General features: G+C 53.9%; 55 protein-coding genes and 1 pseudogene (2 of these 56 cut by a window edge). 27 read left to right on the top strand and 29 right to left on the bottom strand.

Translation table 11 applies throughout. The annotated features are described in order from the left end of the window. The 4 genes in view from ACFQO4_RS05290 to ACFQO4_RS05305 are tightly spaced (at most 17 nt apart) and all read right to left on the bottom strand, a layout consistent with a single transcriptional unit that may run on beyond the window. A protein-coding gene (locus tag ACFQO4_RS05290; RefSeq protein WP_500259908.1) for a nucleotide sugar dehydrogenase crosses the window boundary here: on the bottom strand, window positions 1-721 show its 5' portion. The gene continues 668 nt to the left of window position 1, outside the view; only the first 721 of its 1,389 coding nucleotides appear in the window; its start codon is at window positions 719-721; its stop codon lies beyond the left edge, outside the window. After that, entirely contained in the window at window positions 714-1,691 is a 978-nt protein-coding gene (locus ACFQO4_RS05295; RefSeq protein ID WP_500259909.1) for a Gfo/Idh/MocA family oxidoreductase, read from the bottom strand. The genes ACFQO4_RS05290 and ACFQO4_RS05295 overlap by 8 nt, the downstream gene beginning before the upstream one ends. Beyond that, the gene (locus tag ACFQO4_RS05300) at window positions 1,681-2,733 is read right to left on the bottom strand and encodes a DegT/DnrJ/EryC1/StrS family aminotransferase (protein ID WP_500259910.1); all 1,053 of its coding nucleotides are present in this window, start codon (window positions 2,731-2,733) and stop codon (window positions 1,681-1,683) included. Before ACFQO4_RS05300 ends, ACFQO4_RS05295 begins: the two co-directional genes overlap by 11 nt. A 17-nt stretch (window positions 2,734-2,750) precedes the next feature. Continuing rightward, window positions 2,751-3,299: an acyltransferase gene (locus ACFQO4_RS05305; protein WP_500259911.1), complete on the bottom strand. Its 549-nt coding sequence runs from the start codon at window positions 3,297-3,299 to the stop codon at window positions 2,751-2,753. Between the two features lie 142 nt (window positions 3,300-3,441). Here ACFQO4_RS05305 and wecB point away from each other — a divergent pair, with 142 nt between their 5' ends. Then, window positions 3,442-4,506 (top strand): non-hydrolyzing UDP-N-acetylglucosamine 2-epimerase, encoded by a 1,065-nt coding sequence (wecB, locus tag ACFQO4_RS05310; RefSeq protein ID WP_500259912.1) that lies wholly within the window; start codon window positions 3,442-3,444, stop codon window positions 4,504-4,506. Window positions 4,507-4,508: 2 nt separating this feature from the next. Here wecB and ACFQO4_RS05315 read toward each other — a convergent pair whose 3' ends face one another. Together ACFQO4_RS05315 and ACFQO4_RS05320 are read right to left on the bottom strand one after the other, a co-directional pair. Then, a complete protein-coding gene (locus ACFQO4_RS05315) occupies window positions 4,509-5,975 on the bottom strand; it encodes a hypothetical protein (protein WP_500259913.1) in 1,467 nt (488 codons plus the stop codon). A gap of 57 nt (window positions 5,976-6,032) precedes the next feature. Beyond that, the gene (locus tag ACFQO4_RS05320; protein WP_500259914.1) at window positions 6,033-7,142 is read right to left on the bottom strand and encodes a glycosyltransferase family 4 protein; all 1,110 of its coding nucleotides are present in this window, start codon (window positions 7,140-7,142) and stop codon (window positions 6,033-6,035) included. 105 nt (window positions 7,143-7,247) lie between these two features. On the opposite strand from ACFQO4_RS05320, the gene ACFQO4_RS05325 reads away from it, so the two are divergent. After that, window positions 7,248-8,639: a sulfatase-like hydrolase/transferase gene (locus ACFQO4_RS05325; RefSeq protein WP_500259915.1), complete on the top strand. Its 1,392-nt coding sequence runs from the start codon at window positions 7,248-7,250 to the stop codon at window positions 8,637-8,639. Window positions 8,640-8,957: 318 nt separating this feature from the next. Here ACFQO4_RS05325 and ACFQO4_RS05330 read toward each other — a convergent pair whose 3' ends face one another. From ACFQO4_RS05330 to ACFQO4_RS05340, 3 genes are all read right to left on the bottom strand, one after another. After that, entirely contained in the window at window positions 8,958-9,773 is an 816-nt protein-coding gene (locus ACFQO4_RS05330; protein WP_500259916.1) for a hypothetical protein, read from the bottom strand. Window positions 9,774-10,495: 722 nt separating this feature from the next. Continuing rightward, window positions 10,496-11,962, bottom strand: a complete 1,467-nt coding sequence (locus tag ACFQO4_RS05335) for an oligosaccharide flippase family protein (RefSeq protein ID WP_500259917.1) — start codon at window positions 11,960-11,962, stop codon at window positions 10,496-10,498. A 115-nt stretch (window positions 11,963-12,077) separates the two neighbouring features. Beyond that, on the bottom strand, window positions 12,078-14,534 hold the full coding sequence (locus tag ACFQO4_RS05340; RefSeq protein WP_500259918.1) for an MFS transporter: 2,457 nt from the start codon (window positions 14,532-14,534) through the stop codon (window positions 12,078-12,080). 275 nt (window positions 14,535-14,809) lie between these two features. On the opposite strand from ACFQO4_RS05340, the gene ACFQO4_RS05345 reads away from it, so the two are divergent. Both ACFQO4_RS05345 and ACFQO4_RS05350 read left to right on the top strand, forming a co-directional pair. Continuing rightward, window positions 14,810-15,913 carry a hypothetical protein gene (locus ACFQO4_RS05345; protein ID WP_500259919.1) on the top strand — a complete coding sequence of 368 codons (1,104 nt, stop codon included), beginning with the start codon at window positions 14,810-14,812 and terminating at the stop codon, window positions 15,911-15,913. 1,028 nt (window positions 15,914-16,941) lie between these two features. After that, on the top strand, window positions 16,942-17,274 hold the full coding sequence (locus ACFQO4_RS05350; protein WP_500260463.1) for a DUF5789 family protein: 333 nt from the start codon (window positions 16,942-16,944) through the stop codon (window positions 17,272-17,274). A 303-nt stretch (window positions 17,275-17,577) separates the two neighbouring features. On the opposite strand, the gene ACFQO4_RS05355 is transcribed toward ACFQO4_RS05350, so the two are convergent. Together ACFQO4_RS05355 and ACFQO4_RS05360 are read right to left on the bottom strand one after the other, a co-directional pair. Continuing rightward, window positions 17,578-18,879, bottom strand: coding sequence for a hypothetical protein (locus ACFQO4_RS05355; protein WP_500259920.1), 1,302 nt, complete (start codon window positions 18,877-18,879; stop codon window positions 17,578-17,580). Window positions 18,880-19,274: 395 nt separating this feature from the next. Continuing rightward, on the bottom strand, window positions 19,275-19,901 hold the full coding sequence (locus ACFQO4_RS05360) for a helix-turn-helix domain-containing protein (protein WP_500259921.1): 627 nt from the start codon (window positions 19,899-19,901) through the stop codon (window positions 19,275-19,277). Window positions 19,902-20,078: 177 nt separating this feature from the next. Between ACFQO4_RS05360 and ACFQO4_RS05365 the strand changes: the two genes are divergently transcribed. Next, window positions 20,079-20,447: a DoxX family protein gene (locus ACFQO4_RS05365; protein WP_500259922.1), complete on the top strand. Its 369-nt coding sequence runs from the start codon at window positions 20,079-20,081 to the stop codon at window positions 20,445-20,447. Between the two features lie 508 nt (window positions 20,448-20,955). Beyond that, window positions 20,956-21,555: a nitroreductase family protein gene (locus ACFQO4_RS05370; protein WP_497902671.1), complete on the top strand. Its 600-nt coding sequence runs from the start codon at window positions 20,956-20,958 to the stop codon at window positions 21,553-21,555. A 247-nt stretch (window positions 21,556-21,802) separates the two neighbouring features. On the opposite strand, the gene ACFQO4_RS05375 is transcribed toward ACFQO4_RS05370, so the two are convergent. The 7 genes from ACFQO4_RS05375 to ACFQO4_RS05405 all read right to left on the bottom strand — a co-directional run bounded on the left by ACFQO4_RS05375 (window position 21,803) and on the right by ACFQO4_RS05405 (window position 31,190). After that, the gene (locus ACFQO4_RS05375) at window positions 21,803-22,237 is read right to left on the bottom strand and encodes an ester cyclase (protein ID WP_500259923.1); all 435 of its coding nucleotides are present in this window, start codon (window positions 22,235-22,237) and stop codon (window positions 21,803-21,805) included. A gap of 356 nt (window positions 22,238-22,593) precedes the next feature. Continuing rightward, window positions 22,594-23,247 carry a plastocyanin/azurin family copper-binding protein gene (locus tag ACFQO4_RS05380; RefSeq protein ID WP_500259924.1) on the bottom strand — a complete coding sequence of 218 codons (654 nt, stop codon included), beginning with the start codon at window positions 23,245-23,247 and terminating at the stop codon, window positions 22,594-22,596. A 114-nt stretch (window positions 23,248-23,361) separates the two neighbouring features. Continuing rightward, entirely contained in the window at window positions 23,362-24,612 is a 1,251-nt protein-coding gene (locus ACFQO4_RS05385; RefSeq protein ID WP_500259925.1) for a ZIP family metal transporter, read from the bottom strand. Continuing rightward, complete coding sequence (locus tag ACFQO4_RS05390) at window positions 24,613-25,869, bottom strand: multicopper oxidase domain-containing protein (RefSeq protein WP_500259926.1); 1,257 nt, start codon at window positions 25,867-25,869, stop codon at window positions 24,613-24,615. It abuts the gene before it with no gap. Between the two features lie 126 nt (window positions 25,870-25,995). Next, the gene (locus tag ACFQO4_RS05395) at window positions 25,996-26,664 is read right to left on the bottom strand and encodes a metal-dependent transcriptional regulator (protein ID WP_500260464.1); all 669 of its coding nucleotides are present in this window, start codon (window positions 26,662-26,664) and stop codon (window positions 25,996-25,998) included. A gap of 170 nt (window positions 26,665-26,834) precedes the next feature. Continuing rightward, complete coding sequence (locus ACFQO4_RS05400; protein ID WP_500259927.1) at window positions 26,835-30,689, bottom strand: ATP-binding protein; 3,855 nt, start codon at window positions 30,687-30,689, stop codon at window positions 26,835-26,837. Between the two features lie 336 nt (window positions 30,690-31,025). Beyond that, on the bottom strand, window positions 31,026-31,190 hold the full coding sequence (locus tag ACFQO4_RS05405) for a hypothetical protein (protein WP_500259928.1): 165 nt from the start codon (window positions 31,188-31,190) through the stop codon (window positions 31,026-31,028). 208 nt (window positions 31,191-31,398) lie between these two features. On the opposite strand from ACFQO4_RS05405, the gene ACFQO4_RS05410 reads away from it, so the two are divergent. From ACFQO4_RS05410 to ACFQO4_RS05430, 5 genes are all read left to right on the top strand, one after another. Further along, window positions 31,399-31,611 carry a hypothetical protein gene (locus ACFQO4_RS05410; protein ID WP_500259929.1) on the top strand — a complete coding sequence of 71 codons (213 nt, stop codon included), beginning with the start codon at window positions 31,399-31,401 and terminating at the stop codon, window positions 31,609-31,611. 27 nt (window positions 31,612-31,638) lie between these two features. Beyond that, a complete protein-coding gene (locus ACFQO4_RS05415; RefSeq protein ID WP_500259930.1) occupies window positions 31,639-32,853 on the top strand; it encodes an RNA-guided endonuclease InsQ/TnpB family protein in 1,215 nt (404 codons plus the stop codon). A gap of 45 nt (window positions 32,854-32,898) precedes the next feature. After that, a complete protein-coding gene (locus tag ACFQO4_RS05420; protein ID WP_500259931.1) occupies window positions 32,899-33,729 on the top strand; it encodes an ImmA/IrrE family metallo-endopeptidase in 831 nt (276 codons plus the stop codon). Window positions 33,730-33,858: 129 nt separating this feature from the next. Continuing rightward, window positions 33,859-34,386, top strand: a complete 528-nt coding sequence (locus ACFQO4_RS05425) for a DUF7342 family protein (protein WP_500259932.1) — start codon at window positions 33,859-33,861, stop codon at window positions 34,384-34,386. Next, window positions 34,387-34,830 carry a toxin-antitoxin system TumE family protein gene (locus ACFQO4_RS05430; protein WP_500259933.1) on the top strand — a complete coding sequence of 148 codons (444 nt, stop codon included), beginning with the start codon at window positions 34,387-34,389 and terminating at the stop codon, window positions 34,828-34,830. A 281-nt stretch (window positions 34,831-35,111) separates the two neighbouring features. Here ACFQO4_RS05430 and ACFQO4_RS05435 read toward each other — a convergent pair whose 3' ends face one another. Beyond that, window positions 35,112-35,573, bottom strand: coding sequence for a response regulator (locus tag ACFQO4_RS05435; RefSeq protein ID WP_500259934.1), 462 nt, complete (start codon window positions 35,571-35,573; stop codon window positions 35,112-35,114). Between the two features lie 205 nt (window positions 35,574-35,778). Here ACFQO4_RS05435 and ACFQO4_RS05440 point away from each other — a divergent pair, with 205 nt between their 5' ends. The 8 genes and pseudogenes from ACFQO4_RS05440 to ACFQO4_RS05475 form a co-directional block, all read left to right on the top strand. Then, on the top strand, window positions 35,779-36,162 hold the full coding sequence (locus ACFQO4_RS05440) for a DUF7522 family protein (RefSeq protein ID WP_500259935.1): 384 nt from the start codon (window positions 35,779-35,781) through the stop codon (window positions 36,160-36,162). Window positions 36,163-36,661: 499 nt separating this feature from the next. After that, the gene (locus tag ACFQO4_RS05445) at window positions 36,662-37,483 is read left to right on the top strand and encodes a helix-turn-helix transcriptional regulator (RefSeq protein WP_500259936.1); all 822 of its coding nucleotides are present in this window, start codon (window positions 36,662-36,664) and stop codon (window positions 37,481-37,483) included. Window positions 37,484-37,760: 277 nt separating this feature from the next. Then, entirely contained in the window at window positions 37,761-37,934 is a 174-nt protein-coding gene (locus ACFQO4_RS05450) for a DUF1059 domain-containing protein (RefSeq protein WP_500259937.1), read from the top strand. 2 nt (window positions 37,935-37,936) lie between these two features. Further along, window positions 37,937-38,542, top strand: coding sequence for an OsmC family protein (locus tag ACFQO4_RS05455; RefSeq protein ID WP_500259938.1), 606 nt, complete (start codon window positions 37,937-37,939; stop codon window positions 38,540-38,542). Between the two features lie 14 nt (window positions 38,543-38,556). Next, window positions 38,557-39,324 carry a methyltransferase domain-containing protein gene (locus ACFQO4_RS05460; RefSeq protein ID WP_500259939.1) on the top strand — a complete coding sequence of 256 codons (768 nt, stop codon included), beginning with the start codon at window positions 38,557-38,559 and terminating at the stop codon, window positions 39,322-39,324. Window positions 39,325-39,329: 5 nt separating this feature from the next. Continuing rightward, entirely contained in the window at window positions 39,330-39,827 is a 498-nt protein-coding gene (locus ACFQO4_RS05465) for a hypothetical protein (protein ID WP_500259940.1), read from the top strand. 28 nt (window positions 39,828-39,855) lie between these two features. Continuing rightward, window positions 39,856-40,053: a hypothetical protein gene (locus ACFQO4_RS05470; protein WP_500259941.1), complete on the top strand. Its 198-nt coding sequence runs from the start codon at window positions 39,856-39,858 to the stop codon at window positions 40,051-40,053. 192 nt (window positions 40,054-40,245) lie between these two features. Then, a pseudogene (locus ACFQO4_RS05475) lies at window positions 40,246-40,638 on the top strand (DNA-binding protein); the annotation flags it as partial. Window positions 40,639-40,868: 230 nt separating this feature from the next. Here ACFQO4_RS05475 and ACFQO4_RS05480 read toward each other — a convergent pair. The 5 genes from ACFQO4_RS05480 to ACFQO4_RS05500 all read right to left on the bottom strand — a co-directional run bounded on the left by ACFQO4_RS05480 (window position 40,869) and on the right by ACFQO4_RS05500 (window position 44,576). Further along, complete coding sequence (locus tag ACFQO4_RS05480) at window positions 40,869-41,837, bottom strand: alpha-ketoacid dehydrogenase subunit beta (RefSeq protein ID WP_500259942.1); 969 nt, start codon at window positions 41,835-41,837, stop codon at window positions 40,869-40,871. Further along, entirely contained in the window at window positions 41,830-42,915 is a 1,086-nt protein-coding gene (pdhA, locus tag ACFQO4_RS05485) for a pyruvate dehydrogenase (acetyl-transferring) E1 component subunit alpha (RefSeq protein ID WP_500259943.1), read from the bottom strand. The genes ACFQO4_RS05480 and pdhA overlap by 8 nt, the downstream gene beginning before the upstream one ends. Window positions 42,916-43,601: 686 nt before the next feature. Further along, window positions 43,602-43,736 carry a hypothetical protein gene (locus ACFQO4_RS05490; protein WP_500259944.1) on the bottom strand — a complete coding sequence of 45 codons (135 nt, stop codon included), beginning with the start codon at window positions 43,734-43,736 and terminating at the stop codon, window positions 43,602-43,604. Then, window positions 43,733-44,020, bottom strand: coding sequence for a HalOD1 output domain-containing protein (locus ACFQO4_RS05495; protein WP_500260465.1), 288 nt, complete (start codon window positions 44,018-44,020; stop codon window positions 43,733-43,735). The genes ACFQO4_RS05490 and ACFQO4_RS05495 overlap by 4 nt, the downstream gene beginning before the upstream one ends. 259 nt (window positions 44,021-44,279) lie before the next feature. Continuing rightward, window positions 44,280-44,576 carry a DUF8593 domain-containing protein gene (locus ACFQO4_RS05500; RefSeq protein WP_500259945.1) on the bottom strand — a complete coding sequence of 99 codons (297 nt, stop codon included), beginning with the start codon at window positions 44,574-44,576 and terminating at the stop codon, window positions 44,280-44,282. Window positions 44,577-44,712: 136 nt separating this feature from the next. On the opposite strand from ACFQO4_RS05500, the gene ACFQO4_RS05505 reads away from it, so the two are divergent. Next, the gene (locus tag ACFQO4_RS05505) at window positions 44,713-44,895 is read left to right on the top strand and encodes a hypothetical protein (RefSeq protein ID WP_500259946.1); all 183 of its coding nucleotides are present in this window, start codon (window positions 44,713-44,715) and stop codon (window positions 44,893-44,895) included. Between the two features lie 392 nt (window positions 44,896-45,287). Continuing rightward, complete coding sequence (locus ACFQO4_RS05510; protein WP_500259947.1) at window positions 45,288-45,446, top strand: hypothetical protein; 159 nt, start codon at window positions 45,288-45,290, stop codon at window positions 45,444-45,446. Between the two features lie 331 nt (window positions 45,447-45,777). On the opposite strand, the gene ACFQO4_RS05515 is transcribed toward ACFQO4_RS05510, so the two are convergent. Both ACFQO4_RS05515 and ACFQO4_RS05520 read right to left on the bottom strand, forming a co-directional pair. After that, window positions 45,778-46,290: a DUF1643 domain-containing protein gene (locus ACFQO4_RS05515; protein ID WP_500259948.1), complete on the bottom strand. Its 513-nt coding sequence runs from the start codon at window positions 46,288-46,290 to the stop codon at window positions 45,778-45,780. After that, window positions 46,287-46,805 (bottom strand): hypothetical protein, encoded by a 519-nt coding sequence (locus ACFQO4_RS05520; RefSeq protein WP_500259949.1) that lies wholly within the window; start codon window positions 46,803-46,805, stop codon window positions 46,287-46,289. The genes ACFQO4_RS05515 and ACFQO4_RS05520 overlap by 4 nt, the downstream gene beginning before the upstream one ends. Before the next feature lie 811 nt (window positions 46,806-47,616). Between ACFQO4_RS05520 and ACFQO4_RS05525 the strand changes: the two genes are divergently transcribed. The 4 genes from ACFQO4_RS05525 (at window position 47,617) to ACFQO4_RS05540 (ending at window position 51,553) form a co-directional block, all read left to right on the top strand. Continuing rightward, entirely contained in the window at window positions 47,617-47,826 is a 210-nt protein-coding gene (locus tag ACFQO4_RS05525; RefSeq protein WP_312911727.1) for a hypothetical protein, read from the top strand. A 708-nt stretch (window positions 47,827-48,534) separates the two neighbouring features. Further along, complete coding sequence (locus ACFQO4_RS05530) at window positions 48,535-49,500, top strand: transcription initiation factor IIB (RefSeq protein WP_312911656.1); 966 nt, start codon at window positions 48,535-48,537, stop codon at window positions 49,498-49,500. A gap of 745 nt (window positions 49,501-50,245) precedes the next feature. Beyond that, window positions 50,246-50,968, top strand: coding sequence for a winged helix-turn-helix transcriptional regulator (locus ACFQO4_RS05535; RefSeq protein WP_500259950.1), 723 nt, complete (start codon window positions 50,246-50,248; stop codon window positions 50,966-50,968). Window positions 50,969-51,085: 117 nt separating this feature from the next. Continuing rightward, on the top strand, window positions 51,086-51,553 hold the full coding sequence (locus ACFQO4_RS05540; RefSeq protein WP_500259951.1) for a response regulator: 468 nt from the start codon (window positions 51,086-51,088) through the stop codon (window positions 51,551-51,553). Between the two features lie 32 nt (window positions 51,554-51,585). Here ACFQO4_RS05540 and ACFQO4_RS05545 read toward each other — a convergent pair whose 3' ends face one another. Then, on the bottom strand, window positions 51,586-51,909 hold the full coding sequence (locus ACFQO4_RS05545; RefSeq protein WP_500259952.1) for a winged helix-turn-helix domain-containing protein: 324 nt from the start codon (window positions 51,907-51,909) through the stop codon (window positions 51,586-51,588). Window positions 51,910-52,260: 351 nt separating this feature from the next. Between ACFQO4_RS05545 and ACFQO4_RS05550 the strand changes: the two genes are divergently transcribed. Further along, the gene (locus ACFQO4_RS05550) at window positions 52,261-53,499 is read left to right on the top strand and encodes an RNA-guided endonuclease InsQ/TnpB family protein (RefSeq protein ID WP_500259953.1); all 1,239 of its coding nucleotides are present in this window, start codon (window positions 52,261-52,263) and stop codon (window positions 53,497-53,499) included. A 52-nt stretch (window positions 53,500-53,551) separates the two neighbouring features. On the opposite strand, the gene ACFQO4_RS05555 is transcribed toward ACFQO4_RS05550, so the two are convergent. Beyond that, entirely contained in the window at window positions 53,552-54,556 is a 1,005-nt protein-coding gene (locus ACFQO4_RS05555; RefSeq protein WP_500259954.1) for an aldo/keto reductase, read from the bottom strand. Window positions 54,557-54,598: 42 nt separating this feature from the next. Further along, the gene (locus ACFQO4_RS05560; RefSeq protein ID WP_500259955.1) at window positions 54,599-55,156 is read right to left on the bottom strand and encodes a YqaA family protein; all 558 of its coding nucleotides are present in this window, start codon (window positions 55,154-55,156) and stop codon (window positions 54,599-54,601) included. Window positions 55,157-55,609: 453 nt separating this feature from the next. Between ACFQO4_RS05560 and ACFQO4_RS05565 the strand changes: the two genes are divergently transcribed. Further along, on the top strand, window positions 55,610-57,671 hold the 5' portion of the coding sequence (locus tag ACFQO4_RS05565; RefSeq protein ID WP_500259956.1) for a M14 family zinc carboxypeptidase. It continues 734 nt past the right edge of the window; the window shows 2,062 of its 2,796 coding nt (coding positions 1-2,062); the start codon lies at window positions 55,610-55,612; its stop codon lies beyond the right edge, outside the window.

Consider the following 57,671-nt stretch of genomic DNA (forward strand, 5'->3'; position numbering starts at 1 on the left):
TTATTGCTTCAGCAGTTGTCGAATCTGAAACTTCAAGCACCCCCTCGGAATTCACTTCACTATAGATAATAGATGCCGCTCGCGTACTTTCAGTATCAATACCTCCAACAACTTTCGGATATGCACCTCGAATATCCTTCAAGGCTCGGCCCGAGGAGGTGCGCTCAGGGCAGAACGCGACCCCAAACTCGCCCTCAGAGAGCGAAGACTCGGATTTTAGCTGTTCAAACACGCGCTCTTCTGTCGTTTTGGGCGGAACGGTACACTCGATTAGCACCAAATCGCCTTCGTCTAGCCCCGTTGCGATATCCGAAATAACGGCGTCCAGGATAGCCAAATCGGGCTCTTTCTCATCAGTGATCGGCGTTGGAACGATAACTACGTGAACTGACGCCAACTGTGCTGCCTTACGGGGTTCCTTAGTTGCTCGGAGATCGTTGGATGTAACAAGTTTCTCAACGAGATCTCCAAGACCGGGCTCTCGTTTAATATGACTATTTCCACTCTGTATAGTCGCTACCACTTCTGGATCGATATCTGCTCCGATGACGTTTCCACAGGTTTCACCGAATACTGACGCCAGGGGGAGGCCCATTTTCCCTAACCCGTAGACAGCAACCGGGATTTCACCGTTCAGGAAGGCCTCTCGTTGAAGCGTTTCATTGCTGTCCGACCCATAGAGTTTCGTGACACCGGCCTGTGACGTGTTGCTCTCACTCATCAAAATTCACTTCCTGTATTTCGGAGTTGGCTATTCCTTCAATCTCTAAAGCTACTGCGAGCGCATCAATTCCATCCTGGACAGTAACTTCTGGTGTTGAGTTAGACCTTGCCGTCTCGATGAACGATTCAAGTTCTTTGCGTAGCGGTTCGTTAGTTTGAATGGTTGGGCGCTCCACAAGATTCGTATGTTTGAACCGTACGTCTCCATTCTTTTCGATGTATTCTGGGACCGAATTCCGGTGAATCTCTATCGACTGATCGATGTAATCAAGTTCGATGAAACACTCCTCTGCGGTGATTTCGAGGGTCCGGACTTTCTGCTGTGTCTTTCGGCTTGCAGTGAGTGATGCCATTCGACCCCTACTAAATCCCAGGAGTGCCGAAGCATGTCGGTTCTCTTTGACACCAGCTGCTGTGACCGAGGAAGGCCTATCTCCGAAGAGGGACAGAACAATATCGATATCGTGGATCATTAGATCCAAGATTGCACTATCCTTTATTTCTCGGTCAGGTGATGGGCCGAGCCGCTGTGCTCGGATACTGACGATTGACAAATCATCGATAATCTCTTTTAGTGCGGTTATCGCTGGATTGAATCGTTCAATATGGCCAACCTGTACGGGTACATCTGCAGATTCAACCCGTGATCGAAGATCCTCAGCACGATTGAGGTTATCCAAGACAGGTTTTTCCACGAACGTCGCAACATCTGCATCGAGACACGTCGTCACCATCTCGTAGTGAAATTGGGTCGGGACGACAACTGAAACAGCATCGACAGTAGCCAACAGTTCGTCGCTATCCATCACCGATGTATCGTGCTTTTGGGCGAGAGTGCTTGCGCGTTCCTCGTCAAGATCAGAGATTCCGACGAGATTTACGTTCGGTATTTCACTATATACCCGCGCGTGATGCTGGCCCATCGAGCCAACCCCGATAACGCCAATGTCCATTTCCTTACGGCTCATAATTAGTGATCACATCAATTATGTGTTTAATGTCGTTCGCCGATACAGTTGGGTGGGCTGGTAGTGAGAAAACCGTGTCTGCAGCAGCCTCTGCGTTCGGTGCCGTTGCTTCCAGATTCTCATATGCCGGTTGGTTATGAATACACGTTGGATAGTAGACGCCCGAACCGATATCTTGACTCAAGAGATACGACTTGAAGTCGTCTCGGTCACTGCTCCGTACCGTGTACTGATGGTAAACGTGTTTCATGTGACTCGGTTCAGATGGCGTAACAAGTGACGTCGATCTGAGTCCATTAGTTAGCTGTTCTGCGTTCTTTCTGCGCATTTCGATGAAGTCCGGAAGTTGCTGTAGCTGCACTCGTCCAATTGCAGCTGCGATACTGGTCATACGGAAATTGTGCCCGACCGTTTCGTGTTCATACGATCCCGTCCGACCGTGGTTAATGAACTGACGAAGGGACGAAGCAATATCGTCTCGATCGGTAACGATCATCCCGCCTTCCCCTGTCGTCATATTCTTTGTCGGATAGAACGAGAAACAGGCGACGTCTCCGATTGATCCAACCCTATCACCCTGATACATTGCTCCGTGTGCCTGTGCAGCGTCTTCAATTACTGGAATGTCGAGCTCAGTGGCAATCTTACAAATTGGGTCCATCTCTGCAGGGAGACCGTAGAGATGAACTGGAACAATCGCATCGATATCCCGTTCGTATGTTATTTTCCGTATTGAATCAGGATCGAGATTGTAGGTCTCTGGGTCGATATCTGCAAAAACCGGTTCGGCGCCGGTAAAGCGGATTGCGTTCGCCGTCGCAATAAACGAAAACGGAGTCGTCAGAACGAAATCGCCATCACCAATATCGAGTGCTTCAAGAGCAGCGTGTAAGGCGGTCGTCCCGTTCGCTGTTCCCACTGCGTGTTCAACCCCGCAGTAATCAGCAAATTCGCGCTCAAATTCCCGGACTTCCGGCCCATCAGCGAGCATTCCACTGTCGAGAACTGCCTCAACACGTTCCTTTGCTTTGTCGCTGATCATTGGGTTTGCAATCGGAATCAAATGTCGTTCCCCCCCTGGAGGTTTTCTGGTAGTGGTCGGTGTTCAGCCGGGGTTCCAACTGCGAGCGTCTGCGGCGGTACGTCATCAACAACAACCGAGCCAGCTGCGACGAACGAACCTTCCTCAATAGAAACGTCAGGTAGAATCGTTGCGTTCGCTCCGATAGAGACGTGATCCTCTATTATTGGTCCTGTTAGTTCTGTGTCTTGTCGGACTGGGTATTGATCATTTGTCAGTACTGCGTGCGGGCCGATGAATACCTGGTCCCCGACCGTCGTATTCGAGGGGACGTAAACCCCGGTCTGCAAGCTGACGTTTGAACCAACCGTTGATCGACCATCTATGATACTGTTTGTTCCGACGAGTACATTATCACCGATGTCGGTCAATTCTCGAACGAGTGCATGATGCCCAGTGGAAAAATGGTCGCCAATTGCGACATCATTGTAGATTATCGTTCCAGGCCTGATCGTTGAATCAGTCCCTATACGCGGCTCTTGTGAGTCCTCCGTATACTCGTATCCAATTATAGCTGTCTCCTTCATGTTCTTCTCTTGGTGTTTATGTCTATTTAGAATGTAGCCAATCCCTGAGAATCTTCCGGTTTATATGACCCCAGCAGAAGGAGTTCCTAACGACAGTATCGAATGACATAAGAAAACACCGTGGTAGGTTTCGTATACAATTATGAACGTACTCTCTGTGGTCGGTGCTCGGCCACAATTCATCAAGGCGTTTGTTGTCTCGCGAGAACTTCAATCACATCATAACGAAGTGCTCGTTCATACTGGGCAGCATTATGATAGGGAACTTTCCGATGTGTTTTTCAATGAGCTTGGTATTCCTGAACCTGATCATAACTTAGGCGTTGGTTCTGAAAGCCACGCAAAGCAAACCGCCCAGATGATGGTTGAACTTGAAAAGGTTATAAATGAGCATCAATCGGATATCGTACTCTGTTATGGAGATACGAACTCAACACTCGCAGCAGCCATCGTTGCCTCAAAGATGGATGTACAGCTCGCACACGTTGAGGCTGGCCTCCGAAGTTTTAATCGTGATATGCCAGAAGAGATAAATCGAGTGCTAACTGACCATGTGTCGGATATCTTATTCACTCCGAGTGAACGTGCTATAGAACAATTAAAGAATGAAGATATCACAAAAAACATCCATAATGTAGGTGACGTTATGTATGACTCATTATTATGGGCACATGAAAGGGCTGCAAAACAATCAACGGTGCTTGAAGACCTCAATCTCATAGATACAGATTACCTCCTTGCGACAGTTCATCGACCCCGAAACACAGATAACCAGGACCGGCTGGAAACCATCCTTTCGTCCTTAATAGAGGATCAACGCCCTATCGTCTTTCCTGCCCATCCAAGAACGAGGGATCGGCTTTCCCGCTACAATCTACTGCAGAAAGCCGAAGAGAAACTTTTACTCATTGACCCGCTTGGCTATCTTGATTTTATTAAACTTCAAGCAAACGCAAGTGTAATTGTGACTGATTCAGGAGGTATTCAAAAAGAAGCATTTTTCCTCAGCACCCCCTGCATCACACTACGAGAAGAAACAGAATGGCCAGAAACAGTTGAGACTGAGGGAAATATATTGGTCGGAGCAGATCCTGAACTAATTAGAGAGGCGTTATTAGACCCACCTCATCCAGAATCAGATGCACAGCCATATGGTGACGGTACAGCAGCAAGTAAAATAGTTCGGGCCTTAGAGGACTTACAATAAAATCAATACTTTGCGGTGTAATAGGCTTCTTTAATCTTGTAATGTAGTAAGCTTGTTTGAGATCTTGATTTAACGTAGCTCATCAGCTTATCCGGTAGCGTTTTATCTGGGTTGATAGGGACTTCTAGACATTCTGGCCAACAGTTTTGTATGATTCTCCGAGAGGTAGTATAATTCGGCGGACGGCGATCCTCGCGAGGCGTCTGCAAAATCGTGTGGAGTAATTCACGGTTTGCAAATGGAGCAGCTAACTCGCTTACCAAATCTAGTTCACGTCCGGCTCGTGCTCCCCAATTGCTGATTTTCTGCTCCCAATAGAACAGATCATATGGGTTAATCCCACTCTCTTTTTCATATTCTTTTGCGCTATCGAGCCAATTATTGAGTTCTCTAAAGCTATACTCTGTTCGTGGTAGGTGGGCCAAAGTATGACAAAGATCAACCGAGAGTTCTTTTGTTGGGTGTTCGTAGAATGTTCGTCCTACTTCTGATACGATTCCTGAGATTACAATGCCGTCTTCTGATTGGTTATTTCCGGTCCATTCAACATTCGCAAGAGTGTTATCATATCTGGGTGAGCAAAAATTGGACTTAATTTTATTTTTGAATGAAGAGCTAGCGGGTTTCAGGTTAACTGTCGTAACATCGATGTCTAATTCTACTTCCAACTGTTGGGCAATGCTTACATCTGTTTCTTTAACATCATTCCGGTCGAAGACGATATATTGACATTGGTCTGAAATTGGTTTTGATGCGGCAATAAGCATCCGAGAATCTAATCCGCCAGATATCCACATCTGAGGATTTTCGAATCGATCAACAATCGCTCTAAGAGATCCCTCCAGAAGTTCTGAAGAGTGCTCTATAGATTCGGTAGTAGAAGGAGAAGAATAGGGACTCCGAGACTGTGACTGCTTTTCCAGATCAAGGAAATGATTCGCCAGGACGCGCGTTAAACGATCATCGTCTGTACCTCTACCCACTCGCCAGCCGATGCGAGGTATGTAGTTTTCTTTAGATTTATTTATTTTCTGTTCTGTATCTAACCACGTAAGAGACAGTTTTGGTGAAGATGTGATAACTAAATCGTCACCAATACGACCATACATAATTGGGCGAAGAGCTCCAGCATCCGGGATCACTAATTGGTTTTCCGGTTGGTCAATAATTAATACATATCTCCCACTTAAGTGACTAGTTTTGTCGAACGGGTCAGCACCAGCATTGAGATTAGAGGCTAACTGACTAAGAATCTCAGCATTTGATTTTTTTGGCGAAAAGGGGTCCAATATATACCCAATACACACTATGTTAGTTTTATTCCTAGAAGCAGAGCAAATCGGTAAATCTGGATGGGAATAAAGTGTTAGGTTCTCGCCAACAGATTCATGTGGCCAGCTAGTATATTCACCAGGTCTGTCAGCAGACGTCAAAAGATATTGGTTTCGAAAACGGTCAGAGTCCGTCATTATCAATATAGTATTGATAAACGTATATAACGATGGCGTTTATGTAGTGTGTTGGAACTAGAGCAATCTATTATACAGAGATATAAGAGACTTAGATTCAGCCTCCCAACTATACTTCTCCTCTACAAGTGACCGCATCTCATGATCATCATAGTCAGTCTTGAGTGCCGTTTCTACGGTATCTGCTGTTACCATTATATCGTCTTGTGGGGCAATGTGACAATATTTTTCAGGCATATATTTGCCGATCGCATCAATCGGAGTTACAACAATTGGTAATCCAGCATAAAGGTATTCGAAAAGTTTTGTCGGCACTCCTTTTTGATAATGCTGAACATCTAGTAGAGCAAGGCCAACATCTGCCGAATATAGATGCTGGAACATTTCATCGTGATCCAAATATCCGGGGAATACAACGCGAGAAGTTAATTCGTGTTCTTGAATGAACTGTTTTGCCTGTGCTTTGTTTGCATCAGGTTTCCATGATCCGATAGCCCACAACTCAATATCGATACCACGCTCGACTAAAACTTTTAGGACACGCAACATACGATAGATGCCTCGGACATCTACTAGACCACCTACATAGCAAAGCACATATTCAGAGTTCCTTTCAATCGATTTAGTACGAGGAGGTTGTGAATCGACTTTTGGGAAATTATGTGCAATACAGACATTATCATTTATGCCGACGAACGGTTCTGCAATCCATTCTGAAACAGTAACTACAGCATCAAATTGAGAAGCTGCATATCTCTCTATTTGGGGAACTCCCCTCGAAAGAAATGGGGTTACTACGTTTGGGATCCACTCTCTCATCGATACAATATGTCCATAGTCCTCATGCACGTCATAGATTATAGCAGAATCAGTTATCTTAGAGAGGTACAAACCAACTGGTATTAACTCCGGATCATGGAAATGATAAATAGAGGCATCTAATTCTTTTGCTTTTCTAGCAACCTGTAGAACGCTCTTCCATCGGTCAATGCGTGTAGACGGTGTGCCCAAATCATAAAACGAAAGTTGGTGTTTTTCGTTATTTGGGGTGTTATGGGCCATAATCCCAATATCAAAACCATATTCCGCGAGGCTTTTTGCCTCTTTATCGAAGATACGTGTGTCAAGTGGTGTATGTGCAGTTGTCAAGTGAACTCCATCCATCATATGAAATCTCTGCACGTCCTATATAAAAACGTTGTCAGAGACGCGCCCTAATTCGCATTTGGAAATATCAATAGCTTTGTAACCCTGTCTAACAGATGACAGCGCATGGCAGATCAACCAAACGTTTTCGTTCTCTCAGTCGACTCACTTTCATATTCTTGGTTCGTGAATAGCAGTCAAGAACTGGCAGAGCAGGTCAACGGGGTCAATTTCACTAATGCAATTTCACCAGCGTCATACACCAGTTCAGCGATGCCAGCCATTAACACAGGCAAATATACAGATGAAATAGATGCGTGGGGACTTCCAGAATCAGGTGATCCATCCCCCCTTGCAGAGGAGTTTGAAAATGCTGGGTATGATTGTGGCCTTTGGACAGACAATTACTTATTCGGCAGCGAATACAATTATGATAGAGGATTTTCAGCAGGAAATCGTGGAAGTCCAGGCCGAAAAAAACAGATTGTGAACACTATCAAGGGCACGTCGCTTAACTCTATATTCGGTCTTTTTGAGTCGGCATATTTTAATATTATAGAGCCAGCGTTAGCCCTGGGAGGTGAAGAGAAATCGTTCTACAGAAGTGCAAATTCTCTAAATAAGGAGGCACTTGACTGGCTCAAGGAGCGACAGTCAAACCCCCCAGTTTTTTGTTGGCTGCATTATATGGACACCCACCACCCATATCAGCCTCCAGAAGAGTATCTCAACGCTCAGACATTCCATGAGCAACGGTCTCAAAGCAAACTAGGAGAGTTCACTCGAAACGCGATAAAATCAAATGGAGAATTACTCTCGGATGAGGAGTTGGAAGATCTCAGGGCAGCATATGAAGCATGTTGCAATTACATCCGGGATGAAATAGCCAATTTCATCTCAGCTATTGAGAACCAGGGACATTTCGATCCAAGTAAAGATGTTGTAGTGATAACTGCTGATCACGGAGAGATATTAGACCGTGAAACATACGGAATGCTGGGACACGTCCCACCAGCCTTCTGGGAAGACATTGTTCGTGTGCCATTTATTATAGGATGCCCCCAGTGGCCAAACTCGCCGAACGATAATTTAGTTAGTCTAATCGACTTGAAGCGCGTTCTAACCAATATTTCAGGGATTCTTGAAGAGACCCCACTGCAACCTTCAGATATTTCTCGGGACCATGTTTTCATGGTGTCAGAATGGGAAGAGCCTGAAGACGGATCAATAACAACATTCCAGGGGGTTCGTGCAGAATCCGGAGAAAAATGCTTTGGGTTGCGTCGATCAGGTGAAGATCAAATTGTCTACACTAACGTCAATGGGCTTGAAGAGGAAGTTGTGGGAATTCATGATGTAGATGGTTATAGAGAGGCAAACAATCTAACAAGAGCACATACTGACCTCTACTCAAAAATTCGGGAGCGGGGTGATGTTGTAGAGTATCAATCAGAAAACCGTTCTATTGATTACAGTGCTAATGAAGACCATCTTCGGGATTTAGGATATTTAGATTGAGCACTGATTAGGAACAACAGGCGGGACTGGCCTTCTTCCTAAGCAAATCAGAACACAGTGTACTGAGAACGGAATTTCCGTCTGGCTATACGTGTACTCGAGTGATCAAGAATCCTTCTGGGTGCTGTCAGCTCTAATTTGAATGTAGATGGTAACCGATCAGCGTAAGCGATGGGGAACTGAAAGCAAGTTCAGACTGTAGTGCCAAGAGACTGCTCTATTCAACCTAGTGGTCAATCCGCCCAGCGGACTAAAATTGAGCAAGCTCTAATTCGATTATAGATCGACCAATCGTTGTGAGGAAATTATACTAATCAACTAATCAATATGGTCATCCATATTTGCCAACTGATAACCAGTAGCTAATAGAAATGAAAAAGCAATCCCCATTGTTAGTATGGATGTTGTGAGTCCTGTATTGACCAGATTAAACATTGCTGCAACGATGATAGCTACCGATAGTGTGTTCTCCCCACTAATTAACAGGTCTGAAATATAAAGAAGTATACCCAGAAAGATTGAGATGAATAAGATGCCGAGAAGTCCCATCTGTGCGTACGCATCTCCAAAATATGCAACGTTTGCAAATGAGTCAGTGTATTCACTTCCAACAAGTTCTGGAAGTGGTGTAGCATAGGTATCCTCAAATAAGAAACCAATCTTCGAATTTGAAAACCAGGCTTTATTTCTGCCACTAAAATATTCGTAATAGTAGAATTGGTTCCTCGGTTGGACGAAAAACAGCCTCCCAATTATAATTGATGGGAGTATAATAACACCAGATATGACCCACGTGCCCCATGAAAAAACGACACCAGCTGAGATACCGCGAAGTAATCCCAAAAAGAGTCGTTTTCGTTCCAGCATAAAAACAATAATAACCACTAACAAAACCCCCATTATAAATGATTTATGCGCCATGTGTAAGTATAGCATCAATTGAGCCACAGACGGTAATATGAATAATAATAGGTTGCGCTCTAAAAGAGCTTTACCGATCAAAAAGGGGTTCAAAATATTGGCCTGCCAGAGTGTAAAGTATAGTAAGATCGGATGAGCAAACTCTGTAGTACCACGGACATCGTAAACTGAATACGGATTGAGTGCAGTAAGTGGAGGGGCTCCGTTAGACATGAATAACATTGAATAAACAAATATACTAAAACCCGCAATTGCTGCCCAGAAATATCTTCGCGATAACGGAAATAGTGAAATTCGACTTGTGGGAAGAATTCTCAGCATCAAAATTGTCATGAGAAAGCCAACGGATATAGTGTACAGATATGTCCTTGGCCCCCCATTAAGCGCATAGAAGATTAAGGTAGGGAGAAACAAAAAGACGCATAACATCTTAATTACCGCGGAAGATGGTTTTCGCTCATAGCCATTAAGTATTAATAATAGTGTTACAGATATAAGTGCTATTTCGGTTGTTCGAATAATGCTAAATTTTAGATTATAATCAGCATATCCAAGAATATCTGTAACAAAGAATACATATGCGGAAGAAAGTACGAATATGAATAAAATATAACTACGAGCCTCCAGCTCAAAATGTCTTTTGATCGTTAGTTTCATAATTCTTGTATTATAAAGGTCTTGTTGGTGTTTGCAGTCTCAACTGAATCGTCACAACCTATTGGTGTTTTGGTTGGGCATTGCATAAGGTAAACTGTACGAATAAAAGTATTCTACCATCTTTTCCGCCAGCATTCTCTTTCTCAGAAAGGATCGTTTTCTTCGATCGAGTTGAACGGCCCAGTGATGTTCGCTGAAAATACATCAATAGCAACAACCTCGACGAAACGCATAATTTGAAGTCTGCTCAAACATCTGACCGCCAGAAAACGATTTGATCAGGTGATTTTAACCCATATACTTCGTAATTCTCTAATTGACATCACACCAAAGAATATTGATATAATAGTAAATACGATTGTTCCTAATAGTGGTATTAGGAAAAACACTATTCCAGTATTGCCTATGCGATTAATGGAAACATGTAATACTAGAACCGTTAGGACCCCGGTGGAAAGTATACGGATCGGCTGTGTGCCAGAGATTGGGTCATAGCCCACATACCGAGCGGAAAATACCTGAGTGATCAACAATGAACTATACCCTATAGTCGTCGCGATAGCAGCACCTATGAGTCCAAAAGAAGGGATTAATAAAAGATTCAATAGAATATTTATTCCTGCCGCAATTCCTGTTGCAACAATCAATGGCCTTAGATCACCTTTCGCATGTGTGATGGCGAGTGACGGCCTAACAACGGCAAAGCAGATAGTCCCGGGAAGCAAAATAAGCAATGGGATTACGGCCGCGGAATAGTCATCACCAAAATACAAGGGGATGAACAATTCGGCGAGTGAAGCTAATCCCGCAGCTAATAAGACAGTTAGTAAGAATACGTACCGCGTTATTTCTGTTGATAATTTATTGATTTTTGATGCTGATTCGGATCTCCACAATTCTGAAACAGACTGAATCAGAACCGCCTGTACCGATTGAGGAAATAGCCACAATATCTCGACTACAACGAGCGCTACCTTGTAATACCCAACTAACTCTTCATTTGTGAATGATTGTAATAAAATCACATCAACATGGTAGAATGAATATAGTAGGAAGGAGAAAATCACAGAGTAATTGTTGAAGTGCCATAGCTCACGTTTAGGAAAACTCCTTGGAACAGGTTCAATGAAACTCGTCAATTTGAGATAGTTACGGATAATTAGCATACAGATTAGGAGTGTAAAGAAGATCGACATAATATGGCCAAAAATAACACCGGGTACGCCGTATCCGAGAACTATTAAACTGACTGCTATAATACCAAATGATATTTTCTCTACTACCTGAATCGGCTCCGCATATTTTTCGAGATGTAAGCCCATAAGCGTACTGACCGACAGGGTTTGAAATTGAGTTATTAGTAAAAGGACTATAAGCAAGTAGAAGGGTAAAACGTATGATATCCCAAAGAAGGTTGAAATGACATCTAAAAAGACTAGGATTCCAAGTCCAAAGGCAAACAAACTACCAATTGCGATAGACATTCTCAGATAAGTAGCCCAGACGTAATTTCTCCAATTCGATAAACCTCTTTGGTCTGAGAAGAATTTTTTTGCCCCGCTCCTCACCCCGGAAACCATCAAAATTTTCACCAATATATAGATAGAGAGAATAGTTGCATATTGCCCATAGGCTGACGGTCCTAACAGACGTGTTAGTATTGGGGTGATTAACGCACCAGTAGCAACAAGGAGGATTCTAGAACTAAGTACTGCACCTACAGCGGTTGAAAGTGACCTACTCATAAGAGGAGCTCCATTGTAGATGCGAACCTTTTAACAATTTTTGGAGATTGTTACAATCAATCATACATTTAGGGGGTCTCATAGCACCATCATCTAACAGAGTCAATGCTACGGGTCAGCCTGATTCATTGCTATCATCACCTAAATCATTGACTCTGATTGTTGATCCGTCTTCTACGTGTTTCTTGGATATGTTAACAGTATTGTTACCGACCGAATATTGGCCAGAATATGGAACGGTCACCTCAAATTGACCGCCCTCTTCAACCTGCACCTTACGCACATATGTGAATGATTCCTCGTCGACAGACACGTTTGTACTTACATTTATAGTACCATTCGTCTCACCGGTTCCTTCGATCGTTGCTCCCGGGACCATAGCAAACGCCGCGATGGTCTGATCGTCATCAACGAACAAAAGCCGGTAATGCTCCAACGGTCTACTAGTTTCGCCACCTGTTCCAAGTCCCTCTAATAATTGTACTTGTGTGGTGTTTGCCGGCAAATCATTATCGACCTGGGTGACAACAACGTACCCAGTTCTGGCCTCAAACTGGTAGTAGTGTTTGTCCGGGTCGTTACCAAATCGGAAGTCGTCGAAATACGTTCTTGCGTACGAATAGCTGTCTGACTGACCATTAACGAAGTAGTTATACATCCGATTATCACCCCACTCGCTCAACACGTAGGTCTCGGGGTACACCCTATCAGTATCCGCAGCATGCTTCTCAATCGCCAATACGGCCTCAGATTTCGCGTCTCCATGACTGATCTGTGCGGAGAATCCGGGTACATAGAGCAAACTAAAGCTACAGACGAGTAGCCCGATTCCGAGGACGTATACCGCCTTTTGTGTATCGGGAATCATGATCGTTGGCCCAATACTGCCATCGCCAACCGCAACCGAATTCGGTCGATCATCACTTCTTTGTAATGGGAGCGGTCGCCGCGCAAGATCAATCGCTGATAACAAATAGACAAAGCCAAACCCACTGAATACGGACAATGGGATCATGAGTTGCGCGGCAAATCGAACCTGAATCGCCGCGAGTAATATGAATACAGAGGCATACACTGCCAATAGTAACCACGCCGGCTCGTACCGCCAATAAACCAGCCAAATTGCCCAACTGAGAACGGCAATACCAAGATAAAAGCTAACGCCGATTTGGGTTAGTGGACCGAAAATTACTGCGTACTCAGAGGAAAATAATGAGGAGGCTTCGGTCGCGCCTTCTCGGAAAAATAGCCTGCCAATTCTAGTTTGAGCGGCCATCCAGTCTTCAGGCCAGAATTGACGGAACGTGTAGATACTAATGACTGCAACAAGACCTTCGAAACCAACTAACCTTCTAATGTTTATTTGAAGTATTCTTCCAAAGTCTCCAAGTAGGAATACGCCAATAGCGCCACCGAGAACCATTGCGGGCGTGTATGCAACAAAATTCTCATGCCATCCCCAATGAATGTGCATAAAGATTGAGATCACTCCCCCAACCACAAGTCCGACCAGGATTGGCAGGTTCGCTAGTGTCGGCGAAATTCCCTCTCGAGCATCGATCACTGCCCGCAACCCAATGTACCCAGCCAGTGGCACAAACAGGAGTGGCGAACCCCCCCATAAGTGAACTGATACACCAAACGAAACACCTAGTACGATCGTGACAATCCATGTTATTGGCGACATAAGGTGTCTGCGAACGTCATTCGAGCATTCTCTATCGTTTCTTCGGCGTGTTAGATCAACTGCGAGCCACCCCAGTGTTAACAGCGTCACCCCAAGCCAAAAATACTGGTACAATCGGTGTTCAAGAAAACCAACTTGCGTATACACCACATGTACGGGTGCAACAGCGAGCATCACAACCGAGGCAATCCCTATCCTGGCATCACGGGTTATGACCATCGCCAACGTGTAAACCACAATAGCAAGCGCTACTGTCGCGGTGACAGGTAACCAAGCTGTAATCATATCGGCAGCCCACTTATCCCCTCCTAACAACGTCGCGAACCACCAGTTGAATGCATGAGTTAGTGGCCGCAACGACGTTGCCTCACTCGGCATTTCCATGAATATCCGGAGATCGGTAGGATTTGTTGATTCCCCCAGTAGCTCTCCCATATAGTACCGATAAAAATACGGATCATTTCCTGGTGAGATGACCCGATTGTCGCTAAACACGGCTCGATACTGTGTTAACCTCATGATCACGACTAAGACGAGTGCCGCGGCCAATCCTACAAGCGCCTGCCGATCCCTCCATATCCCCATTTCCAGCGACAAGCCATCAAGTAGCCCTTCTTCTCTACCAATCTCGGCTGTTAGATCATCACCAGAAATCGCTGCACGCACTCCTTCGGCGTAAGCAACCTGATAATCGTTATCGGTTTTCTCGACGATCCCGCGCGATACCAGCTCGCCGAAGGTTCCGGAATCCACCGAGATGTCCTCGAATGTCCATGTCTCGAGCTTCGAGTCCACCTCGAGAACGGCTTCGAGCGCTTCTTCACCACCATCTCGTTCGAGAAATTCCCGGGCGACCTCATACACCTCACGACGATCGGTCGTCATTGAATTTGATAGTGACAGTCGTCGCTCATGGACCTTTCGTTCCCCCACAGCCCCTAACCCTGATTGACGATTCAGCCGATCTTTCTGCATAAGGATCGGTTATGGTGATTGAAACAGGACAGCCAACAGGAGTGCTGTCGTGAACCGGACCATGAATCGATGGCGGAAGTAAACGATCACGGTGTTGTCGAAGCCAACACATATATCAGCTAGAAGTTCACATTAATAGATACACGACTCGAGTCGGGGGACTTGAGGTATAAATGGGGGTTTCAATGGAAATGCTAGACGATACCGGGCGAATTGGAGGGGTAATCAACGTGATCGATGCGCTCGTCATCCTACTGGTGACTGCTGTCATCGTTGCTGGGTTGGCACTGTTTGAGGCGGGAACGCTCGCCATCGCGGTTACACTTGGTCTCGCCGGCCTCGTGGCCTTTGCGTTTGCTTGGACAGAGGATCCGAAAGAGATCGTGTATACGACACTGGATCTGGGAACGCAGCCGCCAGTAGTTGCTCAGCAGGTGATCAACGACGAACTCGACGTTTCAGTCGTCGACGCATACGTCACACCGGCAAATGATGGTGTTAGAACGATCGTTCGCACGCGAGTCGACAGCTGGTCGTATCAAGACGCAGCCCAGTACAAGGGTCAATCGATCGTTCCTGGCGCTGACGTAGGGCTCCAAATAGGTGATCAGGGGATAGGCGCGACCGTCGTCGACGTAAGTGACGATCCTGATCTCAACCGATCAACTCGAAAGCTGTTAGTCACCGCCGAGGTTGCTGCCGATGTTGCCCTCGAGATCGAATCAGGTGACGCGTACATCGTCGCCGGACGCTCTGTTGCCACGGTCAAGCGCGTAAACAGGTATGGGACAACTGACGCCGACCGAGTGGAAGTCGCCGTCGGACTAACAGTCGATGCACTGAACGAAAACGATCGCCACACGTTCGCGGGTAAGTCACTCCGGATTGGTGAGTCCATTCACTTCCGGACCGAGCAATACGCGTTTACGGGAACGATTGCCCGCGTCGATACCCTCGAAGAGCGTGGAGAACCGGTTACGCAAACCGTTCGAGCCGATTGTACGGACGTTCCAATCGGGTGGAGGGAGGCACTAAAGCCGGGGCTCAAAGAAACGTTCGACGGAGAAATGAACGCACGGATTCTTTCGGTCGAGACGCCGGATGATATGACTGCCAACACCAATCTATGTGCTGATGGGGGAAACGACCTGATCCTAGAAGTCGAACTCGCAGCTCGAGCGACCGAGTCCGGACTGCAGTTCAAACGTCGGCCGCTCGAAATCGGGTCAACGATCACCCTCTCGCTCGAGACAATCACTATCAGTCCGACGATCGTCTCTCTTGAGTGAATATACCACTGCGCGCTATTACTCGAAGCGACGGTCGCGGTTTTCAATTTGAGATCCGTATGCTAGTCTCCGTTCACTAGTTCGGCCGTTAGATGCTCGTTTTATTAGCCAGCTTCCTCGATCAACTAGTCAAAATCATCTGGGTCATAACCACGAAAATCGTCCGGAAGATATGTGGAATAAGTTGTTTGGGGGCTAACCTAGGAAGAGACGTCTGGGTGGACGAAATGTGTTTCAGATGGCGTTTAGCTACTGGTAGACGCAGTCAAATGGAAATGACGACGAGAATAGATCCAAGAACAGAAGAAATTCGCCCTCTCAAACGTTGATAATCGCTTTCCGTCTTGCGTTTTCCGGGTTAGCGGTAACCAAGAAAAGAAACGCTACGAAGAGAGCTTCAAATCCATTCTACGAAATTGAATTCTCTGGTTTAGAGCCTTCTCTGGGGGAATCTCACTCACCAACTCGAGTCGAATGGGTGGCCGTCCAGTACACGATTCAAAAGTTCATAATCGGTTCCCTGCTATCGGTTTTGGGGTTCTAAACACCAATAGAATTACCGAAGAGACCGAGACCCCTTTCGAAAAGGAAAACACGCCATATATAGCGTCTCAAACCGATTATGAACGTTTGACGCCTCGAGCCCTGCATCTACTCAGCGAGCATCAATCACGAAACGGACCTCACTCGCCCATCAGTCTCGACACTCACCAAAACATACTCAAACGCTTCCTAATCGCCTCGAGAGACCTCTTACTCGACAATTGGGTCACAAGCCATACGCTCGAGGGAGATCCTTATCGTGCAATCATTCCTAGACTATCTTCATAATCGACCCTCGGAGCAGAGACCAAACCTACTCTTCCGGACGTAGAACCCGATTATGAGTAATTTGAAACTCGAATAGTACGCATTGTTGTAACCTTCAGTAGATTACAAGAGTTGCCTGCTGAATACAGAGGGTCTGGGAGGCGGTCGCACCGATGAGCGACCACACCGTTATCCGAATCGATCCCCTATTGCACGTGATGGCAGATGACAAACAAGGCCGGGACAAACAAGCAGATGACGAAGAGCGACGCCAACGAGAGCGAGAAGTTGAGGAAGCACGTACCCGGGCCGATGAGGCCGAACCGATGCGCAACGACGCTGTTGAGCAGCTTGATGACCTTGATGAAGCACTCGAAACCCATGACTATCCAACCACGACGAATGACTTGATCGAGGCCTACGGCGACTATGAAATCGAAACACAGGATGGGTGGGAATCCCTCGATGAAGTGCTTGGCCCAACCGACAACCAAACGTACGTTTCCGCCGATGACGTTCGAAGCCGGATACTGGGACGCATACGTCGCTAATGAATACGCCCCAATCACCCCGCGCCTCGCCAGTCGGGCATTCCTGGCTCCAGTACGTACCTCCTCTGTTCTGAGCGATCCCCACCTTCGAAACCCGAATTGAATCTCGTACAACATTCTCGCCCTGTACTGAGCGATCCCCGACCCTCGTAGATCGTCTCTCATCTCGTGCGACATTCGCGCTCTGAATTCAGCAGCATCTGAATTGCCTCCTAAATTGCCACCAAGACAGGCGTGCTGCATATAGAGTAGACATGCCTGTGATAACGACCTCCGTGTAATCGTTCCCGAATGTGAGAGCGATCAAGACGGGCTTTCCTCTTCGTGCCATCGCTGCATGTGCTCGGCGTGGGTATCGAGGTACGCACCGGCTTTGAAATGCGCGTCGTAGTAGTCCGTGTCAATATGATGTGCCTGGACGCAACCGGGCAGCACCATCGTCGGCACCGTCCCCGGGAACTTCCCGTGTTTGTCGTAGACGTACTGGGCGATCTCGCCGAGACACTCGACCGTTTCGTCGTCGTATGGCTCGATCGAGCGCTTCACCGCCTCGCTGTCCTCCCACGGACCAGACGTCGCCGGGTCGTAGGTGCCGCCCGGGCCGAACTTCCGGTCGACGAGTTCGTCGACCGCCGCGTGCATGTCCGGGTAATACGGTGGACAGAGGCCCTCGTAACGGTCGTCGAGGCCCACTGGGTTCGGTACGGTCCAGCCCTCATCGTCGACGAACCGGAACCCGAGCCCGTCGAGATCGTCACGCATCGGGGCACCGAACAGGCTCAGTTCGTTAATTCCCGCGAAATACAATCCGCCCAACCCCATCGCCTGCATCGTGAGCACCATGTTGTGTGCCATGAACGCAAGTTCGGCACAGTTCTGTTCCAGGGTGGCGCGTTCGAGGAAGGACAGCGGGAACGCCTTATCGGAGTCTAACAACCCCGATTCGATGTACGGCCCGAGGTCGCCGGCCGGTTCACCGATCTCGTCATCCATGATTACGTAGCCGTTCTCGACGAAAAGACAGAGGAGCGCCAGCATCTCTTCGCTGGCATCGCCAACAGGCATGAACAGCGTTGACCCCGGCGTGTTGGTCCACCAGTGGTTCGGTTCGAGGATGTGGCCGGACTCGGCGGGGATGTCCACCCGCTCGTCGTCGAGTTTCTCAGTGTGCGCTCTGGCCACTGCCATAATGCGTTCGGCGTCGTCTTCGAGGTCCATTGCCTCGCGGAGTCGGCTCGGTTCGACGCTCCGGGTGTTCGTCAGGTACGTGCCGTCATCGTCGGTATAGAACAAGACCGGTGTGCCGATCCCGGCCGCTGTCGGTGCCGTTCGACCGGTCAACCGGACCGAGAAGTCGGTGTGCTCGTCCGGCCGATGCGGACCGAACGGAATCCCGTAGTGCCACCCGCTCACCCCGATCCCGGCAGCGACGAGGACCGATTGCTCGAGGTCGGATAATGGAAGCGGGTCAGCATCCGATTCGAACGCCAGCGGCCCCGAGGGGATCGACAGGCCACGACCGAACCGGCGGGACCGTCGCCCGAAAATGGCCTCAAGCAGTGGATACTCGAACAGTTCGGGAAGGGATTGTGTGGTGTCAGGCATGACGACTCCTCAATGGGTTACCAGACATCGATTGTAGTGAGAGCACTTGCAGGTCTGGCGATGTTCTGTCTGCCATGGGTTAGTTGACCTCCGTTCTACTATGGGAACCAGTCACATAACGCCACCCAGTGAAACATCTGCAGGGGTTGAACAGGATGCACGATTTGACTAGGGAAACGGTGTGTTAGGAATCAGTCCGCTACTGAACGAAATGGGCCTACTATCCAGCAGTTGCTGAACGTCCTGCTCAGGTTCTGTCAGAAGGCGCGTGCTGAATACTGAGGATGAGTGCAGCAACGTAGTATCTGCAAGCGGTGTCGCTCTCGGCAAATTCGTCATCGGTTGTCTGCGACAATCGGATGAGACGAGAGCGATTCGTCTCCCTCCGTCGTCACCTACGAGATGAATTCCTTGATAATCCGACCTTCAGCTCGATGGAGGACACCACTAGCCGCCGATTGATTGACCCCCAACGTCTCTGCAAGTTCGACGAGCGTACAGCCGCGAGGACTGTCGTAATAGCCCCGTTCAACCGCTTCAGTGATGACCTCCCGCTGGCGCTCGGTCAGAAGCCCGGTCGAGTCGTATGATTGGGTTACCGACAGTATCTCGTACGAAATGTGAGCCGCTGCTAGCTCGGTAGTTAACTTCGACAACTGCTCCTGTGAAGCAGTTTGTACACCGGATGCCCATCCGTCTCGGATGATGAGCGGAAATCGCGGAAGGATCTCCATCGAACGTCTCGCCTCATACGTTGACGGCATCGGAAACACCAACTGGATCAGCACCATCCCGTCGTCGGAATGGAGCACTTCGTACGTGCGCACCTCCGGCGCGTCGTCGAACCGGCGAACGATGGCGTCCCCATCCGATGTCGTTACTTCGATCAGCTCGAGCACGCCATCGTCTACGGGCTGGCTCGTCAGAATCTTGAACTCGGCGTCCGAGAAGTCGGTCGAGACACCAGCCAGCCAGTTGTCGTCGTCTGCCCCGATCTCGACCTTCAGGTGTACACGGACCATACCACTGGAGTTGGCTGGCGAGTGGCTTAACAGACTGCATAGTGACTTAAAAAGGTGAATATATTCACGGAGAAATCCGTCGTCTCAACACGCGTAGCAAACCCGTGCCTCTCGTCGGAAAGAGGGACGGAACGTTATGACTGAACACTCGTACGAATCGCGTGAGAATAGTAGACTATGAGCACAATTGAAACGGCTATCCCCCTCGTACAAGGGTTGCTCGGACTCATCATGCTGGCTGCGGGCATTGCGAAGCTAATCGGTATTGACCTCGTGGTAGCGGATTTTGACCGATACGGCTATCCAAACTGGTTCCGATTCGTTACTGGTGGCATCGAGGCTGTTGGGGGTCTCGGCTTGCTCGTCGGGCTCGTGTTCGCGCCGATTCTCGCTGTTCTCGGCGGTCTGTTAATCGTCGCCACGATGGCCGGAGCCATCCTGACACATCTCTTCCGGGTTGACGATCCGTTCTGGAGATTCGTCGGGCCAGCGATCTATCTCACCGTCGGCCTCCTCGTGACGAGATTTCACCTGCCGTCGTTCTAGCCATCGAAGTACGAGCAACAGTAGTTGCCCCGGTTACGGTAGGAACGGGAGTCGTAGGCACGATTCAGGCAGGATGGTCGTCCTCGATAACTAGGCGGGCGTAGATCTCGGTGATTTCATTATGGCTTCGGATGCAAGATACGCGCTCTGTATTCAGCAGATACTACACGAGCTACCGAGTCGTTGTCAAGAGAAGCATGCAAGATACAGAGGATGGGTTCAGCAGGAGAGCAATCCGTCGTACGTTCGGCATTCACTCCCCAGCAGAACTACCGAACCGACGAAATCGCTAGCTCGAAAGCCACCTGGCCCCAATTGTGTACCGATTGGATAGAGGAGGCCGCGGAGGTCAATTCCGGGAGCGCGGCTCGACGGGTCAGAGGTCGGTCGTGCCGGCCTGCCCACGAACTGGGCGGTACGCTCGGTAGAATGTCGACCAAACGCAACAGCTGCCCCCTCACGTCGACATCCTGCAGTACTATAGCAGGCGAGTTCGAACTGACCCAGTATGGATTACTACGAGGTCATCCACCGCCGTCGGATGGTCCGGAACTTCCGCGACGAGTCCATCGATGACGAGACGGTCGAACGGATCGTCAGCGCCGGTCTGCAGGGTCCCTCGGCCGGATTCAGTCAGGGCTTCACCTTCCTCGCGCTGGAGTCACCCGAGGACCGCGAGCGTTTCTGGGCCACCAACGAACACAACGCCCAGCCCGAACACGTCCGTCGGGCACCGCTGGTGGTCGTACCGTTCGCCTGCAAGGACGCCTATCTCGACCGGTACGCCGAGCCAGACAAGGGATGGACCGACCGAGAGGAATCGCGCTGGCCGGTGCCGTACTGGTATATCGACACGGGGATGGCCACACTGAATATCCTCCACGCCGCCGTCGCCGAGGAACTCGGCGCGCTGTTTTTCGGCATCCCCGACGAGGACTGGCCAGCGCTGCGGGACGCCTTCGACGTGCCTGAGGCATATGACCCCATCGGCGCGATCGTTGTCGGCCATCCTATGGATGAGCAAATCGAGAGTTCGGCCGATACTCGCCAACGGAAGAACGTCGAGGAACTCGTCCACGGTGGCGACTGGGACAGTCCGTTCCGTTGAGGACCTCTATCCACGAAAATCGGCTCTTGTCAGCATGGCGTTGAGGTGGTGACTGGGAACGAAGGTTGCGATGTGGGCGACCCACTACCAGTTTCTGTAAGATCTGCGCCCTGTATCTTGTAGAGACTCGATGACCTCCCGAGTTGCTGTCAGAAGGAGCGTGCGAGATATAGAGGATAGATCTATCGCGCTGTACCTTCTCGAACTCCCGATTCACTTGGCGAAAAATACTGAAAGGTAGATCGCGTTACTCTCCAGGCGGTTCGAAGACACCGATCTGTTGCAAGAAGCCCAGCATGTCGTTTTGGGCCCACGTCTCGACGATCTGGCCGTCTTCGATCCGGTGGATGTGGTTTCCCTCTACCACGGCCTCCTTCCCCGTCCCTTCGACCCCCATAAACTCGCCTTCGTGGGTGCCGGTGGCCCGATCTCGTCGGACCACCATATCGCCTTCGGCGATCAGGTCTTCGACCCCGCAGTGGATGTCCGGAACCGCGGTTCGAAGCATCGAGACGTATTCTTTGACCGCATCCGGGCCGTGAAGGGGCTCGGGTCTTGCAGAATTATGTTCGACGTAATTGTCTGCAATTATCTCGTCGATGAGGTCCAGATTTCCCTTGCTAATGACCTCTTCCGGGTATTTACGGACGATTTCCTTGTTTTCCGCTTCCAATGTTGCCATAGTGTCCTCCTCCGTAGCGTCCGCACGACAGTTCTCGCTCCCAACCGCCTTCGATACGAACGCTGTTCGAGAACTACCCCTTGATACGTGTTAACTCTTTACAAGGGTGGTAGACCAAGGGGGATGAGGTGGGAATCACGTTTTGCTGAATACGCGCTCTGTATTCAGGACAGCTGATTAAGCAGATCACTGGCGGGGGGTTTCAACAGAGCCGATTAGTACTGTTCTCGAAGCCAGTCTGCAGGGTAGACAGCGGTCATCCCTGGGGTGTCGAGGCGGAACTGCTGGGGCGGCATCGTCTTGGCGTAGGTCTTCTCCTTGGGAGGGGTGCTGGAGGATCGATGGGCGCAGAAAACTCAGTCGAGAACTTCCATCGCCATCTTGTTTAACTCGCTGATCTTTTCTCGTGCTGTTTCCGGTAATTCTTCTTGTGGCTCAGCTAGCCCCGGCTCACTCTCGGTATCAGGATTTCCGACGACGACGCCACCGAGCATCCCCATCGACTCGTGCGGGATGCAATAGTAGTCGTAGACGCCTTCTACTTCGAACGTCTGCTCGAAAGTGGTACCGCTCTCGCTGAGCGAGCCACTATCCCACGATTCCGCGCCATCTGGGATCCGATCTGGTTTGTCATTGGCAGCGTGGTACGCAGTCGTCGTGTGAGTTCCGCTTTCGAGCGTCCACGTAACGGTTCCACCGGCGTTGACCCACACGAGGTGAGGATCGAAATGGTGTTCGGAACCATCGGAATACATCTCCACGGTAACGCTGTCGGACGGTTCTGTGGAGAGTTCGTCATGGCCATGGGATTCATCATGGCCGTCGTCTTCATCGTGTTCTTCGCCATCACCGTGAGTGTGGGATTCCTCGTTGGATTCATCAATATCGTCAGGTGGGCCTTCCTGTGTGGCTGAATTGTCTGTGCATCCCGCGGTAGCTACAACTGTTGTTGCGACCACGGTCGCCTTCAGGAACCGTCGGCGTTGCGTACATCGAGTATTGTGTTTCATGCGTTCAAATCACGTGTTTTCCTGCTTTCCGGAAACTCCACGCGTATCGTGCTGGTATTGTCTCCGTCGTTGCAATTGGGAGGTCATCTGGTTCTCCTCGAGTTGGCGTCTGCACTAGAGCGCAACGAACAGGTCGGTGACGTACATCACACCGAGGCCGGCGAGGAACGCCAGCAAGTTCGTCGCACTCCCAACGCGTCCACCTTGCGTGCGGATCATTCCGGCAATCTCCCAATTGACCTGGAGGATCGCCCCAACGCCAATGGCGAGGAAGAACGCCCCGAGCGTGGGCGAGTAGGCAAGGCCGCCGATCCAGCCGCCGAGGATGACCGGCGCCCCCGCAATCAGTCCGAGTGCGGCAAAGTGATACCAGCTAGGACGCTCGCCACGAGCAACGGGTGCGACGACTGCTGGCCCCTCGGTCACGTTGTGCAACATGAAGCCGATCACGAGGAATGCGCCAAGCGAAACGCGGCCAAGCGCGAATGAACTCCCGATAGCGAGCCCTTCGGCCAGATTGTGCAGCCCGATGCCGAGTGCGACGAGGTAGGCGACCCACAGCCCACTACTGGCGCGTGCGTCGCCTGCGGCTGCACGCCCTTCGCGCCAGGCGCTGACCGACTGGACGAGCAGAAGCGCCCCGAGGATGCCGAGGACCACGAGAGCAGTCCCCTCGTACGCCCCGGGGATCTCCTCGGCGAGTTCGAACGCTTCGAACCCCGCATCGATCGCGAGGAAGGCAAGTACCCCCGCAGCGAACGTGAGCACGGCGTGTAGCCAGCGATTGCTCATCGCCCGAATAAACGGGAACCATAGCATCCCGAGTGCAACCGGGATAACGCCAACGAACACCCCAATGAGCGCGAGCGACCAGAGGACGTCGGTGGTGAGCCCCGGCGTTTCACTCGGTGCGACGATCGTGTGGCCAAACGTCGTCCCGTCAGAGGCGACGAGCGCGGTGTGGATATCCCAGCCGGGTTGCCAGTGGTACGGCACGACGACCTGCGCGCTCTCCATCGGGGCGAGTGTCTGGTCACCGCCAGCGCCCTCAACCTCGAAGTTCCAATACGCGTCGTTGATGAGAACCTGCGAGATCGTAACTGCGTCAGGTCCATTGTTGGTTACGTGTAGAACAATGGTGTCCTCGCTCGGCAGCGTCGTGTGCGTAATCGTCAGATCCGGAAGCGGCTCACCGCTCTGAACACCCGCAAGAGGGGAGGTGAGGACGAACGCGCCGATAACGAGAGCCAACAAGACGAGCGGCAACACGGCGACGACCCAGGACGGGAGTCCAAAGGGTCGTACTGATCGTTCGTCGGTCGCCACCCCACCATCGGTCGATGTAGACGAAATCTTGTCGGTCATCTACACCACCTCGAAGAAGCTCATCCAGCCGAGTTCAGCGAACTCGGACTGGTGGGCGTGGAACATGTATAGCCCCGGCTCGTGATCGGAGTAGTCGATTTCGAGGATTCCACGCTGGGCCTGACACTGCATGATCGTATCCACGTTCTTGAGCGTCGGTTGGAGTGTCGTGCCGTGATCATAGTAGTCGAAGAACTGCGAATGCGTGTGGAACGAGTTGATGGGATCGAACTCGATGACGTTCGAGAGGTACACTCGCTGGAGCTGGTTCCGGTCGATCTGAATCGGGTGCTTGGTTTCCCCAGCCTCCCAGTTGCCGTTCCCGTCAGTACTGCCAACGCCATAAGCGAACGCCTGCGTGTTGGCGGCGTAGACCTCGTTGTCGCCGTCGAAGTTCGTGTCGAATCCGTTCATCATCATCACCATCTCGTTGACGTCGTCGTTCTCAGCGTACTCGTGATTGCGAGAACGGGCGATTTCGACGAGTTCGTCTCGGTACTCATCGGTAATCGGTCCGTGGTAGTTCACGTAATCGCGTGGATTCTCACGGACGCGGTCAGGGTCTGGATCGACGATGATCGTCCCGTAGAGGCCGCGGTGGATGTGTTCCTTGAGCGGCATTGCGTGGCAGTGGTAGAAATGCATCCCCGTTGGCTGGGCGATCCATTCATAGGTGAACGATTCACCCGGTGCGATTGCCCCAGGACCGTTCTGGGGCACACCGTCCATCGTCGGATCGAGATTTCGAAGGTGCGGGTGGATCGTATGGGCGTGGCGACTTCCATTGGTGAACTTCACCCGGATGAGATCGCCTTCAACGACTCGAAGCGTAGGCCCAGGAACCTGCCCGTTGAACGCCCACGCGTCGAACTCGATCCCGGGCGCAATGGTAATCGGGACATCGACAGCCGTGAGTTCGAACTCTCGTACAGTTCGTCCGTCCTCCTCGTAGGCCTCTTGTTGAACGTTCTCTTGGCCGTTTCGTCCCGTATTGAACGCCGTGAGGTATTCGTGTGGATCGAAGTCCGTGTCCTCGAATTCGCCGACGACGCCATGTCCGCCGTGCCCATCGTGATCGTCGTGCCCTCCACTGATCGCTCTGCTTCGACCGACGCCGAACGCAGCGCTGCCAGCGACCCCAATACCGCCGAGGACGGAGCGCCGCGTGGCGGTTACATCTGACTGGAGTCGCTCGACCAGCCGTCGTTCGAGCGTTCGCGTTACCTCTTCGGCTGTCCCGTAGTCTACAGTGGGCATTCGCCCCTCCACTTACCCAATCGTGGTTCAGTCATTGCTAGATGCTTGCACCCACCCACCCATAGTTTTGACTGTTCTAAACTTAGTCTTCGTCTAATCTAATAAGGGGGGAACGCCTCGCTCTGTTTATTCATCTACAGGACGGACACGAATTGAGCGGGCTACCTCTTTTGGGACTGAAACGGACTCTGTGTGATTATTCAATTGGAGCGTAATCATACCGAACGGGGCGATTTCGATGATTGTAGCCTTGATTCCGGGTTTGATCCCTATTTTAGACAAATACGAAAGCGTCTCTTTGTCTTGATCGCTCACCCGCGTAACCAGTACTCGATCGCCTACTGCGTGTTCTACGAGCCTGCGTGACTGATCGATATCCGGGACCGAAAGCTCCGGGCCGGGTATCGGATCGCCGTGTGGGTCCGTCGTTGGTTCGTCGAGAAGCTCGGTGAGTCGCTCGGCAAACCGATCGCTGATGTGGTGTTCGAGTCGATCTGCTTCCTCGTGAACCTCGCTCCAATCGTATTCGAGATGGTCAGCAAGATACCGTTCTAAGAGCCGATGGTGACGAATGACTTCGAGTGCGATTGGTTCACCGGTTTTCGTCAGTTGTACGCCGTGGTACGGTTCGTGTTCGACGAGACCATGATCAGCCAATTTCTTGATCATGCTCGTCGCAGTTGGCGGTTTTACACCGATGTATGCCGCTAAATCGGAGGTAGAGACTGCGCCTTCCGTTTCCGACTGAAGAATATAGATTGCCTTGAGATAGTCCTCCATGCTGTCGCTCAAGATCATCGTCGAAATTAGGTGGAGCTAAATTATAAATTATTTCCCTCAAAATACGCCGTTCTGGGCTCCTTCTTTCGCTAAATGCTGCCGGCAAAACGGTCTGTGTGAACTACCCCACCCTACTCGCTCCCTGCGTTGCCCCTTGAGGAAGGGAACTCAACGCCAATCGCCAGTTAATACTGCTCCCGAAGCCAGTCTGCAGGGTAGACAGCGGTCATCCCTGGAGTGTCGATGCGGAACTGCTGAGGCGGCGTCGTCTTGGCGTAGGTCTTCTCGACGCGAGGCTCGCCTTCGATCGGATCATTGAGCGCAGAAAGTACCTTGTGACCATCGGCCTGTTTCATAACCACCCAGATAGCCTCGTCGGGCTCGCACGAAGCCATCTTATCGAAGTCTTCGGGAACCGCCCGGTGGTAGTCATGATTGATCCGTTCGACTTCGGCAGTGACGACAATCTCGCCATCGGCGTTGACACCCGCGAGGTCAAGTCGATGTTGGTCGTCGAGGTCGTAGTATGGAATCACCTCCGTGACATTCGAGTCAGCGCTCTGGGCGTACGCCGCCTCGAGATACTGGCGAGTCACCTCGATGCCGAAGACGTGCTGGCTGGACTCTTCGAGGTCGCCAGCCCCGTGGCCATAGTCGACGCCGCGTCGATAGCTCTCCCCGATGGCAGACCGGCCGTCCGACGAAACCGTATAGAGCCGGTGTGGATGATCGGTATCGTGACGAAGGACGTCTGCCTCGAGCAGTGGCGTAATGTCGTCGTTGTCGATGCCGACGTACTCCTGGAGCCTGAGCATCGAATCAGAGAGGATGTCGTACTCGAGGGGATCGTATCGCAGCTGCTGGGCGTTGTAGACCGCCTGTAAGAACAACAGTTGTCGATCACTCCACTCTGAGGCTTCGCGCTCGGCTGGCGTGAGTTTGAGATTGATTTCACAGACCGGGATATCGTCGGCGTCGACGTCCTCGAGGGAGTGACAGCACTCGATCGCTCGCTTCATCCCATCGATCGTTGGGTCGTAGCGATTCTCACACTCGCCACAACAGAGTGCGTCGATCGCTTCGTCGTAGACGACACAGTCAGGAAATCGCTTTGTATGGGGGAGAAACGAGTCTACGCGGAGCGACGATTCACTGTGCGCTGGTTCGTCTCCCTCAGAATCGTCTGATGAGTCAGTGTGAACGGCCTGGGTTGGTTCTGATTCGTGGCCGAGTCCCGAGCGTCTCCAGGTCTCGAGAGTGATAGACTCGAAGGCCGCGTCGAAGGCTCGTTTTTGCTCGCCCGTAAGTGGCTCATCGCTCGCTGGATGGCCGCGTGGTGGAGTTAACGAACGGCCGAGAAACGGCCGTGCCGGCGGGGATCCGAATTCGGCAGCAGGGCGGATAAGCCACTCCCCGTGACGAATCGCAGCGAGGCGTCGTGCTACCTTGCGGGGTGGGACGTCATCAGTCGCCAGCGTCTTCGCGAGGTCGTCTTCGATGCTGACGTTGCCGACGACGAGGGTACCGATCTCGTTGAGCGCCTCTTCGTACGTCTGGTTCGAGGGATCGGGCGAGTCGAGCTGACTCGGAAACTGGACGCCCAGCATGATCGAGAGGCCGAAGGACCGACCCTGGGAGAGCAGCGTATCCACCAACTGGGTGGCCGCGACGTCTTTCGCTTCCTCAAGATACAGGTTGACCTGCGGTGGGTTCGGTGGTGTATCCGGAGCTTCAGCGCGGGCTTTCAACGCACTCCACATATTCGAGAGCAAGACGAGCGTGAGCGCTCGCTTGACTCGCTCTTCCATGCCACCGAAGTCGAAGATGACGACGCTGTCTTCGTCGATAACATCGATAAAATCGAAGTGTGGGTTCCGAGTCTGATCGGATTCACGTTCTGGTTCAATCTGTGTTGCATCGTCAAAACGTAATTCGCGACCAGAGTCCTGGGCTGAGTCTCCGTGGTCAGCATCCGGAGACTCGACGTAAACGTAATCGAACAGCGGCGCCAGTCGATCGTCCGTGGCAATCGTTTCGACTCGAGCAACGGCACCACCGAGGACCATATTGAAGACGTCGCGATCGCGCTCGAGCAATCCCGCGAAGTACTCCGTGAGTCGTTCGTCTGAGGTCGGCGGTGGTGATCGGTCACTCAGCGTTCGCTGAAGCGCCCTGTACAGATCTTTGTGTGAGATTGCATCCGAACCATGGATGGGGTCGTACAACGCACGCAGGTGATTACGGATGGCTTTGGTCGACTCGGTAGCGCCGTAGTACTGCTCTTCGCCCATGAGTCCCGCGAGAATCTCCTCGTAGTGGCCCGCGATCCGTGATCGGGCTTCCTCTCGAGAGAGACCCGCGTCCAGAAGTGGGCCGATATCGAACAGCGAGAGCGCAGGGAGCATCTTCGTGAGATCGAAGTACTGGACGGTATCGGCATCGAGGCCACCAGCGGCCGCGTAGTGCGTTTGGAGATACTCTTCGGCCGTGCCCCCGCCTTTGTAGTCAAACAGGATCTCCGGGCCAGCTGTGGCCGTCGTGTTGGACAGCATGGCCCCTGCCGTGAGGACCGATTTCCCGGAGCCAGTATCTCCGGCGATGAACAGATGGCGGTCCTGTAGGTCGGGCGGGAGGACGAACCGGTCACCAGCTGGCTGTCGATCATCGGTCAACGGACGGCACAGCGCCTGTCCAGTCCCCGTGTAACGAGCGAGTTGCTGTGGGGCCGGGAGTGGGAGTCCAGTTCGCTCTGCATGTCGTGCCTCGAGGGCTCGCTGACCCCGTGCAGTGAGGCCACCACCATCCAGCAGGCAGAACACGGGCAGTTCCGTCGCGGAAACGACGATTCCAGAGCTCTCGTGTGACTTCCACGGGAAACGGTTCCCGAGCTCGTCGTACGTTGACTCGAGGCAGGCTCTGTCCATGAGCGTCTCGTACAGGTGCGTGCCAGGCGGGGTGAGACCCGTATGAAAATCTTCGTCGGTGACGACGTGGCCTGCAATCTCGTGGAAATCCCCGCTAAGATGGGACAGCGCTCCTGCAAGGTTGTGCGCGACCTTGGTCACCGTCTCCGGGTCGTCCTTGGAGAGCACAACCGCTCGGACGGATGCCTGAAAAGCGTGTCTGTGATCACGACGTTCGAGTGCCTCGAGGCGGTCTCGATAGGCCGGTGTGATCTCCCGCTCTGTGCGCTCTTTTGACGCCGGTCGCGGAAAGAGAAACTCCGAGAGTCGATCACCACTCGTGACGACCTCACTCTCGAGTTCGAATCGATACTCGTCTGCGAGCGGTTGGAGAGAGCCTGCCGGTCGGCAGACCACCTGGTAGATGACCGGGACGTCACTCTCACAGAGCGTTTCGACGAGCGTAGCAAGCGGAACGCGAGGTGAGTCAGTGGATTGAGACTCCTGTCTGGACCGGGTTGAGGATCGAGTGTCAGGCTCGTCGAACGACTTGAACGGCATGAGCCAATCGCGGCGTAACTGGGCCCGGCCGCGATACTCGACACCGGCGACGAACGGTTCCGACGTGGTGACTCGTTCATCAGACTCTGTGTCCAACTCGAGGTTGGGAACGTTCAGTACCACCTCGAGATCGCGTGGATGCCATTCGACTCGCGTGAGTTCGTACGAGTTCGGAACGACCGTCCGACAGATACCTTCGAGATCATCGAGGAAATCGTCGTCCGTCGTCCCGATCAGATACCGAATACTCGTATCTGCGTGCCCATCTGAGACGAGAAGCATCTCGACGACTGGCGTGTTAGAACGGCCACGTAACGTGTTCAACACGCCTGTTGCCGTCCGGCCCTCGAGTCGCCTGTAGAGTAACTCCATCGCCTGGGCAACTGCACCGTACTCCAGCGAGTCCGTCGACGGCCGAATCTCGAGATACGTTCGCGAACGTGGCGCCTCCAGGAGCGAACTATCTGTCGTCTCGTTCTCTTTTGACGTCGTTGACGGACCATCATCGCTGTCAACGGCTGTCTCGAGGTCGCCCTGTAGGGCGGTTTCTGAACCCGTATTCGTTTCTTCGCCCATCGAGATCGACTCTGCAGGCGGCGTAGTGTGTTTTCCAGTCGCCATTGCTAGCTACGGAGTCGCCATCAAACGCGGCGTCGTCACTGAGGAGATAGCGATAGAGCGGCCGTGTTCGAGTAACTCCAATACCCCGTAACTGGAGTAGGTCGTATTAAATTCGTATTCGAGTTCGTGTGACTGTCACCACAACCGATAAGCGTGGCTTGGTGATCTGTGTGTAAAATTACGTTCCAACCAATTCAACGCTCCACCCTTTCTCGAGGGGGTTCCTCACTCCGTTATCCAATAATAATGGCGGACCGATTACAGAGGAACCATTCAGCGTCCTTACCGAGATTACTCGACTGGTTCGACCGTCTCCTTGCCACAGTGAGGGCAGTGATCGTAGTCATCGTCTACTGGCTCCTCACAGGACCGACATACGTACGGCGTTTCCTTCCCTTCCATGAACGACTGTTTCGTTTCTTCGAACTTCTCCCCGGCCTTCCTGAATAGATCCATTGTTCATAACAGGCTAGCGACCCGAATAAACGTTGGGACAAATACTCCCGATTCACCAGCGACGAGCAATCGAAACGAGGACTAATCAGGATTCCTCGAAAACTACATCAGAAGAATGGGGATTTCGCTGGTCCATAGGCAACGGTAGTGGTGGATTTTTGGTGCCCTCACGGGTGAGGGCACTCCATTCGGTGTGCCTGTTCGACCAATGGCAACGAAACAACCCACAGTAGCGTCGTTCGAGGATACCGAAACTCGACACGACGAGATGAACGAGACGATCGAATCGTGGCTTCGCGACCTCGTCGACCTAATTGGCGAAGCACGAGCAAGTGAAGAGTTCAAACTGGTAGCAAGACGGATTCCCCGGGCGCGGTGGCCCGGGGAGGAAGCCGACAACCAACAGTATAAAAACTTCTAAGTAACCAGGCCTCTTCTTGAAGATAGAGTGGACGACTACCTGAGACGCACAGCCATCACTCGACTCGTCTTGAGCGACGAGCGAGACGCTGACTTGCTCGAAGCCACAATTAGCGACTGGCAACACGGAGCCACCCTCGCCTCTCAAATCGGTTGGGACGAAAACGAGGACTCCAAATATGGTCTCCAACAACTCGCGTACTCTGATGTACGCGAAAACACTCGTCTCGGGAGTCAACACGCAATACTCGCCACTCACCAAGCCGCAAGCGCACTCACAGGCGTCAACGAACTCCAAGACAAAAGCCGCAAGGTATCCTGTCCAGAGTTCACCAGCCCGACCATCAAATACGATGCGAACACGCTTACGCTCTTTGACGACAACACCGTCTCACTCACCACCGTTGAGAACCGTGTTCGGTGCGAACTCGTCCTTCCCGAGGACGACGACGGCTACCAGTACCAATTCCTGAACGACGACGAGTGGAGCGTCACGGAAAGCACGATCACTGCTCGTGACGGGGAATACTTCTTGCACCTCGGGTTCCGTAAACCGAATCCGTTCGATAAACAAGAGTCTCCTGCCGAGGACAGAACAGTTCTCGGAGTAGACCTCGGCATCGAACACTTCGCCGTCACCTCAACTGCACACTTCGAGTCAGGGAAGAAACTAGTTCACGACCACGACCAATTCGAGCAAGTCCGTGGTGGACTCCAACAGACTGGAACACAGTCGGCTCACCGAACCATCGTTGGTCGAGAAACCCGCGAAGAACGCTACTCGCGAGACAAACTGCATCGAGTTTCGAACGCGATTATTGAGGAGGCCGTTGAACACGAGTGTTCGCATATCGTGTTCGAGGACTTGTCGTACATCCGCGACCGGATGCCGAACGCGAAGAAGTTCCACCAGTGGGCTCACCGCAAGCTCATCCAGTTCGTGACGTACAAAGCCGAAGCACGCGGGATTCGTATCGAGTTCGTGGATGCGGCGTACACGAGTCAACGGTGTTCGGAGTGCGGTCATACGAGTCGCGGGAATCGACCTGTGCAATCCCGCTTCGAGTGTGAGAAGTGCGGGAAGACACTTCACGCGGATTATAATGCGGCGAAGAATATCGGGTGGGGGTTTGTCCGCCGTGGGCTAAACGACTCACGGCGGACGGGCAACAGTCAACTTGCCCTCAAGTCAGGAACAGTGACGCCGAACCGGGGATTCATCCCGTACTCCGTAGTGAGTTAGAGGCCGAGAACACTGACAAGCCCCGCGCCACCGTGCGCGGGGTTGTTGACACACTGGCTCGAGGTACAGAGTCGCTTTCACGACTTTTCACACCGGAATACGCTCTTGATCGGCCAGCAGTGTCCAACGGCGACGCGCGTTGCTGGGTATCGAAGCTGGCAAACGAACTTCGATCGGCAGGTGAAGAAAGGAGAACGAGCGATCTGGATCTGGGCACCAATCACGGCTCGAAAATGTCCATCCTGTGGGCTCTCGAAATCGCGTCACTCGAGTACTGGGTGTGAGTACACCGAAACGCCTCCAGAGGAGTGGTCGAAAGGCCTCGTCGGTTTCAAGCCGGTTCCCGTCTTCGATATTTCCCAGACAGAAGGGGAGCCACTCCCGTCGCTCGAGACCGAAACAACAGGAGATGCTCGCGAGATCGTTCCCCTACTCTATGAAGCCGGGAAGACGCTCGATATCGAGGTGACGATCGTGTCTAAGGAAGCGTGGCCCTTCGGCTCAGCCAAAGGGGTCTGTGAGTTTCACAGTGATAGGCGACCTACCGTGAAAGTGCGTGAGCGGACAAACACTGCTGACCTCGCGACGACACTCGTGCACGAATACGCCCACGCACTGTTGCACGCAGATGATCTCAGCAAGAGCGAACACGCGAGTCGCGAAGTCGAAGCCGAAGCAGTCGCCTACATCGTTGGCCGATACGTCGGGCTCGATACCAGCGGCTCGGCGTTTTACCTGGCCGCGTGGCAAGGCGACGAACCCGAAACGGTGAGTGAACGTCTCGAGCGTATTCGCTCGAGTGCAAGTACGATCATCAAGGATTTGGAATTGATCGAATCAAGAAAAGGTGAACTACCTAGCTCAATCAGTGAATAGCATCAGTCGTGAGTAAGTGGGTAGGTGCCACAAGGCAAATTGTGCTCTTCCAGCAGGCCGATCCCACACTCGGTTGCATATATCTGAATGATCCGAAGATATATTGAGAGTAGCCACCTACAGAGAGGTATGACCGAGTTCGATCCAGCCCCCGAGTCCAACGGTACCCAGCGACGGTGGCAAGCAGGAACGGACACGTTTGGTCGTGTCTATGACGTCGTCCTCGGGGTTACATCTCCGACTGCGTACACCGAAATTGCAGAACTTGCGGACTGTTCTCCAAACGCCGCGAAAAAGCACCTCGAGCGCTTGGCGGAGATGGGCATCGCCCGAGCCGATAGAGACAGCCGCCCGGCGACATACGAACGAAACGAGGGATACCTCGAATGGCAAGACGCCAGTCGGATTGCAACCGAACTTTCGGTCGAAGAGATCATCAATCGGGTGGAGGCGCTTGAAGCACAGCGTGCAGAATACGAAGCGCAGTTCGGGACGGCAGACCCAACGGACGTCTCCGTGTTCGACCACGGTGATCACGAAACCATCCACGAACGGATGACCGCCGTCAGTGAGTGGCAGGGTGTGATTCGAGATATTCGGCTGTATGAACTTGCTCGCCAGCTCTCCCAGAACGATGGGCATCTAATTCCAGCGTAGATGAGTCTGCCACCAGAGGATTCAGCGCCTCACTCGACAGGACCACCGGATCGACAGACACTGCGCCTGTTGGAACGACAGCTTACGTCGGATTCACTCGTCGCCGAAACGACGTTCGACCCGGATTCTTATGAACCCCGACTGCTTCATGCGCTCTTCGACGCTGGACGGTACCCAGACTCGGTAACAGCGGCTCGGCTCGACATCCGGTGGTTCACGACTGGTGATTTCTCGGTCCACTACGTTGAAGAACACGAGGCTGGAGAGCGCTGGGAGTGTCGCTGGGATTGGCATCCGAATACGCACAACACCCGGTTACACTTCCACGAGCCGCCATCTGCCACCGAAATCACCAATCTCGAACTCCCTTCTCTCCATCCACTCGAGGTATACTCGACAGTGCTTACGGCGATAGAGCAACGTATAGAGACACTGTGGCCCTAGCAAGTGCTGAGAACAGTCGAGATACACCTAATGGAGGGTCCTGAATATCAATGGATGCCCGACAGATGTGCAACAACGGCGTTGTTGTGACACCTCAGCCTGAAATCCACGCCACTAGTATATGCACGTATATGCCCATAATACATAGATCTCGTATTGACGTCCGTAGGTATACTATATCGTCGTACTTGGAATTTCGGGACTCTCAATCGATGTAGTATCGAAACTTGACCTTCACAATATGTGGGAAAACGTTCGTCCAGTTGATCGACAGAGATCTCTTAGTTCTCCTTCGGCGGCAGTTGGACAGTTCTTAGCCAGAAATCTTCAATCACCTGTGCAAGCTGATCGAGTTCATCAGGCGAATCGGGTTTTTGTAGGCAGGCATTCGCATGAAGTTCGTACGACTGGATTATATCTTCTCTTGCATCCGACGTGGTCAGAACGATCACGGGAATCTGACATAACACAGGTCTGTCTTTGAGTTCAGTAAGAACTTCGATGCCACCCGGCCCAGACACATTGATATCGAGGATCACGAGATCGGGGCGGGGCGCATCCGTATAGTCGCCCTGTCCATTCAGAAACTCGAGCGCTTCGTCACCGGTTGAAACGACGATTACGTTAGTGGTGAGCTCTGTCGTCTCGAATGAGTGGATGAACCGTGAAACACTATCAGGGTCAGGCTCGATAAGAAGGACATCGTATGTACGGCTAACTCGCTGTAGAGCCTTATTCGTCACAATTCTATGCCCAGTAATGTGTTCGCCGGGGATACCGATTGCTCCCAATCATTTTGGTTGAGTGAAATATTTGCCATCGCATACGTCGGCCCAATTCATGAGGGGGTGATCTGCGATGTCTTGAGGGCTCAGCCTTCAAGAGGGTAGAGGCATCACTCAGTGGGAGCCTACATTCTTATTATCAAAGGATGTTAATTCACTCAATATGGTACGAGAAGCGGCGGATGAACTGCTCAACTACTTAGAGGAGGAGTTCGACGACGACCTACGAAGCGTTGGGTACTATACGCCCGAAGAAAGCGAGTTTCAGTTCGCCCGCGATGATGTCGAGTCAGCATACGACTGTGGTGATCTCCAGCGAGTCTTTCGCGATAACCGGTTAGAAGCGCTCGATACACCACATCAAGAGTCGCTGTACGCCCATGGACGATTACTTGCAACAACTCGCTTTTTCGAAGACGCAACAGAGCTTCATTTCGTCGTCGGCGAAACCCAGGGAATCGTCGCCGCGATTGATACAGGGGCCGCTGACGATGTTCGTGAATTAGTGAGTGAGTGCGCCGACATCGTTGATGTCGGTATCGAGTGACTGGGATACCTGTAGCGATGGTAGTATCTACAAAATCGGCCTCAATGGCCGAAGACGTTGGTATTGTCAGTTGATGTGTTAAACGCAGGGAAATGATGGTTGGTGATTGGAGGATCTGCAGCTACACCTGAGCTGGCGATGTCCCCCTCCCCGCGCAAGCGACAGTCTCGGCCAGGTCAACATTATTCTAGCGGCCAGAAAGGACGCGAGAGACGTTCTTCATGCTGTTCCTGTGTGAATATTGCCTCAAAACAGTTGGTGGGGATACTCAATGTGCTTCGATCACGAGGAGGTCGTCCTGTGGGCGCATCACCAGTGTTGGTTGCTTAATCGGATGAAAAGAATTGATTACAAAATGGCAATTTGAATTCTCAGATCAATCTTGTAGATGAGGATTTTGTATCCGAGAGGTTCCACGGCTGTCAGCCAATTATCAGCGATAGGCGAAACTCGATGTCCTATCTCTGTATAGAGGAGTGCAAATGATTATTATGGAACCATGTGTAAGACTAGCATGGGATCGAGTACGGGCTCACCAATCGACGATATTTCGTATCTCGCGCGGTCCGAACACCGTGCTCCAACACTCATCGCTCTAACTGTCCGTCCGCGGAGCCGGTCAGAACTCTGGGAGATGACTGGAGTCTCGTCGTCAACGATTCGACGGACACTGAGCGAGTTCGAAGAGCGCAACTGGATCCGTAGAAATGGATACCAGTACGAGGCGTCACCGCTGGGTACGTTCATCGCATCCGCGGTAGCAGAGTTAATCGAGCGAGTCGAAATCGAGCGAAACCTCCGCGATGTCTGGCAGTGGCTTCCAGACGAAGAGAGCGGGTTCACGATAGAGATGTGCTCCGATGCGGTCGTGACGGTCGCCGAAGCCGACAACCCGTATGGTCCGATAAACCGATTCCGTGAGCTGATCAGTGACACCGGCCAGTTCCGGTTCGTCGGATCTGATCTCGCTCTCCTCGAGCCATGCCGAGATGAGTTCTGTCAGCAAGTCATCGACGGCATGCAAGCGGAGATCATCGATCCGCCAAGCGTCGCCGAGTACATTCGCTCGAATTACCCTCAATTGTCTTCTGAAACCCTGGCAAGTGGCAATCTCACTATCTGGTTACACGACGACCTTCCATCGTATGGAATCTGTATCTTCGAGGACCGAATCGCGATATGTGGACACGATCCTGACAGTGTGACAGTCCGAGTGCTGGTCGACACCGATTCACCGGAAGCACGGGAATGGGCAGAATCAGAGTATACGTACTATCGCCGCCAGACCCCAACGATCCCGCTTGAACCGGTCATGGACTGACGAACTGGCGTGTCTGGCCCCAGTGCGTCTATTCTCTCTTTTCCATACGCCGCCGAAACTTTGTCTGATGACATGCCAGCATAGTAAGAGAACAGAATTTTCGATTCGTGGCTCGATCCCCCTCAGTCACTGCCAACTATTCAGCTTCTGCACGAGAGTCACTCGTTGCACAACCGCTAATCAGTGGACACGGCACCAGTCATCACCGGTGTGTCACGAGTTAGCTATCTAACGCTTGAACGCGAACCAACTCTTGCCGAAAGGCAACTGAAACACCATGGCAAAAGCACACAAACTCGATTGTGAAGCGGCAGCAGCTGATTGTCGGTTCATCATCCAATCAGAGAACGAAGCCGAAGCGACCGAACTGGCCAGGAACCACATGAAAGAGGTTCACGGGCAAGACTACACAGACGAAGAACTACGAGAAAAGCACCTCCAGGTCGTGTAAATATGGCTATCGACACGCAGATCAACCACGGTATCGACATCGAACAATTCGAAGAATTCGCCGAATTCGCGGCTGAAAACCCCAATGGGGTGCAGCTCGGACTCGCTGCTCGCTCGACTTACGAGGGGACGTGCGCTCATAGCTTGGCGAAGGTAGACAGCTACGAACTCGGCGGTGAGACGATCGCGCGCGAGACCCGCGAGTACACGATCCCCTACGGAGCGTGGAAGGAAGTGTTGGACGCAGGCGGATGGGTTGGCGGAACCGACCGACTCGAACCGATCGAGGCCGCACTCTCCGCGCTCGCCTCTTGTATCAACGTCGGCATCACCATCAACGCCGTCGCAAACGGCGTCGATATCGAGTACCTCCAGACCCGGGTCCGCACCGAGTTCGATCCGCGCGTCCTCTTCAGCCTCAAGGACCTCGGAGAGGCCGATGCCGTCTTCGAGAATCTAACCGCAGAAGTCGAGATCGAGAGTCCGAATCTCGATAAGGACCAGGTCGACGAATGGGCGCGGCGGGCACCAGTCTACACGCTCATCTCGCTCGCTCAGGACATCCAACTCACGGTGAATACTCCGGCCGAAGTGGCGGCCGACGACTGATGAGGTGAAGACAAATGGCAAAATCACTAGACGTCGAACGACTCGAACAGGCAGTCAAGAGCGTCTACCAAGACGTTGCAGAGGAACCGTCAGAAGAGTATCACTTCGAGATGGGGCGCGGATTGGCAGAACGGCTCGGCTACCCAGCGAGCGATCTCGATCAGATCCCCGCGCAGGCTCTGGAGTCATTCGCGGGCGTGGGATACCACTTCGACCTCGCCGCTCTCGAAGAAGGAGATGACGTGCTCGACCTTGGGAGCGGTTCCGGGACGGATGCGTTCGTCGCAGCGTTACATGTCGGCGAATCCGGGAGTGTGACCGGGTTAGATATGACCGACCAACAGCTATCGAAGGCACGGCAGTTGCGTGATGAGGTCGGGATGGACAACGTATTCTTCGAGAAGGGGTACATCGAGGACGTTCCTTTCGATGACGGGACATTCGATGTCGTACTCTCGAATGGAGTCATCAACCTCTCTGCGGAAAAGCAGCGAGTGTTCACGGAGGCAAATCGAGTCCTCAAACCAGGCGGACGGCTCGCCATCTCCGATATCATCAGCGAGAAACTGATGCCGAAGAGCATCAAGAACAACGAGGACCTGTGGGCAGCTTGTATCGGCGGAGCCGAACAGGTCGATCGTTACACGGAGCTCATAGAGCAGACCGGGTTTGAGGTGAGGGAGGTTCGGGACAATACCCAGTATGAGTTCATCTCGGATCAAGCAGCGAATGCATGTCAGAAGTACGGCGTGAAGAGCATCTCGCTCGGCGCCTACAAGTGATCACAATGGCAACAAGACAATCGGTCACAGACGAACAGCAAGAACAGGTCGAACTCGAGGCAACGCTCCGGAACGGGTCGCTGTTGATGGCGCTCGCGGGCGTCGCGTTCATCGGATACGGAATCGTATTCCTCGTGATGAACTTCGTAGGGACTGGTTTCGAACTCGGGGTCAGTACGCTAAACGGGATGACGAAAGCCGACTTGGATCCGACAGTGGCGTACTACATCAGCCACCTGCACGTCGCCACTGCCGCGTTCATAATTTCGACAGGAATCGCGATCACCGCCCTGTCTTGGTACGGCGTGCGTCAGCGGCTCACCTGGGCGTGGGCAACTGCAGTCATCGCTGCCGTCACCGGCTTAGCGCTCGCGTTGCCGATGCACTACACGGCAGATGCATTTGCTCACGACTGGATGACGCATCTCGGCCCCATCTACGTAGCGACAGTCGTCTTCGTCGTCGGCGTCGTCATGGCATATCGAGGCTTGAACGCGACGTAACTGCGATAGATGGCCAACAGAATTACAGATGATCTTCGAATCCATTATCATTTTGCATGGCGGTTCTATCGTTGAGGTTACACTGCTTGAATACTTACTCCACGTTGTTCTCTACCTGTTTGCCTTCGGTGGTATTGCTGCCTTCGTTGTCGGGGGACTCAAAATTGCCAGCGCCATCCGCTCCAGAACTGTGAAAAACCGGCGGCAGGGAGAGAGGGGCTTATGATTACATCCCACTTTCGCCTGTAAGAGGACAACTTGCCGAAGTCGCCGGCCTCGAGTCGATCAAGCAGATCGGATAAACCCTCACGGACACCATCACTGCCGACGAATTATCCGTCCACCCGCTAACGGACATCTATGGACGGTACCGAGCTCCGGGTGGAACACTCGTCGTCGAACACAAGCTGAACCAGCCATCGGGAACCGGATTGACAGCCGGGTTCTCGAGGGCAAAGACATGTTCGAGACGGTGATGGATACGAAAGAAGAGATATAACACGAGGCAGGGACGATCGTACCGATTGGAGACCTCGAGTCGATCAGGCGAGGCGAGGTCAGCGTGGAAGGTCATGTGATCGAACTGTGGGAGCCCTCGAGTTCAGCGATTCAGCAGGTTGGATTGCTCGAGGACGAGACGGGTAGAACGAAGTTCACGATCTGGACGAAGAGTAGGAAAACGATAGTTCGCGAGGGCGAACAGGTGCGGTTCAGGGCGGCAGCGAAGAACTGGTACAATGGTCGGTGCTCGATCGCGCTGACTCGGTGGTCGGAAATCGTGTTCCCAGAGCGCGACCACTGGTGGGAGTAGCCGACAAACCCTCTTTTTGCAGGTGCCCGATCACCCTCTACCCACCGCCCCACCCGCCTCCACGTTCCGGGCTGCTCACGGCCAACGGCCGTTTCGCTGCCGGGCTTTCGCCAAAGGAATCCAGTGATGAGAACTCTATCAGACAAACGATGAAGCCACAGGGATCGTGAGTGGAATAAAGGAGACAACGAACCCTTTTCGCTGTACTCTCGATGAATTCTTGCGCATTTCTACCCGAACTCGAGAGCCCGGCTTATCCCGTTTTTGATGCGGTCCTCATCGGGCAGGTAGTTGTCCTCACGGGCGAACAGCGGCACAGGCACGTCGTAACCGGTCACTCGTTCGACCGGCGCCTCGAGGTAAAGAAACGCCTCCTCGTTGATGCGAGCCGTGATCTCTCCGCCCATTCCGGCCGTCTTAGGCGCCTCGTGAACGACGACGCAGCGGCCAGTCTTCTTCACGGACTCGACGATAGTCTGCGTGTCCAGCGGGTAAAGCGTCCGTGGGTCGATCACCTCAACGCTTGCTTCGACGTCGTTGACGGCGTCAAGCGTCTTGCGGAGCATCGAACCCCACGCAACCACCGTAACGTCGTCGCCGAACTCGACGACGCGGGCCTCACCGAGCGGGATTTTGTGTTGGTCAGGCACCTCCTCACGGAACGAGCGGTACAGCCGCGTCGGTTCCATAAATATGACCGGATCGGGGTCGCGAATAGCGGACGTGAGCAGGCCCTTCGTCTCGGCCGGAGACGACGGGAAGACGACCTGCAAGCCGGGGAGGTGGGAAAAGCCGGCCTCATAGCTTTCCGAGTGAAGTTCCAATGCACGGATCCCGCCACCGTAGGGCATTCGGATTGTCATGGGGCAGGTTATTGTCCCCCGACTTCGGCTTCGTATACGCGCAACGTGCTGTGCTAGCTGGTGAAATCCCTGATAGAGGAAACTCTGGAACTGGATCTCTGCGACCGGCTTCATTCCAGTGGCCGCGAGTCCAACGCCTGTGCCGATAATCCCCGCCTCTGCGACCGGTGTGTCGAACACCCGATCCGGATAGTCGTCGATCAAACCCTGAGTCGCCCTGAATACCCCACCAACCCGACCAACGTCCTCCCCGTAGACGACGACGCTATCGTCGCGGGCTAACTCCGCATCCAAGGTATCACGAACAGCCTCGACCATTCGAAGGCGTTCAGTCATCCGTATCACCCTCGGCGCCTTCCTCGAAGGCATCGAACTGTTGCTCGAGTTCAGACGGCATGTCCTCGTACACGAAGCGGAACATATCTGCCGGGTCGATTGCCTCACGTTCCTCGTTTGCCTGATCGATTGCGTCAGCGAGTTCGGATTCGATTCGTTCGTCGATCGTATTCTCCGTTTCCTCATCCAGGATCTCCCGGTTTTCGAGGAACACCTGGAACCGCAGGATGGGATCACGAAGCTCCCACTCCGCTTCCTCCTCGTGGCCGCGGTAGGCTGTGGGGTCGTCGGAGGTCGTGTGCATCGAGCGCCGGTACGTCAGAGCCTCGATCAGGACCGGGTCGCCGTTCCGGGCTTTTTCGATCGCTTCCCTGGCGACACGGTAGACACCCAGCACGTCATTGCCGTCGACTTGAATCCCCTCGATGCCTGCCGCAATTGCCTTTTGAGCCAGCGTCTTTGCTTTGGTTTGCTTCTCGACCCCCGTCGAGATGGCATACCGATTGTTCTGGCAGATAAAAACCGTCTGAGAGTCAGAGATGCCGGCGAAGTTGAACGCTTCGTAGACGTCACCTTCGCTGGTCGCCCCATCCCCGAAGTACGTAATGGCGACCGTGTCGCGGTCTTGCAATGCCTCTCCCCAACCGATGCCAACGGCGTGCAGCGGCTGGCTCCCAACAGGAATGGCTGGCGGCAAGGCGCCCTTTCCGCCCGGTATTTCGGCGCCTTCCTCCATCCCCATTGCGTACTGGAGGATCTGTTCGGGCCCGGTTCCATGCGTCAGTAGGGCAGCTTGCTCGCGGAACGATGGGACGAGCCAATCGTCATCTGCCAGGGCGTATGCGCTCCCGACCTGCGCTGCCTCTTGTCCGATCGCCGGTGCGTATGTCCCGAGTTCACCCCGGCGTTGCAACGCAATTCCGCGCTCGTCGAGTCTGCGCGACCGTTTCATCTGTTCGTACAGGTCGAGCAGCTGATCGTCGGTCAACTCGGGCACCAGTTCATCGTCAACCGTTTCATCCTCAGCGAGGACCTGTACAGACCGGATAGTAAACTGAGCAACGTCTTCCTGGGGCATACCGAAGGCATGCGCTCGAGCGAGTTAATGCGCGGCCCAGTGTACGACGGCATCTCACGGTGAATGCGCTATTATAACTTGAATCCGCCTCCAGTGGGCAGTAGATACGGATGTTCTCACTCGTGCGAATTATGTGAGGGACAGGCGCAAAACCTCGCCGTTCACGGAGGGGATACGCGCCGTCAAGGGATGGCACAACCCACTGACGACAACACGGCTGTCGAGGTATCCATGAGTGGGCGTGGAGCACGAATCGAGTACTGAGTTGAGGGGTATGTTTTTCAAATGCGTGTTCTATAATCTAACTAATGACTCTGGAGTTGACGACACGTAATTCGGTGATCCCTATATCGCCAATTATCGGTTTCGGTCTTACCGTAATAGTCACACTTACGTCAGCGATTACTATCGCCTTCTTCTCAGTATTATTAATCTCCTGAGATTATTTGCTGACGGTTGATATCTTCTCCATATTGATATCGACGCTATCGCCGAAACTGCAGAGTAGAACTACCTTGTTGAACGGTGAAATCTCATCTAGTATTTTGTAACAGAGACGGACTATATCGCCTGAAAGAAGGTGCGAACAGTATTCCTCGCTCAAAGTCTATTTTCAGTATGGTAGACGTAGTAGTCTCACTAGAAGATGGGCAGACCTCGATCTCACTGTCTTCGATGTCGGGACCTCAGAAGGTGATGAGGTCCTCGCGTTCACCGTCGAAGGTGTCATCCGCCTGGGGACAGACCTCATGGAGATGTTCGCCGAGAAGGTCGTGATCCCGCCCGAGATCCACTTCCGAATTGAGGAGTGAGTAACTCACTCGGGTTCGTCCGAGGCTTCGATAGTGAGTACGCCGTCAGCCTCGACGGTCACAGAATAATTCTCGATTTCGAAATGAGCTGCGAGCTCATTTTCCCCTTCGGTATCGGTTGCTGAAGAGCAAAAGAGGGTATCCAGCGCGACCGGGTCCAGGTACTCGTAGAGTGTGAAGTCGGTCTCAAGCGGATCGACCCCTTCGATGGTGGCGATCGCTTCGATGATGGCCATACTCGGCGTACGATCCGAAAACTCGGTTTCGAACGTATGGCGATCAACGGGTAACACGTCCTCTAGAACACTGATCTTGATTTTATAGAGGCTGTTCCGTGTCAAAAATGGCCCATTCGGGGTTCACCGACAGCACCAGTCTATCCGACCTCAATAGTAGCAGACTGGTTCACTAAAAAGGTTCGAAGACCTCGTGAAGGGCTTCCTGGTGGCTGGTACTCGAGCGCCGTCTCGAGTTCTGTTGTTTTCTCTCGTAGCAACTGTCTGTGTCAAATTAGACTGCGTTCTGTCGTGGGGAGGAGGTGCAGTCTATTTCTTATGGACCTCGGAGTCGGACTTCATCGTCTCTGTGGGAATCTACGTGCTCACTTCGGAGTTCGTTCGACTCATCGTCGCCCCAGCCTAACAGGTCTTTGACTTTGTCGGTGAGGTCCTGATCAGAATCACGCTCAACGGTCGCGCGACCCCCGTTTACATCACGTATTGTACCAATACGAGTGCCATCGGAAGTGACTACGTTCTTGTCGCGGTCGTCATCGGTGAAATCTCGTGCCATTCCATCCTTCTCTTTGTTCAGTACGAGGGGATACTCTTGGCCTGTATACGCCAGCATGTCACAAGGTAGTAGATATCTCTTCCTTCAAACACTATACTAACCACGTCACCCTTGTCTGGGGTCTTTTGAACGTTCGGTTTGGGCGTTGCTTAGTACAGATGCTTACGTAACAAATCTAACCACGGACCGTCGATTGGACACCACAACAGACCGGCCCGGCGCGGAGGTGTTGTTCACCGACGGCCAGCGTGTCCACGCTCGCGACGCCGTGATCGACGTCGAGCACGTCCGCCTCTGGTTCGAGCCACTCGAGCCTTGCGAAGAGGAGGTGCCGTGTAAGCCGGGGACTCGAGGGTTCCGGTACGTGGATCGGTGACAGAGGACGGCCACCTGGGGAGTGGCCGGGTTATGATGGTGCGATTTTCGTCCGCTTCGATGCCTAACGGTCTGTATCCCTGGGGGATTTCAGACCATTTCCGACTCCGCTAGTGAGAGTGAAGACTATTTTCCCGTCGTATTCAGGGGAGTTCGGGACTACTGTCAGAGCTAGCGTACACTCAAGGACATTGACTCGAGTATCCTCATATGGCGCTTCAAGACGTCCTCCCAGACCGAGAGTGATTTCTCACAGTATCGGCACTCGTCCTCTTCGAAGGCATCCTTTCGGTCGGTTTCAGGCACTCGAACCACCTGCGAGAAATTCGAGGACCAGACCGAAATACTGGCTTCCGGCGAGGGCCTTTTCCCTGGTTATCATATAATTACGATATGGCATCACAAGCTGACGCGTTTTGCCATCTGTGTAATGACCCGATGGACTCTGACGAAGACGTTGAACAGCACTTGCTGAATGAACACCGGCCGCCTGAATTGGCCGAAGAACTCGCCACTCTGTGGGAATCGGAGGAGCATGGCAATCCTGAATAACCTCGCTCGAGGGGTTACTCACCGTCACCAATCCGCATCTGTTCGACTTCGTTTGCGAGTTGGTGCTTGAGCCGACGCGCCGGTAGCCACAGTAAGTCGTGAACTCGTGTCGCCGTGAGCGAGCTATGGCTGTTAATCGTCTGTCTGCTCGCACGGGTGACCGACCGCAAAGCCCAGGAGTAGAGTGAATTGAATTGCCACCCACCCCATTCGGGCGCCTCCTTGGTAGATCGAGTAGGTGCCAAAGAACACCAGTAACAGCACTACGACGAGTCCGAGAGGTTTCGAGAAGTCCGCTTCGAGTTTGTATCGTTACTCATTGTTCACCGCCTTATCCCCCCAATTCGGACGCGCTCCATAGCTCTGGTTCGGCGTCTGCTGGCTGATACAACGGATGCACCGGATGACCGTTCTTCGTCGTGTCGAGCACATGGAGGTCGCCCTCGAGGAGCCTAGCGACCTCGCTGGCCCGCCCTTGGAGCGAGCCGTTCGCGCCCCACGCGGCGACGACCGTCTCGGCCTCCTCGCAGACGGCCTGAAGGTGATCGTCGTTCTCCGGGCCAACGGGATCGGCGTGCTCTAGAAGGGCGGCGGGGTCGGGACTTCGAAGTGCGAACAGGTTCACCACGGCGAGCGAGCCGTAGCCCCACTCTTTCGCGAAGCCGAGACAGCGCCGAATCGTCGGGTCGTCCTCGGTCGCGTCGGCCGTACTCGGGTTGAGCATGAGAAACGCCAGCGTCGGTTTCTCGGCGTCCCACGCCCGCCACAGTTGGTATCGATAGACACTGTCGTCGCTGAGAACCGCGCCATTGCGGTCGTCTCGGGGGATCGGCGAGTCGCTCACTGTGAATCACCGTCCGTTTCCTCAGACACGAGATGAGGATCGATCTCGAGCGAGAGCGGCGTCAGGATCTCCATGACGTGCTCGATAACGTCCGCCGGGACCGCGTCGTGATCGACACACCACTCCGGTTCCATTCCGTAACTGAATGCGAACTCGGCGATGTCGTCACTGTCCCGATCGAGTACCTCGAAGCGTCGACTGTAGGCCTGGAAACAGATGCCATAGGTGTATATCGTCCCCTGCTCGCCCGTGTGACTGATGCTCAAGTCCTCGATGTGTGCCGGGTCGATCTCGGGAACCGGCTGGCAACAGGCTTCCGCGCGGCGTTTAATTTCGGCCGCCGTGAGGACCTGTTTGCCTTTGCAGTTGCCACAGAGTTCGGCCGGTGGATGGTCAGTGTCGCCGCCGGCAATCGGGCCGTCGACGAGTAGCGACGGGAGTTCGACGCCGCACCACTTGCCGTGGCCCGGGTCGTCGACCTTGAGCCGGGTTCCCTCTCGAGGTGTGGCGGTCATCGGTCGTCACTCCCTGAACGATCAGTGCCCATGTAGAGTGATCGGTGATTTCTGCCAAAACCTACCGGTGCAGAGTTACAGAGAGTCGAGGAGAAAGCCCACGACTTTAGTCGTGGGATGAATCCGACAACCCGCGGCACAAACCACGAGAATTAAGCAGGCTGACAGCTTACGTTTGAGTAAGCCGGACTCGTGGCGAAAACTGGAGTTGGATCGGGGTCTCCATCAACAAAAAGCAACCCTGCGCTGCAAACGGCCTGCTCTCCCGATAGGGACTAAGGGCGATGGCACGTCCCGTGCGGTGTAAGCAGATACCCAAGCACACCACGCCTCAGCTGAGGCCTGACGCATACGCGCACAAACCAGAGTACCACCATCCCGGTGGGAATATCGCTTCCGGAGACACAGGAACGGCCTGCTGTCCCACGGAAGGAATCCCACGACTTCAGTCGTGGGTGGATGTCAACACGCGAGTGTTGTCTTCGCGCTACCGCAGCGCGGGCAACGTGTGAACTCGTACGTATTGTACTTGTTCTCGCTATCGTCGGAGAATTTCTGCTTACACGAGTGGCAATAGTAGTCGGGCATGAGCCTTCACAGATAGTAGGTGACGGCTCCTCTTGTCGTTCACTACCGCTCGAGGACTGCTCATTCATCGCGACCACGCTCCATTACCAGATTTCGACAGTAAGGTTGTTCTCTGTACCCTGACCCACATAGTATTATAAGGAATTCAAATTATCTGGCTAGCTTGCCTCTGTTTAGCCAATTCAGGCTGCCTGTTTATCGCTGTCAGAAGCAAAAGCGTGGTATGAGTGAGTTTTCCGATCGGCTTTTGATACTCCTGATGGCATCGGTCACCCTCGGAAGCGTCCTCATAGGATGGGTCGGTGGATTCCTACTACCGCAGGTTACTGGCTGGGGACAAAACGTCGGAATGGCTATCCTATTCGTCGTTTTCGTAGCCGCTTTGATCGGGGTCTGGTTCGAATTAAAGAGTATCGATACAGATCGTGGTTGATCCACGTCGGAGCCCAGTTACCGATTGAAATGTGGCCAATTTTCTTGGGCGACCAGCTCTGTTGCACCGCAGCATCCACATTTTGCAGGTGCATCGTACTGGTGACCGTTATCGGTTTGTTCAGACACCGTACCGGCGTGTATTACCTGACACTGCGTGCAAACGTACTTTTCAGGGAGTTCTGGAGTGTGTGCCATGTATCTAGATACCGCTGTCAACAAGTTATAGATGAGGTGTGATCTCGCACTAGAAATGCGTTCGGTCGAGTCGTCGACATTGACGAACTGCAGGACGAACCGCTCCTTGACGTGAGTGATCGGCTGGTCGAGGTCAGAACGTTCGAAGGAGGCACGCCGATCCGAATCAGGATTACACAGATTCGAGGCGAAAGCCCACGACTTTAGTCGTGGGGTGAATCCGACCCTCCGCTACCCGAGCCGCGTGCGATGGCTGGCCTGAGTCTCCCACGCTAATCCATACTTTTACGAACCAATATTACGTAGCACGTAGTCTCCTCAGGGCGACGCCACCGTCTCGAGGTAATCCCTTCTCGAGCGATCCGTCAGTGAACGTGATCGTCATCGCATCGTCTGCAGCCTCTTCGTCCTCATCTCCCGCAGACGCCCCAATAGTCGCATCACTACCGACCGTACAAGATTGGCTCGCGGCCACCCAGTGTTTAACTCTCTCGAGGAATAATGAGAGGTAATGGAACGCCTGACTTCCCAGACAGAGCACACGAATCAGACAGAACGCGAAACTACTGGAGAAGAAGGTGTTCGAACCTGCCCGGAGTGCGAGTCGACGTCGCTCTCGAGAAGCGCAGACGGGAGCGAGATTAGCTGTGAGGACTGTGGACTGATTCTGGAAGAGGAGACGATCGATCGGGGGCCGGAGTGGCGAGCGTTCAACGCGGCCGAGCGCGACAGCAAGTCCCGCGTCGGCGCGCCGACGACGCAGACGATGCACGACAAGGGCCTCACCACGACGATCGACTGGAAGAACCAGGACGCCTACGGACGGTCACTCTCCTCGGAAAAGCGTAGCCAGATGAATCGCCTGCGGAAGTGGCAAGAGCGAATCCGGACGAAGGACGCCGGTGAGCGAAACCTCCAGTTCGCGCTCTCTGAAACCGATCGGATGGCCTCCGCCCTGGGCGTTCCGCGCTCGGTCCGTGAGGTCGCGAGTGTGCTCTATCGACGCGCGCTCGAGGAGGACCTCATTCGTGGACGGTCCATCGAGGGCGTCTCCACGAGTACGTTGTATGCGGCCTGTCGGATGGAGGGGATTCCGCGATCCCTCGACGAAATTGCCGCCGTTTCGCGGGTCGACCGGATGGAGATCGGCCGCACGTATCGGTACATCTCGAAGGAACTCGGTCTCGAGATGCAGCCCGTCGATCCGAAGAAGTACGTCCCTCGCTTCTGTTCGGAACTCGAGTTGCCCGAAGAAGTGCAATCGAAGGCCAACGAGATTATCGACACCACGGCCGAGAAGGGGATGTTATCGGGGAAGTCACCGACGGGATATGCCGCAGCCGCCATCTATGCTGCGGCGCTCCTCTGTAACAAGAAAAAGACCCAGCGGGAAGTCGCCAACGTTGCCCAGGTGACCGAGGTCACGATTCGAAACCGATACCAGGAGCAGATTAGCGCGATGGGCATTCACGAATAACCAAAATCTGCCTCGTTGTTCGCCAACAGGGTAGTTCCAGACCTGCACCAGGAGCGTTCCTCGAATAGCGGCCCCACCCGTGTCGATCAGTTGCTGATGGTTCGATTCTGGAATCGCTTCAACCATCCCTAAAACCGTATCGTCTGGCGAAACGGAGCGCGAGTGAGTGCAATCCTACGCCATCGTTCTCGGGATTTAAATATGATTTTGAAATAGCGCACATTGATGAGCAATTCGCGAGGCCCTACCAATCTGAGTGAAAACGGGCGAGCCGCGGATAATACGAAACGGAGGACAGCAGCCAATAGTTCTGGAAACAGGCCCAAATCCACAGTGAGAGCCGGTTCTTATCGGGAGATTGAACAAGGAGAAACGTACGTTCACAGAGAGCATGGGCTGGTCGAGGTCTCCGGGGTCTGGAAGGGGACCGAAAAACTCGAGAGCGCTCGTCACACGGATGGGGAGGACACGGTCATCGTTCGCTTTACGGTACTCAATTCCGGCAAACGGGCACGCGAACTCGCCGACACGTTTGCCAGCTTTGTCCGTAGTCTCAAGTAAGAACGTCTCAGAAAATCCGGCAGAAGTAAGTGTGCTTTTTTTAGCTAACGACATTGACCGGTCACAGTATCGGTAAAAGTCGCTCACCTCCCGGCAGCGTCCACGGACGATCGAAATCCACGGGTCTGCCCGTGTGCACCGCCGCTGATCCGATTCGAACAACGACGATCGAACGGCAGAACCTATGCTCACTCGACCAACCCGGGCCATCCTGATCGCAGCCGTCGGAATCATCCTCGTCCTGAACAGCTTCGCGGCGACCGGGATCGTCGTCGGAGAATCAACGAGCGAACCCACGACACACAGTCGTAACGATGCGGGGGTGATCGAGCCCACCCCCGACACGGTCGATAGCACGTCGTCCGAGACGACGCTCTCGATATCGTCCTCCACGGTCACGTCTATCGTCTTTCTGGCTGGACACGCCCACTCCAGGAGTTCCGATCCGCTGGATCACGACGTCCGTCAGGAGCTTTACGAGACGGTCCACCAGACGGCCGGAATGTACCTCGGTGATCTTCGGGAGTCCCACGACCTTCACCGCTCGACGCTTCGGTATCACCTCGAGGTACTCGAACAGGCGGAGTTACTCGCATCCGTAACGGTATTCGGGAAGCTCTGGTACTATCCCGCCGGAAGCGACACGAACCAGATTCGTGCCGCGCTCACCCACGAACCGACCGGAGACATCCTCGAGACGATCGCTCGCCTCGAACCCGTCAGTGTGACGGATCTAGCGGACGAAGTCGATCGGTCTGACAGCACGGTGTCACACCATCTGGAACGCCTAGAGGCCAAAGGGCTGGTCGAACAGGAACGTGGTAGTACGACGGTACTTTCACGGTTGGCACCAGAGGCCCGTGACGAATTCGAAACGACATCAGAGCTGGGACAGTGGACAGATTGACGAAGAGTCAGTCCCTCCACTACCTCGTTTAATGACCGTTACCTGTCGAGTTTGAAGAATTGGTCAGAACGCCCATATCAAACGGATTCGAACGTCCGGGCATGGAGGGATAACGCGATGAAAATCGTTAATAATCAGTTGCCCTCCTTTCATAAGTCGGCAGATATCTTGCTCGTCGAAGACAACGCCGGCGACGTTCGTCTCACCGAAGAGGCCTTCAAGGACGGTCGAATCGCGAACACGCTCTACGTCGTGAACGACGGCGTTCGCGCCCTCGACTTTCTCTACCAGCGTGGTGAGTACAAGGATGCGCCGCGGCCCCACGTCGTCCTCCTCGATCTGAACCTCCCACGAATGAACGGCGACGAAGTTCTCCAGAAACTTAGATCTGAGCCCGAGTTCGAACGGCTTCCGGTCATCGTCCTGACGACATCAGAAGCGCAACACGACTTCGTGAGATCGATCGTCCCTGAGGCCGACGCCTATCTCGAGAAGCCGGTCGACCCCGACGACTTCATCGACACCGTTCGCACGTTCGAATCCGTCTGGCTCTCGGTCGGCTGGGCGGAAGAACGAGAAGAGTGACGGTTGGTCCGGGCAGTCATCTCTCGACGCGATCAGTCCTCGAGCGTTTCGTCAGTGAACTCGAGCGTCGTCTCACCGTCCGCGTTCCGTTTGTTTCCGTCCCCCGCTAACTCCGCGATGGACGCGTTCTCGAAGAGCAGGCGACGACCGAGCCTCGAGATGCGGTAGGCGGTCGCCTCGTCGTGGGCGACGACCAGGTCGTGCGTCTCGAACGTTCGGCACCGTTTCGTCACGTGCGAGGCCGAGTAGGGCAGATTGAGCGAGAGACTCTCGGGAGTGACCCACCCGAGATGCGTCGCGAGTTCGACCAGAATCGGGCGATCGGACGGGTCCATCCACGCTACGTCGTCGGGCATGCGATACAGGTAGTTCGACACCGTCGCCTCGCTTCAATCTTCGTCGCTGTCGCACGATGTGAGTCTGTAAATCGAACTCGACGAGGTGATCCACACTCCTAACACGCTTGGTAGCGGTTGACGCCGTGCAATACGTTCTCGATTTCGAGACCGCTCGAGACCGACTGCGAACACGTTTACGACCGTCTGCGTCGCACCGTTCAAAAACCGAATCGCGTTCCGGCGTCCGCCACCTTTCAACAGCGAAGGAGTCTCGCCGTTTACGACGGGCGGGAATCGCCTACGCTCCGTTCCGCAACCGCCGTTTGACAGCCGGCCAACTCCCAAATGCATATAATACTACACAACCACATGTGGCATGTGTCATTGAAGCGTACCGCCCGCGTCAAACTCTCCATCCCCGGCGACCGGCGGGACGATCTCAAGCGGACGATGCTCACGTTCCGAGAGGTTGCCCAACGGTTCGCGGATCGGGGCTGGGAACGCGACGAGGACGGCTACGTTATCACATCCAGAACGCGCCTTCAGTCACTCGCCTACAAACAGATCCGCGAGGACACAGAGTTACACTCGGACCTGTGTATCGGTGCGGTCAATCTCGCATCCGAAAGTCTTAGGAGCGCGGTCGAACGCATGAAGGCCGGCAAACGAGCCGGCAAGCCAACGTTCACCGCCCCGACAATGATGTACAACACCAATGCGGTGTCGTACTTCACGGACGGCGACGAACCGGGCTACTGCACGCTCGCGGCCTACGGCGGTCGTGTTCGTGCGGAGTTCGTCTACCCGCCGGACGGAGACTGCCCGCAACGGCAGTATCTCGGTGGCGACGAATGGGAACCGAAAGGCGCGACGCTGCACTACGAACGAGACGACGGCGAGTACTACCTTCACGTCACGGTAGAACGCGACGAGCCGGAAACGGAGTTGGGAGATGCCGAGAACGGAACGGTTCTCGGCGTAGATTTAGGCTTGAAGAATATCGCCGTCACCAGCACGGGGACGTTCTACTCCGGCGGGCTGTTCAACCACCGCCGAGACGAGTATGAACGCATCCGTGGATCGTTGCAACAGACCGGTACGGAATCGGCACACCGAACCATCGAGCAGATGGGGGATCGAGAACGGCGTTGGAACAACAACGTACTGCACCGAATCTCGAAAGCATTGGTCCAAGAGGCTATCGCACACGACTGCTCCGTGATCGCCTTCGAGGACCTGACAGACATTCGAGAGCGGATGCCGGGCGCGAAAGCGTTTCACGGCTGGGCGTTCCGGCGTCTCTACGAATACGTCGAGTACAAAGCTGCCGAGTTCGGTATTCGCATGAAGCAGGTAGATCCGGCGTACACGTCCCAACGTTGCTCGAAGTGTGGGACGACACTCCGCGAGAACCGACCGTCACAAGCGGACTTTTGCTGTCAGAAGTGTGGCTACGAGGTTCACGCCGACTACAACGCCGCGAAGAACGTTGCAACGAAACTACTCCGATCGGGGCAGAAGTCTCCGGTCGGAGGGGCGACCAATCAACTCGCCCTGAAGTCGGGAACGCTGAACGGGAACGGCGATTTCACGCCTGCCTCTTCATAGGCCAGACCGGGAGTTCACCGACAAACGCCGGCCTTCAGGCCGGGGAAGTTGATTATCCGGTCCTGTACAACTTGCCGTTATCGTCGTAACGCGCCTCGAGGATGCGATCGAACTGTTCGTCCGAGAGGTCGACCTCGAGGGCGCCGAGGTTCTCCTCGAGCTGATCGACCGTCCGCGCGCCGATTATCGGAACGCAGTCGAAGTCCGGTTGGTCGATCAACCAGCGAATCGCGACCTGGGCGGGCGAGGCGTCGCACTCGTCGGCAATCTCCCGGACCATCTCGAGGACGTGCCACCCTCGTTCGGAGACGTAGTAATCCAGAAAGCGGTCGTCGAGCTGGGCGCGTGTCCCCTCCGGGGCGTCCAGGTCGTAGGTGTCCTCACCGGCGCGTTCGTACTTGCCGGTCAGGAAACCCCCAGCCAATGGCGAGTACGAACAGACCGCCAGATTCTGGTCGGCACAGACGTCGAGGTACTCGGCGACGTCCTCGTAGTAGGCCGCGTGGAAGAGCGGCTGAGTGACCGTGAACGCCTCGTAGTTGTTGACGTCGGCTTTCCACAGCCCCTTCGTGAGCTTCCAGGCGTCGGCCGTCGAGAGGCCCACGTAGTGGACTTTGCCGTCGCTCACGAGGTCGTCGACGGCCCGAAGCGTCTGCTCGACCGGCGTCTCGTCGTCGAACCGGTGGAGGTAGAGCACGTCGAGGTAGTCCGTCCCGAGGCGCTCGAGCGAGCCCTCGACCTCCGCCCGGACGTTCTTCTTCGAGAGGTTCTCCTGGAAGCGCGAGACGGTCGACCAGAAGCACTTCGAGGCGATGACGTAGTCCTCGCGGTCGCGCTCGTCGAGCCACTCGCCGATCCAGCGCTCGGAATCCCCATCGCCGTAGCCGTTGGCAGTGTCGATGAAGTTCCCGCCCCGATCGGCGAACGCCGACAGCAGGTCGTGAGCCGTCTCGCGATCGGTTTCGAGGACCCCGTTCGATTCCTGGCCGAAGCGCCACGTGCCGAGACAGAGCGGCGAGACCTGGAGTCCCGTCGTTCCGAGTCGTCGGTAGTGCATACAGTGTCACTGCCACTGCGAGCGTGTTAAGGGTTCCATTGGCTAGACTGCAACCGATGCCCCGCCGACGAGTCCAGCGGTCACGAGAAGCCGCCCGAGACTGCCGACGAACGTCGCAATCGCGAATCGCAGGTAGTTCTTCTCGAGGACCGCGAACGCGTAGATCGAGATCGTATCGGGGAAAAAGGGGACCGACAGCGCCAACGCGAGACCGGCGTATCCGTATCGCCGTGCAAGCTGAGTGGATCGTTTCTCCGACCACTCCAGGACGTCCCATCTCGAGTGCCGAACCCAGCGAACGATCGGCCCGGATTGTTTGACCTCTTGGCCGATGTGAAAGGCGAAGACGCTCCCGGCGGCCTTTCCGAGTGCGCTCACGAGCATGATAGTCGAGAGATGTGCCCACGAAGGAAGCCCCAGATCGAGGGGAGCGAGCAGGACGATTTCGCTCGGTCCAGGAAGGACGAACGCAATCAGAAACGAGTAAGCGAATATGATACCCATTCCGGGCCAGCCCGTCGCCGACTCGACGACCGCCTCGAGGTTTCCGCCAATCGCGAGCGACAGTTCGGCTGCGAAGAACGGTGTCAGGTGTATCATGCGGCTTTGTGGGACGTACGTTGAACGTTGTACTCGCTTCGCGTCCAATCGACTCGAACCTGTCGATGCGCGCTCCGGTCGTGCGCCCCGTTCACACACATTTTGTGCCACAGGTCGAGAACGCAGCTCTCGAGGTCGGATACGATTCCGTGTCTGTAACGGTTCGACTCGCTAGGCGAGATTCCCGCGGCGTTGTCGTTGTATGGCGTGTATTGGCGACGCGCATTCACCGTGATCAGAGGGTTTGCTTGCTCCTCGTACACGTTCGGCGAGCGGTGAACGATCCGCGTAATTTTGATCCCTGAAAACTCACATCGCGAGTTCCAGATATTTCAAAACGTTGTATAACGCCGCGTTTATATCATTTAATCATACTATAATAATGTCCTGACGAAGGCGTCCCCCGTTTGGCGAATCGGCCATCATCGACCGAGATTCGCCGTAGTGCGCACCATGACAGGGACTCCAACCGAAGAACAACCGATCGAACAGGATCGTTTCACTGACAGCCCAATTTCGCGTCGAGCGTTTACGCGACTCGCGGCGATAACTGGCGGCGCGATCGCGCTTCCGGGCGTCGCCGCCGGGGGCGTTTCGTCGGCGAAGCTGACGGAGTTTTACGAGTTTGTCGTCATCCACACGCCCGACGACTACGCCGTCTCGACGCTTATTCGCCTCGAGAACGCGAGCGGGTTCGAAGACCTGCGAGCGGCGGGGATCGACGTACGGACGACGACCGACCCCGAGCCAGCGGCCTACGCGGAGTTGACGGCCTCCGACGTGGAGACGGTCGTCGGGCTCGAGTCCGTAACCCGGTTGCAGTTCACCCACGGCGCCAATCCGTTCTGGCGACTCGAGGGCTACCCCGATGGCGTCGTCTTCCCGGACGCCATGGAGAGCGTCGACCACATCGGGTACGAAGAAGCAGTCGCCGGCCTGAATCACCTCGCGGACCGCCACAGCGACCGAATGCGCGCCTACCCGATCGGTGAGTCACCGGGATTCTACAACCACTATCTCGAAGAGACCGACGGGGAAGACGTCTGGATCGCGGAGATCACGAACGACGTTCGCGACGAGGAGACGTTCCAGGAAAAGACGAAGGCGATGTCGGTACTGTCGATCCACGGGGACGAACGCGCCGGTGTCGAGGGAGGAGCCAGATTCATCGAGGGGCTCCTGACCGGCGAGCATCCCGACGTCGAGGCGGTTCTGGACGACGTTGCGCTCGTCTTCGTCTTCCCGAACCCGGACGGCTGGCTGCTGGGCGAACCGCAGTACACGCGAACGGCGGACGACTCGATAGAAGCGTACCTCGACCAGAAAACCCGCGGAAATGCGGGCGTCGGGGACACGAATCGACAGTACCCCACGCTAGGCTGGATCAGTCCGAGCAATTATCCGTCGGAACCCGACGGCGCAAACCTCGTTGACGACGAGCCCGGCATCGACGCCGACGTTCCCCCGGAAATCGCGGAAAACATGCCGGACGGACTGGCGATTGCAGAACACGTCCGGAGCTACCAGAACCTCGAGTACTGCGTCGACCTCCACAATATGGGATGGCCCGAGACGTACTGCTACGGCTTCGTCATCAACGGCGAGTACGATCTCGAGCATCTCAACGCCGCGTACGAACTCAATCGCCGTATCAAGCCACAGTTCGACGAGCGGGTGGGCCCGCTCCTGGAGGAACGGAGACAGGCGATTCTCGACTTCCTGGACGAGGACGAGAGCTCGGACGTGGCGACAGTTCCATTCGAGTACGGTACGCTTCTCTCCACACTGGGATACACCACGACGGGGAGTCTGATGGGATGGATGTCCCAGTCCAGCGAAATGGGCGGACTCGACGTGAAGACCATGGCGTACGAACTGCCGAGCGTCGACCCGGCGGTGCCGGAACTGATCGACATCAACGTCACCGCCTACACCATCGTATTGCGCGAACTCGCGAGACACGCTACTCGAGATGTCGATGTGGACGTCGAAACGAACGGGACGAGGACGGCCTACGTGACGAGTGACGCCCTGACGCGGACGTCCGAATCGCTCTCGTTCGTCGGCGCGGAATCGGACCGAACGCGTACCACGGTCACGGTGGACAGAGATGCGGAGACGGTGACGACCGAAGTCGCTCCGGGAACGAACAGCGTTTCGTTCACCCTGGACCCCGAAATCGACTATCTGAAGGCGACACTACGGGACCCGGACGGATCGGTCGTCGCGCGAGCCAACCAGCTACGCGAACAGCGCGAACGCGTCGAGTGGTTCATCGCCGAGCCGACGCCGGGTGAGTGGACGATCGAACTACAGAACCTGAAAGGGACGGATCGAAACGCCGTGGTGGTCACGGTCGATACGGTCCTGTCGGAGGGGTCCGGGGTCGAGACGCCGGATCCGCGCGACGTCCTCGGCTACGAGCAGCGGACGTACGAATCGACGCCGTTCGATTTCTTCGAGGACTACGTCGACGTCGTCGGGACAGACGGTCGCTCCAACCGGGCACGCGGCC

It is taken from the genome of Saliphagus sp. GCM10025334 (assembly GCF_042663485.1).
In the GTDB taxonomy this organism is placed as follows: Archaea; Halobacteriota; Halobacteria; order Halobacteriales; family Natrialbaceae; genus Natronosalvus.

Bases quoted from the DNA above. Each gene is read 5' to 3' on its own strand.
- ACFQO4_RS05295 (WP_500259909.1), bottom strand. From the start codon at position 1,691: ATGAGCCGTAAGGAAATGGACATTGGCGTTATCGGGGTTGGCTCGATG.
- ACFQO4_RS05300 (WP_500259910.1), bottom strand. From the start codon at position 2,733: ATGATCAGCGACAAAGCAAAGGAACGTGTTGAGGCAGTTCTCGACAGT.
- ACFQO4_RS05305 (WP_500259911.1), bottom strand. From the start codon at position 3,299: ATGAAGGAGACAGCTATAATTGGATACGAGTATACGGAGGACTCACAA.
- wecB (WP_500259912.1), top strand. From the start codon at position 3,442: ATGAACGTACTCTCTGTGGTCGGTGCTCGGCCACAATTCATCAAGGCG.
- ACFQO4_RS05315 (WP_500259913.1), bottom strand. From the start codon at position 5,975: ATGACGGACTCTGACCGTTTTCGAAACCAATATCTTTTGACGTCTGCT.
- ACFQO4_RS05320 (WP_500259914.1), bottom strand. From the start codon at position 7,142: ATGATGGATGGAGTTCACTTGACAACTGCACATACACCACTTGACACA.
- ACFQO4_RS05325 (WP_500259915.1), top strand. From the start codon at position 7,248: ATGGCAGATCAACCAAACGTTTTCGTTCTCTCAGTCGACTCACTTTCA.
- ACFQO4_RS05330 (WP_500259916.1), bottom strand. From the start codon at position 9,773: ATGTCTAACGGAGCCCCTCCACTTACTGCACTCAATCCGTATTCAGTT.
- ACFQO4_RS05335 (WP_500259917.1), bottom strand. From the start codon at position 11,962: ATGAGTAGGTCACTTTCAACCGCTGTAGGTGCAGTACTTAGTTCTAGA.
- ACFQO4_RS05340 (WP_500259918.1), bottom strand. From the start codon at position 14,534: ATGACGACCGATCGTCGTGAGGTGTATGAGGTCGCCCGGGAATTTCTC.
- ACFQO4_RS05345 (WP_500259919.1), top strand. From the start codon at position 14,810: ATGGAAATGCTAGACGATACCGGGCGAATTGGAGGGGTAATCAACGTG.
- ACFQO4_RS05350 (WP_500260463.1), top strand. From the start codon at position 16,942: ATGGCAGATGACAAACAAGGCCGGGACAAACAAGCAGATGACGAAGAG.
- ACFQO4_RS05355 (WP_500259920.1), bottom strand. From the start codon at position 18,879: ATGCCTGACACCACACAATCCCTTCCCGAACTGTTCGAGTATCCACTG.
- ACFQO4_RS05360 (WP_500259921.1), bottom strand. From the start codon at position 19,901: ATGGTCCGTGTACACCTGAAGGTCGAGATCGGGGCAGACGACGACAAC.
- ACFQO4_RS05365 (WP_500259922.1), top strand. From the start codon at position 20,079: ATGAGCACAATTGAAACGGCTATCCCCCTCGTACAAGGGTTGCTCGGA.
- ACFQO4_RS05370 (WP_497902671.1), top strand. From the start codon at position 20,956: ATGGATTACTACGAGGTCATCCACCGCCGTCGGATGGTCCGGAACTTC.
- ACFQO4_RS05375 (WP_500259923.1), bottom strand. From the start codon at position 22,237: ATGGCAACATTGGAAGCGGAAAACAAGGAAATCGTCCGTAAATACCCG.
- ACFQO4_RS05380 (WP_500259924.1), bottom strand. From the start codon at position 23,247: ATGAAACACAATACTCGATGTACGCAACGCCGACGGTTCCTGAAGGCG.
- ACFQO4_RS05385 (WP_500259925.1), bottom strand. From the start codon at position 24,612: ATGACCGACAAGATTTCGTCTACATCGACCGATGGTGGGGTGGCGACC.
- ACFQO4_RS05390 (WP_500259926.1), bottom strand. From the start codon at position 25,869: ATGCCCACTGTAGACTACGGGACAGCCGAAGAGGTAACGCGAACGCTC.
- ACFQO4_RS05400 (WP_500259927.1), bottom strand. From the start codon at position 30,689: ATGGGCGAAGAAACGAATACGGGTTCAGAAACCGCCCTACAGGGCGAC.
- ACFQO4_RS05405 (WP_500259928.1), bottom strand. From the start codon at position 31,190: ATGGATCTATTCAGGAAGGCCGGGGAGAAGTTCGAAGAAACGAAACAG.
- ACFQO4_RS05410 (WP_500259929.1), top strand. From the start codon at position 31,399: ATGGCAACGAAACAACCCACAGTAGCGTCGTTCGAGGATACCGAAACT.
- ACFQO4_RS05425 (WP_500259932.1), top strand. From the start codon at position 33,859: ATGACCGAGTTCGATCCAGCCCCCGAGTCCAACGGTACCCAGCGACGG.
- ACFQO4_RS05430 (WP_500259933.1), top strand. From the start codon at position 34,387: ATGAGTCTGCCACCAGAGGATTCAGCGCCTCACTCGACAGGACCACCG.
- ACFQO4_RS05440 (WP_500259935.1), top strand. From the start codon at position 35,779: ATGGTACGAGAAGCGGCGGATGAACTGCTCAACTACTTAGAGGAGGAG.
- ACFQO4_RS05445 (WP_500259936.1), top strand. From the start codon at position 36,662: ATGTGTAAGACTAGCATGGGATCGAGTACGGGCTCACCAATCGACGAT.
- ACFQO4_RS05450 (WP_500259937.1), top strand. From the start codon at position 37,761: ATGGCAAAAGCACACAAACTCGATTGTGAAGCGGCAGCAGCTGATTGT.
- ACFQO4_RS05455 (WP_500259938.1), top strand. From the start codon at position 37,937: ATGGCTATCGACACGCAGATCAACCACGGTATCGACATCGAACAATTC.
- ACFQO4_RS05460 (WP_500259939.1), top strand. From the start codon at position 38,557: ATGGCAAAATCACTAGACGTCGAACGACTCGAACAGGCAGTCAAGAGC.
- ACFQO4_RS05465 (WP_500259940.1), top strand. From the start codon at position 39,330: ATGGCAACAAGACAATCGGTCACAGACGAACAGCAAGAACAGGTCGAA.
- ACFQO4_RS05470 (WP_500259941.1), top strand. From the start codon at position 39,856: ATGATCTTCGAATCCATTATCATTTTGCATGGCGGTTCTATCGTTGAG.
- ACFQO4_RS05480 (WP_500259942.1), bottom strand. From the start codon at position 41,837: ATGACTGAACGCCTTCGAATGGTCGAGGCTGTTCGTGATACCTTGGAT.
- pdhA (WP_500259943.1), bottom strand. From the start codon at position 42,915: ATGCCCCAGGAAGACGTTGCTCAGTTTACTATCCGGTCTGTACAGGTC.
- ACFQO4_RS05500 (WP_500259945.1), bottom strand. From the start codon at position 44,576: ATGCTGGCGTATACAGGCCAAGAGTATCCCCTCGTACTGAACAAAGAG.
- ACFQO4_RS05510 (WP_500259947.1), top strand. From the start codon at position 45,288: ATGGCATCACAAGCTGACGCGTTTTGCCATCTGTGTAATGACCCGATG.
- ACFQO4_RS05520 (WP_500259949.1), bottom strand. From the start codon at position 46,805: ATGACCGCCACACCTCGAGAGGGAACCCGGCTCAAGGTCGACGACCCG.
- ACFQO4_RS05525 (WP_312911727.1), top strand. From the start codon at position 47,617: ATGAGTGAGTTTTCCGATCGGCTTTTGATACTCCTGATGGCATCGGTC.
- ACFQO4_RS05530 (WP_312911656.1), top strand. From the start codon at position 48,535: ATGGAACGCCTGACTTCCCAGACAGAGCACACGAATCAGACAGAACGC.
- ACFQO4_RS05535 (WP_500259950.1), top strand. From the start codon at position 50,246: ATGCTCACTCGACCAACCCGGGCCATCCTGATCGCAGCCGTCGGAATC.
- ACFQO4_RS05540 (WP_500259951.1), top strand. From the start codon at position 51,086: ATGAAAATCGTTAATAATCAGTTGCCCTCCTTTCATAAGTCGGCAGAT.
- ACFQO4_RS05545 (WP_500259952.1), bottom strand. From the start codon at position 51,909: ATGCCCGACGACGTAGCGTGGATGGACCCGTCCGATCGCCCGATTCTG.
- ACFQO4_RS05550 (WP_500259953.1), top strand. From the start codon at position 52,261: ATGTGGCATGTGTCATTGAAGCGTACCGCCCGCGTCAAACTCTCCATC.
- ACFQO4_RS05555 (WP_500259954.1), bottom strand. From the start codon at position 54,556: ATGCACTACCGACGACTCGGAACGACGGGACTCCAGGTCTCGCCGCTC.
- ACFQO4_RS05560 (WP_500259955.1), bottom strand. From the start codon at position 55,156: ATGATACACCTGACACCGTTCTTCGCAGCCGAACTGTCGCTCGCGATT.